At 63.8% G+C, this 57,671-nt stretch carries 51 protein-coding genes and 1 pseudogene (1 of these 52 running past the window's edge); 39 read left to right on the top strand and 13 right to left on the bottom strand.

The window, feature by feature from the left end; all coding sequences use genetic code 11:
- The 5 genes in view from recA to dapF are tightly spaced (at most 58 nt apart) and all read left to right on the top strand, a layout consistent with a single transcriptional unit that may run on beyond the window.
- Positions 1-384 carry the end of a recombinase RecA gene (recA, locus tag NEK97_RS18005; protein ID WP_235521831.1) on the top strand. It extends 657 nt beyond the left edge of the window, so only the last 384 of its 1,041 coding nucleotides appear in the window; its start codon lies beyond the left edge, outside the window; it ends in the stop codon at positions 382-384.
- A 58-nt stretch (positions 385-442) separates the two neighbouring features.
- Positions 443-916, top strand: coding sequence for a regulatory protein RecX (locus tag NEK97_RS18000; protein ID WP_374111551.1), 474 nt, complete (start codon positions 443-445; stop codon positions 914-916).
- A complete protein-coding gene (gene miaB, locus NEK97_RS17995; RefSeq protein ID WP_257371108.1) occupies positions 916-2,445 on the top strand; it encodes a tRNA (N6-isopentenyl adenosine(37)-C2)-methylthiotransferase MiaB in 1,530 nt (509 codons plus the stop codon). Before NEK97_RS18000 ends, miaB begins: the two co-directional genes overlap by 1 nt.
- 16 nt (positions 2,446-2,461) lie before the next feature.
- On the top strand, positions 2,462-3,373 hold the full coding sequence (gene miaA, locus NEK97_RS17990; protein ID WP_257371107.1) for a tRNA (adenosine(37)-N6)-dimethylallyltransferase MiaA: 912 nt from the start codon (positions 2,462-2,464) through the stop codon (positions 3,371-3,373).
- Between the two features lie 41 nt (positions 3,374-3,414).
- Positions 3,415-4,383, top strand: coding sequence for a diaminopimelate epimerase (gene dapF / locus NEK97_RS17985; protein WP_257371106.1), 969 nt, complete (start codon positions 3,415-3,417; stop codon positions 4,381-4,383).
- On the opposite strand, the gene NEK97_RS17980 is transcribed toward dapF, so the two are convergent.
- Positions 4,364-4,978: a class I SAM-dependent methyltransferase gene (locus NEK97_RS17980; RefSeq protein ID WP_257371105.1), complete on the bottom strand. Its 615-nt coding sequence runs from the start codon at positions 4,976-4,978 to the stop codon at positions 4,364-4,366. The genes dapF and NEK97_RS17980 overlap by 20 nt on opposite strands.
- 495 nt (positions 4,979-5,473) lie before the next feature.
- Between NEK97_RS17980 and hflX the strand changes: the two genes are divergently transcribed.
- The gene (gene hflX, locus NEK97_RS17975; RefSeq protein ID WP_257371104.1) at positions 5,474-7,036 is read left to right on the top strand and encodes a GTPase HflX; all 1,563 of its coding nucleotides are present in this window, start codon (positions 5,474-5,476) and stop codon (positions 7,034-7,036) included.
- Entirely contained in the window at positions 7,029-9,089 is a 2,061-nt protein-coding gene (locus NEK97_RS17970; protein ID WP_257371103.1) for an ATP-dependent DNA helicase, read from the top strand. The genes hflX and NEK97_RS17970 overlap by 8 nt, the downstream gene beginning before the upstream one ends.
- Positions 9,090-9,114: 25 nt before the next feature.
- Here the strand turns inward: NEK97_RS17970 and lexA are convergent, their stop codons facing one another.
- Complete coding sequence (gene lexA / locus NEK97_RS17965) at positions 9,115-9,858, bottom strand: transcriptional repressor LexA (RefSeq protein ID WP_257371102.1); 744 nt, start codon at positions 9,856-9,858, stop codon at positions 9,115-9,117.
- A 350-nt stretch (positions 9,859-10,208) separates the two neighbouring features.
- On the opposite strand from lexA, the gene NEK97_RS17960 reads away from it, so the two are divergent.
- The 8 genes from NEK97_RS17960 (at position 10,209) to NEK97_RS17925 (ending at position 16,384) form a co-directional block, all read left to right on the top strand.
- Complete coding sequence (locus tag NEK97_RS17960; RefSeq protein WP_257371100.1) at positions 10,209-10,568, top strand: LysM peptidoglycan-binding domain-containing protein; 360 nt, start codon at positions 10,209-10,211, stop codon at positions 10,566-10,568.
- A 79-nt stretch (positions 10,569-10,647) separates the two neighbouring features.
- Positions 10,648-11,766, top strand: coding sequence for a histidinol-phosphate transaminase (locus tag NEK97_RS17955; protein ID WP_257371099.1), 1,119 nt, complete (start codon positions 10,648-10,650; stop codon positions 11,764-11,766).
- Positions 11,767-11,812: 46 nt separating this feature from the next.
- Positions 11,813-12,439 (top strand): imidazoleglycerol-phosphate dehydratase HisB, encoded by a 627-nt coding sequence (gene hisB / locus NEK97_RS17950; protein ID WP_235521842.1) that lies wholly within the window; start codon positions 11,813-11,815, stop codon positions 12,437-12,439.
- Positions 12,436-13,185 (top strand): imidazole glycerol phosphate synthase subunit HisH, encoded by a 750-nt coding sequence (gene hisH, locus NEK97_RS17945; protein ID WP_257371098.1) that lies wholly within the window; start codon positions 12,436-12,438, stop codon positions 13,183-13,185. The genes hisB and hisH overlap by 4 nt, the downstream gene beginning before the upstream one ends.
- A complete protein-coding gene (locus NEK97_RS17940; protein WP_235521844.1) occupies positions 13,186-13,344 on the top strand; it encodes a hypothetical protein in 159 nt (52 codons plus the stop codon).
- A gap of 29 nt (positions 13,345-13,373) precedes the next feature.
- Positions 13,374-14,117 (top strand): bifunctional 1-(5-phosphoribosyl)-5-((5-phosphoribosylamino)methylideneamino)imidazole-4-carboxamide isomerase/phosphoribosylanthranilate isomerase PriA, encoded by a 744-nt coding sequence (priA, locus tag NEK97_RS17935; RefSeq protein ID WP_235521845.1) that lies wholly within the window; start codon positions 13,374-13,376, stop codon positions 14,115-14,117.
- Positions 14,117-15,028 carry an SseB family protein gene (locus tag NEK97_RS17930; protein WP_257371097.1) on the top strand — a complete coding sequence of 304 codons (912 nt, stop codon included), beginning with the start codon at positions 14,117-14,119 and terminating at the stop codon, positions 15,026-15,028. The genes priA and NEK97_RS17930 overlap by 1 nt, the downstream gene beginning before the upstream one ends.
- Positions 15,029-15,079: 51 nt before the next feature.
- Complete coding sequence (locus NEK97_RS17925) at positions 15,080-16,384, top strand: MFS transporter (RefSeq protein ID WP_257371095.1); 1,305 nt, start codon at positions 15,080-15,082, stop codon at positions 16,382-16,384.
- A 73-nt stretch (positions 16,385-16,457) separates the two neighbouring features.
- Here NEK97_RS17925 and NEK97_RS17920 read toward each other — a convergent pair whose 3' ends face one another.
- The gene (locus NEK97_RS17920) at positions 16,458-16,856 is read right to left on the bottom strand and encodes a DUF1844 domain-containing protein (RefSeq protein WP_257371094.1); all 399 of its coding nucleotides are present in this window, start codon (positions 16,854-16,856) and stop codon (positions 16,458-16,460) included.
- A 381-nt stretch (positions 16,857-17,237) separates the two neighbouring features.
- Here NEK97_RS17920 and infC point away from each other — a divergent pair, with 381 nt between their 5' ends.
- The 5 genes from infC (at position 17,238) to NEK97_RS17895 (ending at position 21,349) form a co-directional block, all read left to right on the top strand.
- Entirely contained in the window at positions 17,238-18,278 is a 1,041-nt protein-coding gene (gene infC / locus NEK97_RS17915; RefSeq protein ID WP_374111547.1) for a translation initiation factor IF-3, read from the top strand.
- Between the two features lie 117 nt (positions 18,279-18,395).
- The gene (rpmI, locus tag NEK97_RS17910; RefSeq protein WP_059387794.1) at positions 18,396-18,590 is read left to right on the top strand and encodes a 50S ribosomal protein L35; all 195 of its coding nucleotides are present in this window, start codon (positions 18,396-18,398) and stop codon (positions 18,588-18,590) included.
- Positions 18,591-18,709: 119 nt separating this feature from the next.
- Positions 18,710-19,384 carry a 50S ribosomal protein L20 gene (gene rplT / locus NEK97_RS19925; RefSeq protein ID WP_026547339.1) on the top strand — a complete coding sequence of 225 codons (675 nt, stop codon included), beginning with the start codon at positions 18,710-18,712 and terminating at the stop codon, positions 19,382-19,384.
- A 25-nt stretch (positions 19,385-19,409) separates the two neighbouring features.
- Positions 19,410-20,321, top strand: coding sequence for an RNA methyltransferase (locus tag NEK97_RS17900; RefSeq protein WP_257371092.1), 912 nt, complete (start codon positions 19,410-19,412; stop codon positions 20,319-20,321).
- A 101-nt stretch (positions 20,322-20,422) separates the two neighbouring features.
- Positions 20,423-21,349: a cation diffusion facilitator family transporter gene (locus tag NEK97_RS17895; protein ID WP_235521851.1), complete on the top strand. Its 927-nt coding sequence runs from the start codon at positions 20,423-20,425 to the stop codon at positions 21,347-21,349.
- Between the two features lie 97 nt (positions 21,350-21,446).
- On the opposite strand, the gene NEK97_RS17890 is transcribed toward NEK97_RS17895, so the two are convergent.
- Positions 21,447-22,655 carry an MFS transporter gene (locus NEK97_RS17890; RefSeq protein WP_257371091.1) on the bottom strand — a complete coding sequence of 403 codons (1,209 nt, stop codon included), beginning with the start codon at positions 22,653-22,655 and terminating at the stop codon, positions 21,447-21,449.
- Positions 22,656-22,789: 134 nt separating this feature from the next.
- Between NEK97_RS17890 and NEK97_RS17885 the strand changes: the two genes are divergently transcribed.
- Positions 22,790-23,224: a (deoxy)nucleoside triphosphate pyrophosphohydrolase gene (locus NEK97_RS17885; protein ID WP_257371090.1), complete on the top strand. Its 435-nt coding sequence runs from the start codon at positions 22,790-22,792 to the stop codon at positions 23,222-23,224.
- A 29-nt stretch (positions 23,225-23,253) separates the two neighbouring features.
- On the opposite strand, the gene NEK97_RS17880 is transcribed toward NEK97_RS17885, so the two are convergent.
- Entirely contained in the window at positions 23,254-24,348 is a 1,095-nt protein-coding gene (locus NEK97_RS17880) for an Rv2578c family radical SAM protein (protein WP_257371089.1), read from the bottom strand.
- A gap of 89 nt (positions 24,349-24,437) precedes the next feature.
- Here NEK97_RS17880 and pcp point away from each other — a divergent pair, with 89 nt between their 5' ends.
- The gene (gene pcp / locus NEK97_RS17875; RefSeq protein ID WP_257371088.1) at positions 24,438-25,079 is read left to right on the top strand and encodes a pyroglutamyl-peptidase I; all 642 of its coding nucleotides are present in this window, start codon (positions 24,438-24,440) and stop codon (positions 25,077-25,079) included.
- Here the strand turns inward: pcp and NEK97_RS17870 are convergent.
- Positions 25,076-25,705: an SIMPL domain-containing protein gene (locus NEK97_RS17870; protein WP_257371087.1), complete on the bottom strand. Its 630-nt coding sequence runs from the start codon at positions 25,703-25,705 to the stop codon at positions 25,076-25,078. The two genes, pcp and NEK97_RS17870, sit on opposite strands and share 4 nt — an antisense overlap.
- 2 nt (positions 25,706-25,707) lie before the next feature.
- A complete protein-coding gene (locus NEK97_RS17865) occupies positions 25,708-26,154 on the bottom strand; it encodes a hypothetical protein (protein WP_257371086.1) in 447 nt (148 codons plus the stop codon).
- 177 nt (positions 26,155-26,331) lie between these two features.
- Here NEK97_RS17865 and pheS point away from each other — a divergent pair, with 177 nt between their 5' ends.
- The 3 genes from pheS (at position 26,332) to NEK97_RS17850 (ending at position 30,994) form a co-directional block, all read left to right on the top strand.
- Positions 26,332-27,393, top strand: coding sequence for a phenylalanine--tRNA ligase subunit alpha (pheS, locus tag NEK97_RS17860; RefSeq protein ID WP_235521858.1), 1,062 nt, complete (start codon positions 26,332-26,334; stop codon positions 27,391-27,393).
- Positions 27,394-27,395: 2 nt separating this feature from the next.
- Positions 27,396-29,939 carry a phenylalanine--tRNA ligase subunit beta gene (pheT, locus tag NEK97_RS17855; protein ID WP_257371085.1) on the top strand — a complete coding sequence of 848 codons (2,544 nt, stop codon included), beginning with the start codon at positions 27,396-27,398 and terminating at the stop codon, positions 29,937-29,939.
- A gap of 188 nt (positions 29,940-30,127) precedes the next feature.
- A complete protein-coding gene (locus NEK97_RS17850) occupies positions 30,128-30,994 on the top strand; it encodes a serine protease (protein WP_257371084.1) in 867 nt (288 codons plus the stop codon).
- A gap of 4 nt (positions 30,995-30,998) precedes the next feature.
- On the opposite strand, the gene NEK97_RS17845 is transcribed toward NEK97_RS17850, so the two are convergent.
- Entirely contained in the window at positions 30,999-31,985 is a 987-nt protein-coding gene (locus NEK97_RS17845) for a nitrilase family protein (RefSeq protein WP_257371083.1), read from the bottom strand.
- 162 nt (positions 31,986-32,147) lie between these two features.
- Here NEK97_RS17845 and NEK97_RS17840 point away from each other — a divergent pair, with 162 nt between their 5' ends.
- Both NEK97_RS17840 and NEK97_RS17835 read left to right on the top strand, forming a co-directional pair.
- Positions 32,148-33,029 (top strand): LysR family transcriptional regulator, encoded by an 882-nt coding sequence (locus NEK97_RS17840; protein WP_257371082.1) that lies wholly within the window; start codon positions 32,148-32,150, stop codon positions 33,027-33,029.
- The gene (locus NEK97_RS17835) at positions 33,026-33,676 is read left to right on the top strand and encodes a 4'-phosphopantetheinyl transferase superfamily protein (RefSeq protein WP_257371081.1); all 651 of its coding nucleotides are present in this window, start codon (positions 33,026-33,028) and stop codon (positions 33,674-33,676) included. Before NEK97_RS17840 ends, NEK97_RS17835 begins: the two co-directional genes overlap by 4 nt.
- Here the strand turns inward: NEK97_RS17835 and NEK97_RS17830 are convergent.
- The 4 genes from NEK97_RS17830 to NEK97_RS17815 form a co-directional block, all read right to left on the bottom strand.
- A complete protein-coding gene (locus NEK97_RS17830; RefSeq protein ID WP_257371080.1) occupies positions 33,673-35,016 on the bottom strand; it encodes a M1 family metallopeptidase in 1,344 nt (447 codons plus the stop codon). The genes NEK97_RS17835 and NEK97_RS17830 overlap by 4 nt on opposite strands.
- 12 nt (positions 35,017-35,028) lie before the next feature.
- On the bottom strand, positions 35,029-38,985 hold the full coding sequence (locus NEK97_RS17825; RefSeq protein WP_257371079.1) for a Pls/PosA family non-ribosomal peptide synthetase: 3,957 nt from the start codon (positions 38,983-38,985) through the stop codon (positions 35,029-35,031).
- 118 nt (positions 38,986-39,103) lie between these two features.
- The gene (locus tag NEK97_RS17820) at positions 39,104-40,069 is read right to left on the bottom strand and encodes a quinone oxidoreductase (RefSeq protein ID WP_257371078.1); all 966 of its coding nucleotides are present in this window, start codon (positions 40,067-40,069) and stop codon (positions 39,104-39,106) included.
- Between the two features lie 85 nt (positions 40,070-40,154).
- Positions 40,155-41,243: an acyl-CoA desaturase gene (locus NEK97_RS17815; RefSeq protein ID WP_235521867.1), complete on the bottom strand. Its 1,089-nt coding sequence runs from the start codon at positions 41,241-41,243 to the stop codon at positions 40,155-40,157.
- A 168-nt stretch (positions 41,244-41,411) separates the two neighbouring features.
- On the opposite strand from NEK97_RS17815, the gene argC reads away from it, so the two are divergent.
- The 9 genes from argC (at position 41,412) to NEK97_RS17770 (ending at position 50,965) form a co-directional block, all read left to right on the top strand.
- Complete coding sequence (gene argC, locus NEK97_RS17810) at positions 41,412-42,446, top strand: N-acetyl-gamma-glutamyl-phosphate reductase (protein ID WP_257371077.1); 1,035 nt, start codon at positions 41,412-41,414, stop codon at positions 42,444-42,446.
- Positions 42,443-43,609: a bifunctional glutamate N-acetyltransferase/amino-acid acetyltransferase ArgJ gene (gene argJ, locus NEK97_RS17805; protein ID WP_257371076.1), complete on the top strand. Its 1,167-nt coding sequence runs from the start codon at positions 42,443-42,445 to the stop codon at positions 43,607-43,609. Before argC ends, argJ begins: the two co-directional genes overlap by 4 nt.
- A gap of 10 nt (positions 43,610-43,619) precedes the next feature.
- A complete protein-coding gene (gene argB, locus NEK97_RS17800) occupies positions 43,620-44,564 on the top strand; it encodes an acetylglutamate kinase (protein WP_257371075.1) in 945 nt (314 codons plus the stop codon).
- Positions 44,561-45,901, top strand: a complete 1,341-nt coding sequence (locus NEK97_RS17795; protein WP_257371074.1) for an acetylornithine transaminase — start codon at positions 44,561-44,563, stop codon at positions 45,899-45,901. The genes argB and NEK97_RS17795 overlap by 4 nt, the downstream gene beginning before the upstream one ends.
- Positions 45,898-46,902, top strand: a complete 1,005-nt coding sequence (gene argF, locus NEK97_RS17790) for an ornithine carbamoyltransferase (protein ID WP_257371073.1) — start codon at positions 45,898-45,900, stop codon at positions 46,900-46,902. The genes NEK97_RS17795 and argF overlap by 4 nt, the downstream gene beginning before the upstream one ends.
- Positions 46,902-47,438, top strand: a complete 537-nt coding sequence (locus tag NEK97_RS17785) for an arginine repressor (RefSeq protein ID WP_235521873.1) — start codon at positions 46,902-46,904, stop codon at positions 47,436-47,438. The genes argF and NEK97_RS17785 overlap by 1 nt, the downstream gene beginning before the upstream one ends.
- An 85-nt stretch (positions 47,439-47,523) precedes the next feature.
- Positions 47,524-48,729: an argininosuccinate synthase gene (locus NEK97_RS17780; protein ID WP_211711897.1), complete on the top strand. Its 1,206-nt coding sequence runs from the start codon at positions 47,524-47,526 to the stop codon at positions 48,727-48,729.
- Entirely contained in the window at positions 48,729-50,144 is a 1,416-nt protein-coding gene (gene argH / locus NEK97_RS17775) for an argininosuccinate lyase (protein ID WP_257371069.1), read from the top strand. Before NEK97_RS17780 ends, argH begins: the two co-directional genes overlap by 1 nt.
- Before the next feature lie 83 nt (positions 50,145-50,227).
- The gene (locus NEK97_RS17770; RefSeq protein WP_257371068.1) at positions 50,228-50,965 is read left to right on the top strand and encodes a maleylpyruvate isomerase family mycothiol-dependent enzyme; all 738 of its coding nucleotides are present in this window, start codon (positions 50,228-50,230) and stop codon (positions 50,963-50,965) included.
- 78 nt (positions 50,966-51,043) lie between these two features.
- On the opposite strand, the pseudogene NEK97_RS17765 reads toward NEK97_RS17770, so the two are convergent.
- A pseudogene (locus NEK97_RS17765) lies at positions 51,044-52,609 on the bottom strand (DNA-3-methyladenine glycosylase 2 family protein).
- A gap of 82 nt (positions 52,610-52,691) precedes the next feature.
- Here NEK97_RS17765 and NEK97_RS17760 point away from each other — a divergent pair.
- From NEK97_RS17760 to tyrS, 3 genes are all read left to right on the top strand, one after another.
- On the top strand, positions 52,692-53,360 hold the full coding sequence (locus tag NEK97_RS17760) for a DNA-3-methyladenine glycosylase (RefSeq protein WP_257371067.1): 669 nt from the start codon (positions 52,692-52,694) through the stop codon (positions 53,358-53,360).
- 90 nt (positions 53,361-53,450) lie between these two features.
- Positions 53,451-55,679: an ATP-binding domain-containing protein gene (locus NEK97_RS17755; protein ID WP_257371066.1), complete on the top strand. Its 2,229-nt coding sequence runs from the start codon at positions 53,451-53,453 to the stop codon at positions 55,677-55,679.
- 37 nt (positions 55,680-55,716) lie between these two features.
- A complete protein-coding gene (tyrS, locus tag NEK97_RS17750; protein WP_257371065.1) occupies positions 55,717-57,027 on the top strand; it encodes a tyrosine--tRNA ligase in 1,311 nt (436 codons plus the stop codon).
- The last annotated feature ends 644 nt before the right edge of the window (positions 57,028-57,671 follow it).

The raw sequence follows: 57,671 nt of genomic DNA, 5'->3' as shown, positions 1-57,671 counted from the left end.
GCCTCTGTGCGCATCGATGTCCGGCGCATCCAAACCCTGAAGGAAGGTGCGGATTCCGTGGGTAACCGCACCAAGGCAAAGATCGTCAAGAACAAGATGGCTCCGCCGTTCAAGATCGCCGAGTTCGACATCATCTACGGCCAGGGCATTTCCCGCGAGGGCGGGATCATCGACATGGGTGTCGAGCACGGCATCATCAAGAAGTCCGGCTCATGGTTCACCTATGACGGTGACCAGCTTGGCCAGGGCATGGAGAACTCGCGTCGATTCCTGCGCGACAACCCTGAGCTGGCTCAGGAGCTGGAGCGCCTGATCAAGGAAAAGCTCGGCGTAGGTGTCAAGCCGGAGGAAGACTCGCCGAAGCTGAAGGCCGTTGACGGCTAGGAAAGGTCCGGACCCGGACTCTTCAGTTGCGGCTGATCCTGAACCAGATCCCGAGTCCGTGGCGCGTGCCATCGTCCTGAGGCAATTGACGATGGCGCCGCGGAGCCGGTTGCAGCTATCCAGGAAACTGGCCGAGCGGAATGTCCCCGAGGACGTGGCCGAGGCTGTCCTGGACCGGTTCGAAGAGGTTCAGCTGATCGACGACGCCGAGTTTGCCAGGATGTGGGTCCGCAGCCGGTCGCAAAGCAAGAAGCTCGCCAAGGGCGCACTTCGCCGCGAACTTTCAGACAAAGGCATTGAGCTGGAAGACGCAGAAGAGGCGCTCTCCCAGCTCAGCGATCAGGACGAGGAACTGGCAGCGCGTGAGCTCGTTCAACGCAAGCTGCGGCCTGGCATTGACCTGGCTGATCGCGCGGAGCGGGACAAGTACACACGTCGTCTTGCCTCGATGCTGGCACGCAAGGGATACGCGCCTTCCTTGGCCTTCAGGATCGTAGGTGAGGTGCTGGCAGAAGCCGGTACCCTTGAGTAGTGAGTTTGACCATTCCTTCCCTAACAGCTTCCGCCAATCCTTCGGCCGCGCCCCGGACTTACCAGGTCCGGACCTTTGGCTGCCAGATGAATGTCCACGATTCCGAGCGGATGGCCGGACTCCTCGAGGACGCGGGCTACGTACCGGCTGACGGTGACATCGCCGACGTCGTGGTTTTCAACACCTGCGCTGTTCGGGAAAATGCCGATAACAAGCTCTACGGCAACCTCGGCCAGCTGCGGCAGGTCAAGGAAGCGCACCCAGGAATGCAGATTGCTGTTGGTGGCTGCCTGGCCCAGAAGGACCGCGAAACCATCGTGAAGAAGGCGCCATGGGTGGACGCCGTTTTCGGCACCCACAACGTTGGCGCCCTTCCGGCCCTCCTCAACCGTGCTCGTCACAACAACGAGGCACAGCTTGAGATCCTCGAATCGCTGGATGTGTTCCCGTCAACGCTCCCCACCAAGAGGGACTCGGTGTACTCCGGCTGGGTGTCCATTTCTGTCGGATGCAACAACACCTGTACGTTCTGCATCGTTCCCTCGCTGAGGGGCAAGGAAAAGGACCGCCGTCCCGGAGAGATCCTCGCCGAGATCCAGGCGCTGGTGGACGACGGCGCAGTCGAAGTGACGTTGCTTGGGCAGAATGTGAACTCGTACGGGGTGGAGTTCGGCGACCGGCAGGCGTTCTCCAAACTGCTCAGGGCCTGCGGTGACATTGAAGGGCTGGAGCGCGTCCGTTTCACTAGCCCCCATCCGGCTGCATTCACCGACGACGTCATTGAGGCAATGGCTGAGACACCTAACGTCATGCCGCAGCTGCACATGCCGCTGCAATCCGGCTCGGACAAGATTCTTAAGGACATGCGCCGCTCCTACCGTTCCAGCAAATTCCTCGGAATCCTGGACAAGGTCAGGGAGCGCATCCCGAACGCCGCGATCACCACCGACATCATCGTTGGCTTCCCCGGCGAAACGGAAGAAGACTTCCAGGCGACGCTGGATGTCGTGGAAAAGTCACGCTTTTCGTCCGCGTTCACCTTCCAGTACTCCAAGCGCCCCGGCACACCTGCTGCCGATTTGCCGGACCAGCTCCCCAAGGCGGTTGTCCAGGAACGGTTCGAACGCCTCACCGCCCTTCAGGACCGTATTGCGGCAGAAGAGAACGCAAGCCAACTCGGCCGTCAGGTCGAAATCCTGGTGACGGCGCAGTCCGGTCGCAAAGCTGAGGAAACGCATCGTTTGTCTGGTCGTTCCAAGGATCAGCGGCTGGTCCACTTCTCTGTCCCAGCAGGTGCTGAAACCCCGCGTCCCGGTGATTTCGTCACAGTGACCATCACCGAAGCCGCAGCATTCCACCTTGTGGCGGATCCTGCCACCACGGAGGACTACGTGCTGCGCAGGTCCCGTGCGGGGGATGCCTGGGACAGGGCACAGGCAGATTCCTGCGGCGTTCCCGCACCCGGGGCAGCTCCCGGCAAGGGCGGCGTATCGCTGGGCATGCCGTCGCTGCCCGTGCGCCGCTCCTAGCGCCGGGCAACGCGACGTGTCCACCTCCGGCCCTGAACCGCAGCCTCCCGTCATCGCCGTCGTTGGCCCCACCGGCTCCGGCAAATCGGATCTCGGGGTCAATCTTGCGTTGGCCTTGGGCGGTGAAGTGATCAACGCAGATGCCCTGCAGTTCTATCGTGGCATGGACATAGGCACGGCCAAGATCACCGTGGAAGAACGCAAAGGCGTTCCCCATCACCTTCTTGACACCATGGATGTCACCGAGGAGGCCAGTGTCGCGGACTTCCAGGCGGAGTGTCGCGCCGCCATCCAGGAGATCCATTCCCGTGGCAAGCGTGCCATCCTCGTGGGAGGTTCCGGGCTCTACGTCCGGGCGGCGCTGGACGTACTGGAATTCCCGGGGACCGATCCATCGGTTCGGAAGGAACTCGAGCAGGAGTGCGAAGCACGAGGGTTGGCGCCGCTGCGGACCAGGCTGGAAGAAGTCGATCCCGTGTCTGCAGCGCGGTTAGGGGATGCCCGCCGCGTGATCCGGGCACTTGAGGTCCACCGGATAACGGGCCGTCCTTTCAGCTCCTTCATGCCTCAGCGTGAGTATTTCCAGCCCGCTGTACAAATTGGCCTGTCGGTGGACCGTGAGGTCCTCCGGGAACGGCTCGCCCAAAGGGTGCATCGGATGGTTGCAGCCGGACTGCAGGAAGAAGTGGAGCGCCTCGATGCCGCCGGTTTGAGGAACGGCAAGACTGCCTCCCGGGCCTTGGGATACGCCCAATTCCTCAAAGTGCTCGACGGCGAGGCTGACGTCCCCGCTGCCGCTGAGGAGACCATCGTTGCTACGCGGCAGTTCGCCCGGCGTCAGTTGACGTGGTTCCGGGCGGATCCGCGGATCACGTGGTTCGACTGGCAAGACCCCGAGCTAGTGGCCAAGGCAGCAGCTGCGGCCTGACGAATTTCGGACCGGTGAGCCGTGGCAGGTAGCCTAGTGCCATGGACGAAACCGCTTCCCTTTCCGCCGAGCAGCCCGCTGCTGCCGGCGCTTCCGTAACCGCTGCCAGCCTGTCCGGGCTGGCGTTTTCCAAGGGCCACGGAACAGGTAACGACTTCGTCCTTATTGCGGACCCAGGCGACGCCCACGAGATCACCCCGGAGCAGGTCGCCCAGCTATGCGACCGGCACCTCGGCGTTGGGGGAGATGGCCTGATCCGTGCGGTGCCCTCGAGGTTCCTTCCCGAAGGCCGCGCCCTGCTTGAACAGGACCCTGCCGCCGAGTGGTTCATGGACTACCGCAACGGTGACGGTTCCCTGTCGGAGATGTGCGGCAACGGCGTTCGGGTCTTCGTCCATTTCCTCATAGCCGAAAAGCTGGTGGAACTGGGCCCGGGCGAGACTTTGACCATTGGCACCCGTGGCGGCGTCAAGAAGATCGTGCGCACCGCCACGGGTTATGCCGTGGACATGGGGCCTTGGGAATTCATTTTCCCCAAGGAAGCCACCAGCAAAGCCATGGATGCCCTGGTCAGCGCGGACGGCCTCGAAGTCGCCCGGCCGGGCCTCTCAGTCAGTATGGGAAACCCCCACACGGTGGTCGCACTGGCGGAGCTCAGCGAGCTGACGGCGACCCAGCTGTTCAAGCCTCCTGTCGTGGATCCCAAACCTGCCAACGGAACCAACGTCGAATTCGTCGTTCCCGCCGAACCGCTGGTTGAAGACGGTGTGGGAACCATCACCATGCGTGTCCACGAACGTGGCGTGGGGGAGACGCAGTCATGCGGCACGGGCGCCTGCGCCGCAGCGGTGGCGATCCGTCACTGGGCCGGCAGCACGGCCCCGAACGACTGGCACGTCAAGGTACCGGGCGGCGTCGTGGGTGTGAAGTTCTTCCCGGGTGCCGGCGGCCGTGAGCACGTTGAGCTCAGCGGTCCCGCCGTGATCGTAGCTACTGGGACGCTTTCCTGACCCTGATGATCCTGAAGGACTTGGACGTGCTTTCGCGGGACACCGTGAAGGTGCTGTCCAGTTCATCGGCAAGCCAGCGTTGGAGCGAGTCCGACCCCAGGTTTTTCTGGACCACCAACCAGGCGTTGCCACCCGGTGCCAGGCGCGGGAGCCACGTCAAGAGCAGCGTGTGAAGTTCCGCCTTGCCGATCCGGATGGGCGGGTTCGACCAAATCGTGTCGAACTCCAGGTCGGGATCCACTTGGTCTGGCAGGCTGGCCTTCACGTTGTCCAGGCCAAGCGCCGCAGCATTCTCGTTGGTCAGCGTCACGCATCGCTCATTGACGTCCACGGCGTAAACCCGTGCATGGGGAGCCTTCAATCCGAGGGTCAAGGCTATGGGACCCCATCCGCAACCGACATCCAGCAGGTTGCCCTGCGGTGCCGGGGGCGGAACTTCCGAGAAGAGGATCGCCGTGCCCTTGTCCACACCGTCGGGGCTGAAGATACCCGAGGAGGTCTGCAGGTGGCGGGTAGCGCCGGCGAGCTCCACCGTGAGTGGTTTGCGGGTGAAGGGTCCAGCTGGCTGGGCAGTGAAATAGTGTGCAGACTCCATAATTTGCCAGATTAGTGGGCCGACGGCGACATGGGAAACTGCCCCATCCCGCTGATGGATTGACAGTGGCTGCTAAAGTGGAAGTCATGTTCTTGATCTTTGAGTAGTCTGCCGAAACCCGGCACCGCCCGCGATGCAGGCCCGCTTGGCCCCGAGCCAAACGCACGGCCTTTCCGCCCGGCAGGTCCCACCTGGCAAAGTCAGCCACTGCATGGCGTAGCTGACTGACACTGAAGAAGATCACACCATCCAGTGCCCTGGCGTAACCGTTGACGACGGTTGGCAGGAAGAACGGATGTAAATTTCCTTGGTTGCCCCGGACCTCCGCGCGAACCCTATTTCGTTTGAATCGCAGCGGCCTTCCCTGCCCTGGAGGCACGGCCGCACAGCCCACAGGAGGCCCCTTTGGCCCAAGCCCGTCAGCCCAGCGCGAATAGCGCCCCATCAAACAGCAAACAGCACTATTCTGGAATAGCCGAACAGTCTAAGGAGACCATGACCACCCAGAAGCACTCCGGATCCGATTCCGACGCCCAGGACATGAGTCCTGAACAAATCCAGGCCGTCATCGACCGGATTCTTTCCAAGGATGTACCTGCGCAGGCATCCAACGACAACGATGCCAACAGCGTGTTCGGCAAGGCGCAGGCGATCTCGACGCTGGACCAGGAACACAGCATTTACGACGGCGACCAGGAAGATCTGGCTGAACGCCGGGCCCTGCGTCGCACGGCCGGGCTTTCCACGGAACTCGAAGACGTCACCGAGGTCGAATACCGGCAGTTGCGCCTTGAGCGCGTCGTCCTTGCCGGCCTGTGGACCGAGGGAACGCTCGCAGACGCAGAGAATTCGCTGCGCGAGCTGGCTGCTTTGGCCGAGACCGCCGGCTCGGAGGTTCTGGATGGTTTGGTCCAGCGCCGTACCAAGCCGGACCCCGGGACATTCCTGGGATCAGGTAAGGCCCAGGAGCTGAAGGACATCGTGGCAGCCACGGGTGCCGACACCGTGGTGGTCGACACCGAACTGGCACCCTCGCAGCGACGCGGACTCGAAGACATCGTCAAGGTCAAGGTGGTGGACCGCACCACACTGATCCTGGACATCTTCGCCCAGCACGCCAAGAGCCGCGAAGGCAAGGCCCAGGTTGAGTTGGCCCAGCTCGAATACCTCCTCCCGCGTCTTCGTGGTTGGGGCGATTCCATGTCCCGCCAGGCAGGTGGCCAGGTGGGTGGTGCCGGAGCAGGCATGGGTTCACGTGGTCCTGGTGAAACCAAGATCGAACTGGACCGCCGTCGAATCCGCACGCGCATGGCCAAGCTGCGGCGTGAAATCGCCGCGATGAAGCCGGCGCGCGAGACCAAACGTGCCAACCGCCGTCGTAATGCCGTTCCGTCCGTCGCTATTGCCGGGTACACCAACGCAGGCAAGTCCTCGCTGCTGAACCGACTGACCGACGCCGGTGTCCTGGTGGAGAACGCTTTGTTCGCCACCTTGGATCCCACAGTCCGCAAGGCCCAGACCCCGGACGGCATCGGATACACCCTTGCCGATACCGTGGGGTTTGTCCGTTCGCTGCCCACCCAGCTGATCGAAGCCTTCAGGTCCACGCTGGAGGAAGTGGCGGATGCGGACTTGATCCTGCATGTCGTCGACGCTTCGCACCCGGATCCCGAGGGACAGATCGCCGCAGTGCGGTCCGTGTTCACGGAAGTCGATGCCCGGAAGGTCCCGGAAATCATTGTCCTGAACAAGGTCGATGTCGCCGATCCCTTCGTCGTTGAGCGACTGAAGCAAAAGGAGCCCCGCCATGCGGTGGTTTCAACGCGCACGGGCCAGGGCATCGCGGAACTGCTGGAGGATATCAGCCGGTCCATTCCACGGCCGGGGGTACGCCTTGAGCTGTTGATTCCCTACGACCGCGGAGACATGATCAGCAAGCTGCACAGCTCCGACTCGGAAATCCTGAGCCTTGACCACGAGGAATCCGGGACGCGCGTGGTTGTCATGGTCCGCGAAGGACTGGCAGCCGAACTGGAGTCATTCGTCAGCAATGGTTGAGAAGGTGGCGGCGGACGCCGTCGAGTCGGTGGGCGAACAGGCCACCCTCGAATTGTTGGACCGGGCTGTTGCCGGCATGGGCGGACAAAGCCGTGCCGGTCAGCACGAGATGGCCAAACACGTTGCCCGGGCAATCGAGACCGGGGAGCATCTGCTGGTCCAGGCGGGGACCGGAACAGGTAAGTCGTTGGCGTACCTGATTCCGTTGATCGCACATTCGATGGACAGCAATAAACCAACTCTCGTGTCCACCGCCACCTTGGCACTGCAGACCCAGATTGTCGGCCGCGACCTTCCGCGGCTGTTGGAGAGCATTAATCCCGCCCTTGAACGCCCCGTCAACGTGGCATTGGTGAAGGGCCGGGCAAACTATGTCTGCCGGCAGAAACTCGAGGGCGGCTTCCCCAGCGAGGAGCCCTCCGAAGGGCAACTGTTCTCCCTGGGTGAGGACACCAGTGTTCCGCACTTCGCTGCCTCCATGGGCGGGCCGCAGTCGCAGCTCGGCAAGGAAGTGGTCCGGCTTCGCGAGTGGGCCGAGAAGACATCCACCGGTGATCGCGACGAACTCATGCCCGGAGTCACCGACCGTGCGTGGCGGCAGGTTTCGGTCACGTCCATGGAGTGTCTCGGCGCGCAGAAATGCCCGTTGGCTGAGGAATGCTTCAGCGAACTCGCGCGGTCCCGCGCGGCTGAGGCCGATGTCGTCGTCACCAATCACGCGATGCTGGCCGTGAGTGCCTTTGAGGGATTGGCCGTGCTCCCCGAGTACGACGTCGTGGTCGTTGACGAAGCCCACGAACTGCAGGACCGAGTCACCGGAGCCGTATCCGGCCAGCTGTCCGTCGCCATGGTCCATGCCGCAGCGTCCAGTGCGCGCAAGCACACGGCCATCACGGTGGATGCCCTCAACGCTGCGGCCGACCGGTTGGATATGGCCATCGCAGGCGTGCCCAACGGCTTGTTGCCCAACGGTCTTAACGACGAACAGCTCGACTGCCTTGACCAGTTGCGGGACGCCACACGCGCGGCCCTCTCGGATTCGAAGACGGACTCTTCAAACGCGGTCGACGGCGGTCGGCAACTGGCGCGCTCACGGCTCATGCTCATCCTGGAATTGTGCGAACGCCTGCTCGCCGCCAAGGAGAACAGGGAAGTGGTGTGGTTCTCGCGAAACAGCAACTTCGACCCCCAGCAGGGCTACTCTCAGCCTGATGAAACAGCACCCGCCCTCATTAACATTGCGCCGCTGAGCGTCGCAGGCCGTTTGCGTGAAGGCCTTTTTGCCGGCCACACGGTGGTCCTCACCTCCGCCACGCTGGCCATAGGCGCGGCTTTTGAACCGGCAGCCGGTGGCTTGGGCCTGATCGGTGACGGCGCCCCGAGCTGGACGGGCATCGATGTGGGGTCGCCTTTCGACTACCCCAAGCAGGGTGTGCTCTATGTGGCCAAGCACCTGCCCAAGCCTGGTCGGGGTACATCGCCGGAAGCCCTTGACGAGTTGGAAGACCTGATCAGGGCCTCGGGTGGGGGAGCGCTCTGCCTGTTCTCCTCACGGCGGGCGGCCGAGGAGGCGGCCGATGCCATGCGGCTCCGCCTTGACGTCGACATCCTTTGCCAGGGTGAGTCCACCATGGCTGCGCTGGTCAAGCAGTTCGCGGACGAGCCGGACACCTGCCTGTTCGGCACCATGTCCCTGTGGCAGGGGGTGGACGTTCCTGGCGGCTCCTGCCGACTGGTGGTCATAGACCGAATTCCCTTCCCACGTCCGGACGACCCCCTGATGACCGCCCGTTCACGGGCGGTCGCGCAGTCCGGCGGAAACGGATTCATGGCCGTGTCGGCCACCCACGCGGCCATCCGGTTGGCCCAGGGAGCTGGACGCCTGATCCGATCAACCGGTGACAAGGGTGTGGTGGCCGTACTGGACTCCAGACTCTCCACAGAACGCTACGGCGGGTTCCTTCGGGCTGCCCTGCCGCCATTCTGGGCCACAACCGACCGCAAAGTAGTCCGAGGTGTCCTGGAGCGGCTGGGGTCGGCAAAGGCCTCCTAGGGGCTCCTCAGGACCCGAGTGAGGGCTAGAGGGAGCGCAGCACAGAGACGACTTTGCCCATGATGGTGGCTTGGTCGCCAAGGATGGGCTCGTACTGGGTGTTCTGGGGGAGCAGCCACGTATGTCCGTCGCGCTGCCGGAAGGTTTTCACGGTTGCTTCGTCGTCCAGGAGTGCGGCGACGATGTCTCCGTTGATGGCGTCGTTCTGGCGTCGCACCACTACCCAGTCCCCGTCGCAGATGGCCGCGTCAATCATGGAATCTCCGGCGACCTTGAGCATGAACAGCTCGCCATGCCCTACGAGTTGCCGCGGGAGGGGGAGTACGTCCTCCACGGTCTGGTCGGCCAGGATGGGACCACCGGCGGCGATGCGGCCCACCAGCGGAACCATCGCTGTATCGCTGGCGCTGGCCAGTTCCGTCACAGCGAGTCCGCCCGTGCTGCGAAGCGCCGTGGGTGCTTCGACGCCGGGGATAGGACCGCCGTCCAGGGTCAAGGGCATCAGGACTTCCATGGCCCGGGGACGCTTCGGATCGCGGCGGAGGTACCCGAGCTTTTCCAATTGGGACAGCTGGTGGGTGACGCTGGAGAGGCTGGCAAGGCCGACAGTGTCACCGATCTCACGCATGCTGGGCGGGTATCCGTTGTCATTCACGGACCTCTGGATGGTCTCCAGGATCTTCTTCTGACGGACGGTCAGGCTCTTGGGGCTCTTTTGAGGCTGTTGGCTCCGCAGGGGTACCGCGCCGCCCGTGGCTTTCGCTGCCATGTTCGCCAATGCCTTTCCGTTCCGTCCCCGGTGTGTGTCCGGGGATGTCGGGCCCGCAAAAATGTCAGACCCTCCTGTTCCACTGAAACAGTGCTGTTTCTTCACTCAAACGTAGGGCAGCCACCGGCGTTTATCAAACATTTGTTCTAGCGAGTCTCGACAGCGTTCGTTGATAAGTGCTAAAAATGTCATAGCAAGGTTCGAATATGTGTTCTATAAACCTGACGCTTAGCCCCGATGTTCGAAGAAAGTGTTCGAACAAGCAAGGGCCGGCACAGGAGAACACCAAGAATTGGCAGCCAGGCGCCGGGCATCCGGCTCATTGGCAATAGCTCAGAAGGGCTCAGCTCATGTCCGCAATCACTACGTTCGCTGATTTCCGCACCACCCAGGCTCCCGCTCGCCTGCGCCTGACCCGTCGGGGGCGGATTGTGTTCTTCGGCATCCCCGCTATGTTGCTGGTGGCTGCGCTGCTGAGCCTTGCCGGTTTCATCACCGCACCCGCAAAGGCCTCCGACTCGCAATCTCAGCTTCGACCACCAGTCGCCGTTACAGTCACTGTCCAGCCGGGCCAGTCCCTGTGGGGTATTGCAGGCGCGGCAGCTCCTGAGCGGGATCCCAGGGATGTCATCACGGAAATCATCCAGCTCAATGACCTTCGTGGCGGCCGCATCCAGCCCGGTCAGCAGCTCTTCGTGCCCGCCAACTAAGTGCCGGACCCTGTGCGAAACGGGAGTGGCCCGGCGTCACAGTTAGTTGGCGGTCGCAGCGGCCCCTTAAACTGACTGGGTGAGTGAGCAGCTTGAGCGACTTGACCGACTTCCCCTCCGGACCAACCTGCGTGGACTGAGCCCCTACGGCGCACCGCAGCTTGATGTCCCCATTTTGCTGAACGTCAACGAGAACACCCATGGCGTCCCGGCCGATGTGCAGGCCGCCATTACGGAGGCTGTCGCCGCTGCTGCCACTGGTTTGAACCGCTACCCCGACCGCGAGTTCACTGAGCTCCGCGAATCGCTGGCCGAGTACTTGGGTCATGGTCTTTCCCGTGACAACATCTGGGCGGCCAATGGATCGAACGAGGTCCTCCAGCAGATACTCCAGGCATTTGGTGGTCCTGGTCGCAAGGCGTTGGGTTTTCCTCCCACGTATTCCATGTACCCGCTTCTCGCCAGCGGCACGGACACGGAATATGTCCGGGGAGTCCGGGCCGACGACTACGGACTGGACGCGCAATCGGCCGCTGACCAGGTCCGGGAGACCGGCGCCAACATCGTTTTCCTGTGTTCTCCCAACAACCCCACCGGGACGGGGCTCGAGCTGGACGTCGTTGAGGCGGTCTACGAAGCCGGCGAAGCGAGCCAGGCGATCGTAATCGTTGACGAGGCCTACCACGAGTTTGCGCACGACAACACGCCCAGCGCCCTGACTCTGCTGCCAGGACGGGAACGGCTGATCGTCTCGCGCACCATGAGCAAGGCTTTTGCCTTGGCCGGCGCCCGGCTGGGTTACATGGCCGCTGCCCCGGAGGTTACGGACGCGATCAGGCTGGTCCGGCTTCCGTACCACCTCTCGGCGATTACCCAGGCAACCGCCCTCGCTGCGCTGAGCCACAGGGAAGCGCTGATGGCCGATGTCGAGGACATCAAAGTCCAGCGCGACCGCATTGTCACAGAGTTGCTGCGGATGGGGCTCAAGCCTGCCGCATCGGACTCCAATTATGTTTTCTTCGGCGGTCTGGAGGACCCGCACGCCGTATGGCAGGGGTTGCTCGATGCAGGAGTGCTGATCCGCGACGTCGGGATCCCGGGCCACTTGCGGGTCACAGCCGGTACCGAACCGGAAACCACGGCCTTCCTGGTCGCACTGGAAGCCCTTTTGGACGGCCAAGCTTCACAGCCCGCCTAAACTTGTCAATAGACCCAACCAATCCTCCGTGTATAAGGACGTCCCAATGAGCGAAACCGGCGCCACGCCGTCCGCTGCCCGCACCGCGCGCATGGAGCGCACCACCAGCGAATCTTCCGTCCTGGTGGAGATCAACCTGGACGGATCCGGTGTCTCGGACATCAGCACCTCGGTTCCCTTCTACGACCACATGCTGACGGCCCTGTGCAAGCACTCGCTGATTGACATGACCGTCAAGGCCACGGGTGATACCCACATCGACGCCCACCACACCGTGGAGGATGTGGCAATCACCTTCGGCGAGGTCCTCCGGACAGCACTGGGCAACAAGGCCGGGATCCGTCGCTTCGGTGAGGCAACCGTTCCCTTGGACGAAGCCCTCGCCCACGCGGTGGTTGATGTTTCGGGACGGCCCTACCTGGTGCATGGCGGTGAGCCTGCGGGCCAGGAATACCACCTCATTGGCGGACACTTCACGGGCTCGCTGACCCGTCACGTTTTTGAAGCCATTACCCTGCACGCGGGTATCTGCCTGCACATGCGGGTGCTCGCGGGGCGCGACCCGCACCACATCGTGGAAGCCCAGTTCAAGGCGTTCGCACGGGCCCTTCGTGCCGCAGTTGAATCAGACCCGAGGGTCGAGGGAATCCCCTCAACAAAGGGAGCGCTATGAGCAGCCAGGTCCTCAAGGACGGTGCGGTTACCGATACCGTGGCCGTCATCAAGCCGTCCTCACCGGAAGGCAAGCCCACCGTAACGGTGCTGGACTACGGCTCCGGCAACGTCCGTTCGGCGGTCCGCGCGCTGGAACGTGCCGGTGCCCACGTGTTGTTGAGTGCCAAGCCCGAGGACGTTCTCAACGCCGACGGCCTGGTTGTTCCCGGCGTCGGTGCTTACGAGACTGTCATGAAGGAACTCAAGGCCGTCGACGCCATCCGCATGATCGGCCGCCGGGTGGCTGGCGGCAGGCCCGTGCTCGCTATCTGCGTTGGACTGCAGGTCCTCTTCGAGGCAGGTGTCGAACACGGTACGGAGTCCGAAGGCATGGCCGAATGGCCCGGCAAGGTGGAGTTGCTCCCCGCAGCCGTTGTGCCGCACATGGGGTGGAACACCGTGGACGTCCCGGAGGGCTCCAAGCTCTTCGCCGGAGTCGAGCAGGAGCGCTTCTACTTCGTGCACTCCTACGGCGTCCAGGAATGGAACTTCGACGTCGTCCAGCCTCGCATGGCGCCTCCCATGGTGACGTGGTCCGAGCACGGCGCGCGCTTCATCGCCGCCGTGGAGAACGGGCCCCTCTGCGCTACCCAATTCCACCCCGAAAAGTCCGGTGACGCCGGAGCCCGGCTCCTCCGCAACTGGGTGGATGGCCTGCGCAGGCCTGCGTCAACAGCGGAAACCCCTGAAAGCGGTGCCGCCTAGATGTGGTCGGTTGTCCTCATGGGCCTCGCCGGCGTGCTGGTGGGGGGCGGAATTTCCTTCCATCAGCAAAAGAAGCCCACTTGGGTTTCAGTTTCTTTCTACGTGCTGGCAGGGATGTCCCTGCTGGCCGCCTACCTCCTGACGCTGCCCGGTAACTAATCCGCGCCCCCACGATTTCAAGGACACTCATGACCACCTCCACCCAGTCCGTTCTGGAACTCCTTCCCGCCGTCGATATCGTCGATGGCCAGGCGGTTCGCCTCCTACAGGGTGAAGCGGGTTCGGAAACCAGCTATGGAACACCGCTCGAAGCTGCCTTGAACTGGCAGGACGCAGGCGCCGAGTGGGTGCACATGGTGGACCTGGACGCAGCCTTCGGCCGGGGGAACAACGCCGCGCTCATCAGTGAGGTCGTCTCGCAGCTCAACGTCAAAGTGGAGTTGTCCGGCGGCCTGCGGGATGACGAGTCGTTGGAGCGGGCGCTGGAACTGGGCGTGGCACGGGTAAACCTCGGCACCGCCGCGCTGGAGAACCCGGACTGGACCCGTCGGGCCATTGAGCGCTTCGGCGACCAAATCGCCGTCGGACTTGATGTCCGCGGCACCACCCTGGCTGGTCGTGGCTGGACCAAGGAAGGCGGCGACCTCTGGGAGGTCCTTGCACGCCTCGAGGACGCCGGGTGCGCCCGTTACGTGGTCACCGATGTCACCAAGGACGGAACGCTGCAGGGTCCCAATGTGGAGTTGCTGCGCCAGATGGTCGAGAAGACGGGCAAGCCTGTGGTGGCCTCGGGCGGCATCTCAAGCCTCGAAGATCTCCGGGTCCTGCGGGAACTCGTGCCGCTGGGCGTCGAAGGCGCAATCGTGGGCAAAGCCCTGTATGCCGGTGCCTTTACGTTGCCTGAGGCCCTGGACGTCGCCGGTCGACGCTAATGCCGCACGAAGCTGGACACCAGCACGAAGAACAAGGCCACGGAGGGCGTCAGCTCCCAGGACACATCGCCGCCGCTTTGAAGGGTGCCGGGGGAGCAACTGATTCGGCGGGACGCCCGTGGGCTGGTCGGAGCCTCAGCGGGGACGACGCCAGGATCCACAACTTCGAGGACGACGACGGTACGGCTGATCCCGGCTACACCGCGGCCATCGCTGCACTCATCGCCGGTACCGGGACTGAGGCCGGCGTCGTGGATGCTCTTGCCACTGCCAGGGTCTTTGTCCCGGTTGTCGCGCAACTCGCCGAGGAGGCGGACGGCGTCGACGGCCTGCATGCGGACAAGCAGGCCGATATGGCATTGATCACACTCAAGGCCCCTGATGGTAGAACAGCGATGCCCGTCTTCACGTCTGCGGCGGCTTTGGAGGCGTGGCATTCTGAAGCCCGTCCGGTGGCTGTCTATGCGGCGCGGGCGGCCCTGTCCGCAGTTTCGGAAGATGCCCAACTGTTGGTGCTGGATCCCGGTTCCGAGTACACGTTCGTTGTGCGGCGGCCGGCTATGTGGGCTTTGGCCCAGCAGCGGGACTGGACGCCGTCATACCTTGATGATCAACTGGAGTCTGCTCTCGCTTCAGCGGCCCTGGAATTTCCGGCCGTGCGCCGACTTGAGACACGGCCCGGCGGCGGTGTGTCCACGCTGACGGCGGATGGCAGCACGGTTGCCGGCGGAGGTCCTGGCCCGGAACTCCAGGTGGTGCTCTACCTCGAGGACGGACTCGGTGCCGCGGATGTCCAGGCGCTTGTTGGTGGCTTGCATGAAGCGTGGGCGCGGATGGAAACCTTTGCCGAAAGTGTTGACTCCATTGAAGTGAAATTGCAGCGTGCAGCACAGGAGCCTGGGCGGCACTAACGGCAGTACCGGTCCCTCCGGGCTGCCCCGGGGGAACAAGAGGATTTGCCAGTGAATTTCGCTCTCTACAAAGAGATGCTGTCCATCCGCCCTGTCCGGCGCCTGTTGGTGGTGGGCATGATTGCCCGTATCCCGCATTCGGCGGCCGGCGTGCTCCTGACGTTGCACATTGTCCTGACCCTGGGGCAGGGATATGCCGCGGCGGGTGCTGCTGCCGCTGTCATGACGATCGGCATTGCCGTGGGTGCACCCTGGCGTGGTCGCCGGGTGGATACCGTGGGTCTGCGGCGGGCTCTGATTCCTTCCGTTGTTTCCGAAACGGTCATCTGGACGATCGTTCCGCACGTGTCCTATGAGTGGCTGCTGCCTTTGGTTTTTGTTGGTGGCCTCTTCACGCTGCCCATTTTCAGCGTGGTCCGCCAGTCGTTGGGTGTCATGGTGGACGGTGAGCAGCGCCGTTCGGCCTTTGCCTTGGATTCCATCGCGACGGAACTGGTCTTCATGATCGGCCCGGCCGTTGGCGCCGTCGTGGCCACGGCCGGATTTTCGGCGGTGGGCCTGACCGCCGTGGGCATCTCGGTTTCGGTCGCGGGGCTTTTCCTCATGTGGTTCAACCCGCCAACACGCAGCGATGTCGCCTGTACGCCGAAAGAGACTGCCGACCGGGCTGCAGCAGACCTGGCAGCCGCCGAGGCTGCCATGGTGGCGTCGGCTCCGGCCCACGTCCAGGAGGCTGCCTCGGAGATGGCGCCCGCCACGTCCCGTACGGCGGCGATCCGCAGCAAGGTGGCGCGGAACTTCAGCTGGTTTACGGTTTCGGTTGCAGCGCTCTTTGCGGTGGCGGCCGGATCGGGCATGGTCCTTAGCGGTTCGGATGTGAGCATCGTGGGCCTGCTGGAAAGGGGTGGCCACCAGAACCAGATCGGCATCGTGTTCTTCTTCTGGTGCGCAGCGTCCGTTGTTGGTGGGCTCATCTACGGGTCCATGAAGCGGCAGATTTCGCCGATGCTGTTGCTGTTGGGCATGGCCGCGTTGACCATTCCGATGGGTTTCGCCCACGACACGTGGACCCTCGCCTTCCTGTCGATTCTTCCGGGACTGCTCTGCGCTCCTGTGTTGTCGGCATCGTCGGAGAAGGTGGCCGACCTCGTGGATGAGGAACGCCGTGGCGAGGCCATGGGCTGGTACGGTTCTGCGCTTACCGCCGGTGTTGCCCTCGGCGCGCCGCTGGCAGGCATCTTCATCGATAACGTCGGCCCGTCGGCCGGTTTCGCGGCCATCGGTGCTGCGGGAGTCGTCCTGTGCCTTGCCGGCCTGGCCCTGATGTCGATGCGTCGGAGATCCGCCCGCGTATAAGGATTTCAAACGACGACGGCGACCCCACCGGATGTGGTGGGGTCGCCGTCGTCGGTTCTTGAGGCTGTTGGGGCTAGTTCACCGGTCCGGTGAACTTCTCGCCCGGGCCCTTGCCCGGGGCGTCGGGGATAAGTGAAGCCTCTCGGAAGGCCAGTTGCAGCGAGCGAAGGCCGTCGCGCAAGGGTCCTGCGTGCTGGGAGCCGATTTCCGGGGCGGCGGCGGATACCAGTCCGGCGAGGGCCGTGATCAGCTTGCGGGCCTCATCCAGGTCCTTGAGGTCCTCGGCATTGGGGTCGTCGGCGAGGCCGACTTTTACGGCCGCCGCACTCATCAGGTGGACGGCGCCGGTGGTGATGACCTCCACGGCAGGTACTTCCGCGATGTCGCGGATCTGCTGGGAGACGCCGGCGTCAGCGGCCGGGGCGGCGTCTTCGCCAAAGGAGTTGCGGGAATTGCTGTCTTCAGTGCTCATACTGGTAAGCTTGTCACAGACCGACTGGAAGTCGTTATTTGCAGTCAAACGATCCCGCCGCCCGCAATGTGCGCTTGGCGGGATGTTTCTGTAGAATTGTCTTTCAGTTAGCAAGCGGAGATCTCTCCCACCCGCGTCAGCCGTTTCCCCCAGGGGACAGGATTCCGTAAAAGGACAAGAGGTTGCCGGGTACCTGGTCGGACACTTTGAGGGTGTGAACCCTGAAGTGTGTACTTCCCTTAGGGGAGTGCCCCCGATCTTCGAGGCCTTCGATTGCGCCAGCAATTGGGGGCCTTCTCTATTTGCCGGTGACATCACCACAACCACAGGAGCTTTAACATTAGCGAGCCAAGAATCAATGAGCGTATCCGCGTCCCCGAGGTGCGGTTGGTCGGCCCTGCCGGCGAACAGGTAGGAATTGTCCGCATTGAGGACGCCCTGCGTCTTGCTGCCGAATCCGATCTCGATCTCGTTGAAGTTGCGCCGCAGGCCAAGCCCCCTGTTTGCAAGCTGATGGACTTCGGCAAGTACAAGTACGAGGCCGCCGTCAAGGCACGTGAAGCGCGCAAGAACCAGACCAACACGGTTCTGAAGGAAATCCGCTTCCGGCTCAAGATCGACAAGCACGACTACGAGACCAAGCGCGGACACGCACTTCGCTTCCTCGGCGCTGGCGACAAGGTCAAGGCCATGATCCAGTTCCGTGGCCGTGAGCAGCAGCGTCCCGAAATGGGTATCCGCCTGCTGCAGCGCTTCGCGGAAGATGTTGCCGAGGTTGGCATCATTGAGTCCAGCCCGCGCATCGATGGCCGCAACATGGTCATGGTGATCGGACCGCTGAAGAACAAGGCAGAAGCCAAGGCTGAAGCCCGCCGGGCTACGCAGCGTGCAGAAGCCAAGGCCCAGAACGAGGCCAAGGCTGCAGGCCGCGTGGACACCACGGGGGAGCAGGCGCCGCTCACGCAGAGCCTGGCTGACCTTCTGCCCGAGGGCTTCCAGGTAAGCGAAGCAGAGCCCACGCAGGAAACTGTTGAAGCTCCCGAGGTCGAGGCTCCCGTAGCTGAAGAAGCCGCGGCAGCCAGCGAGCCCGCGGTTGTTGAAGAAGCTCCCGTTGTTGAGGAAGCTCCCGTAGCCCAGGAAGCTCCCGCGCCGGCAGCCAAGGAAGCCGTGGCCGAAAAGGCTCCGGCAGCCAAGGAAGCTGTGGCCGAGAAGGCCCCGGCAGCCAAGGCAGCACCGGCCAAGACGGAATCGGCCAAGACAGAATCGGCACCTGCTCCGAAGCCCGCAGTACCCGCAGCAGCTCCGAAGCCGGCAGTTCCTGCGGCTCCGAAGCCTGTCGCCAAGCCGGCAGCTCCCAAGCCGGCAGCTCGGCCAGCGGCCCCCAAGGCCACGCCGAAGCCTGCTGCACGCAAGACCAACTAGTTCAACGCCGCGGAGGCCTGTCCTCCATCGGCAAGCAACCAGCACGCTGGCCCCTGTAGGCCGGCTGCGCGAAAGAATCGCGGACTCGTCCGTGGATACGTAAGGAGATCGGTTCCCATGCCGAAGATGAAGACCCACAGCGGTGCTAAGAAGCGCTTCAAGCTGACCGGTACCGGCAAGCTGAAGCGTCAGCAGGCCAACCGCCGCCACTACCTGGAGCACAAGTCCTCCACGTTGACCCGTCGCCTTGCCGGCGACAAGATTGTCTTCAAGGGCGATGCCAAGGTCATCAAGAAGATGCTCGGCGTCTAAGTTCCAAGTTCTCTGGGTCCCGCCAACCGGCAGGAACCGACTACACCAAAAGCCTTCTCAGGCCCGCCGGACTTCCGGCAGTAGCAGCTTGGGATAAAGATTTCTGAAGGAGTACGCACGTGGCACGTGTGAAGCGGGCGGTAAACGCCCACAAGAAGCGCCGGGTTGTCCTCGAACGCGCCAAGGGTTACCGCGGTCAGCGTTCGCGCTTGTACCGTAAGGCAAAAGAGCAGCTGCTGCACTCGTTTGTGTACAGCTACGGTGACCGCCGCAAGAAGAAGGGTGACTTCCGTCGCCTCTGGATCCAGCGCATCAACGCTGCATCCCGCGCCAACGGCCTCACCTACAACCGTCTGATCCAGGGCCTGAAGGCCGCTGAGGTTGAGGTTGACCGCCGCATGCTGGCCGAACTGGCCGTTTCCGACGCCAACGCTTTCGCTGCACTGGTGAACGTTGCCAAGGCTGCCCTGCCGGCTGACACGTCTGCTCCGGCTGCAAAGGCCGAAGCTGCCCCCAAGGCTGCAAAGGTTGCTCCGGCTGCCGCTACGGCCACGGCTGTCAAGGCTGTTGTCTCCGAGAAGCCGGCCATCGACGGCGCAGTTGCTGCTGATGGCGACGAAGCTCCGGAAGGCTACGCCATCAAGGGCAACGCCGAGTCCAAGAAGTACCACGTGCCGGGTTCCACCTGGTACAACACCACTGCTGCCGAATACTGGTTCTCCACGGTTGAGGCTGCAAAGGCTGCTGGCTTTGAGCCGGCCGGCGGCGAAGCCCGCCAGCAGATCAAGAACTAGTCGCAACAGCCACTAAAGTTCTTATATGAACGAAACCGGGCGCCCGCAAGACTTTTCGATGACCAACCCCCGAGCTGATCGGGTGAGGGATGTCGCCAAGCTTGCCGGGCGCCCGGCGCGTTTAAAGCGCGGGCGCTTCCTGGCTGAGGGGCCGCAGGCCGTACGGGAGGCGCTAAGCCTGCACCGTGACCGGACAGCGGCAGGTGGCGCCGCCGTCGTGCATGAAGTTTTCGCCAGTGAAGCGTGCCTGGAGCGGCTTCCCGAACTTGCCGACCTCGCACAGGGCACCCAGCTCCGGCTCGCCAGTGATGAAGTCCTGGCAGCGATGGCGGACACCGTCAACCCGCAGGGGATTGTGGCCGTCTGCAGTTTTCTCGACGTCAGCCTGGAGTCAGTTCTCGACGCCGGTCCCCGCCTCATTGCCGTGATGTGCCAGGTACGTGACCCCGGAAATGCCGGTACGGTCCTGCGTGCCGCTGATGCTGCCGGCGCGGACGCCGTGGTCCTGACCGAATCCAGTGTGGACATCTACAATCCCAAAGCAGTGCGTTCCACCGCAGGTTCGTTGTTCCATCTGCCCGTGGTCCTGGGGGTGGACGTTGAGGAGCTGGTCGCACGGTGCCGCGAGTTGGGCATCGGTGTCCTGGCCGCGGACGGCTATGGGACCGTCAACCTGGATAAACTCCAGGACGAAAACGCGGCGCGGAGGCTCGGCAACGATACCGTAGCGTCCGAGTATGCCCTTGAGGGGCCGACGGCGTGGTTGTTCGGGAACGAAGCCCAGGGCTTGTCCGACGCGGAACTGGCCCTTGCTGATCATCGCGTCGCTGTGCCCGTCTATGGGGCCGCGGAGAGCCTCAATCTTGGTACGGCGGCCACCGTCTGCCTTTACGCCAGCGCACGCTCCCAGCAGGGCGTCAGGGTGGGGAATGCATAATTAGCCTGTCGCCGGGTACGGTAATGCTTGCAGGGGCAGGCAATGACGATTCTTCTTGACCCTTTCCAAACATTTCCCGAACCCGAAGAGGTGAAGCTTTCGTGGCTGCAGGTGGCGGTACCAAAGCGATCGTGGCGGCTCTCGCCGCCAATCTGACTATCGCTGTATTGAAGTTCATTGCGTTCTTCCTGACGGCGTCATCGTCAATGCTCGCGGAGGCAATACACTCCGTTGCCGACTCCGGCAACCAGCTCCTGCTCCTGGTGGGCGGCAAGCGTGCCAAACGTGCTGCGAGCCCGGAACACCCGTTCGGCTACGGACGTGAGCGGTACATCTACGCCTTCATCGTCTCGATCGTTCTCTTCAGTGTCGGTGGCCTGTTTGCCCTCTACGAGGCCTTTGAGAAGTTCCAGCACCCGCACGGCATCGAAGGCGACTTCTGGTGGGTTCCGCTGGCCGTCCTCGTAGGTGCCATCATCGCCGAGGGGTTCTCCTTCCGGACCGCCATCATCGAGTCGAACCACATCCGCGGCAAGCAGACCTGGGTGAAGTTCGTCCGAAACGCCAAACAGCCTGAACTGCCTGTGATCCTCCTGGAGGACTTCGGCGCCCTGCTCGGTTTGGTGTTCGCCCTCTTTGGCGTCAGCATGACCCTGGTTACCGGTGACGGTATCTGGGACGCCTTCGGCACAGCCATGATTGGTTTGCTGCTGGTAGCCATCGCCATCGTGCTGGCCATGGAGACCAAGTCCCTTCTTTTGGGCGAGTCTGCAACCAAGGAGGACGTGCAGCGGATCACCGAAGCCCTGGAGGCGGGCGGAACCCACATCATCCACCTCAAGACCATGCACCTGGGGCCGGAGGAGTTGCTGGTGGCCGCCAAGATTTCCATGGGTGCCTCCGAGACTGGCCAGGAGATCGCCAAGGGCATCGACGACGCCGAGCAGCGGATCCGCGCGGCCGTTCCGATCGCTCGGGTCATCTACCTCGAACCGGACATCGAGCGGGTTCAGGCGCAGCAGGCCTAGAGCTTAAACGACGGATGGCTCCGCACCCGCGGAGCCATTCGTCGTTTAGGGGTCCTTCGTTGGCTGGCTGCGCGCTGTACGCGCCGGCCAGCGGCTGTCAGCTTGCCAGCGGCTTCCTGCGTTCCAGCAGGCCGCTCACAACTGCAACGCCGAGGCCCAGGATGGCCAGGACCGCACCCACGAGTGCCGGAGCGACATAACCCCAACCCCACGCGATGACTGTGCCCCCGAGGAAAGCGCCCAGTGCGTTGGCAATGTTCAGGGCCGAGTGGTTCAAGGAGGAGGCAAGGGAAGCTGCGCCGGGAGCGGCATCCAGGAGGCGTGTCTGCAGGGCGGGGGTCAGCATGGATCCCACGCCGCCAACGACGAAGGCCATGATGAAGGCTGCCCATGCCCAGTGCGCCGCGATAGCGTAAACCACCAGGGCCACGGCGATTCCGGGCATGACCCAGTAGATGGTCCCCATGACGGACTTGTCCGCGATTCGTCCGCCAATGATGTTGCCGGCCACCATGCCGAGGCCATAAAGAGCCACGACGGCGGGGATAAGGCTCTCGGGTATACCGGCCACCGACGTCATCGTGTGGGCGATGTAAGTGTAGACGGCAAAGAAGCCGCCGAAGCCGATGATGCCGATCAACAGCGCCAGCCACACCTGAAGGCGTTTGAGGGCTCCCAGCTCACGCCGGATGCTGGCGTCCGGGTGGGCGGCTTCGAACGGGACGAACTTCCACACCATGACAACGGTGAGAAGTCCGATGGCGCCGACAATGATGAACAGCAGCCGCCAACCGAAAGTTTGTCCCACCCAGGTGGCTAACGGCACGCCGATGACGTTGGACACCGTCAGCCCGGCCATCACCATGGAAATCGCCCAGCCGCGCTTGGTGGGAGCCACCAGGCCCGCCGCGATGACAGCTGCCACTCCGAAGAACGCGCCGTGGGGGAGCCCGGAGGCGAAACGGGAGAGCAGCATGAAACCGTAGTCCGGGGCGATAAAGGAGGTCAGGTTTGCCACGGACAGGAAAAGCATGAGGCCCAAGGCAAGGTGCTTCTTGGGAAGTTTCGCGCCGAAGGCTGCAAAGATCGGCGCGCCGATGACGACGCCCAAAGCATAGGCGGAGATGAGGCTGCCTGCCTCAGGGGTGCTGATATGCAGCCCTTCCTCGATTTCCTTCAGGAGGCCCATCATGGCGAACTCGGTGGTACCGATGGCAAACCCGCCCATTGCCAGGGCCAGGATGGCCATGCCAAGGTGGCGCTTGGTAGCTTTCGCTGTGGCGGACGGGGACACGGTGGTAGTCATAAGCCTGCTTCTTGAGGGGTGCCTGATCGGCCGGGAAACGCGGAGAAAATCCGATAACAAGTTTAGTCGTGCTCGGGCGAGGTGACGTCAGCATGTGACGATGCCCATGGACGCAACGGCCATAGACTGTTCCGGTGACTGGACTCATTAACGTTGTTGGCGCCGCTGTCGTGGACTCCCTGGAAGCACCCACCCGTCTTCTCGCTGCACGCCGCACAGCCCCTCCCCAGTTCGCAGGGATGTGGGAGTTCCCCGGTGGCAAGGTGGAAACGGGCGAAACGGCAGAGGCCGCACTGCACCGGGAACTCGCCGAAGAGCTCGGGGTTGAGGTTCGTTTGGGCCAGGAGCTTGAATCCGGAAACAGCGCCGGGTGGACGCTCAACGAGCGTGCTTCAATGCGGGTTTGGTTCGCGGAGCTGACCGCAGGGGAGCCCCGCCCACTGGAAGATCACGACGAACTGCGCTGGATGTCGTTGGACGGCCTTGACGACGTTCTCGGACTTGCATGGATTCCGGCGGACCTGCCGATTGTCGAGGCTCTGCTTGATCGGGTGGCTGCCGACGAGTAAGCGACCTGTTCACAGCCCCGCAGGGCGCCTCAGAACAGCGGCTCTTGTACCGGCAAGGGTGCGGCAGCTTTGGCCCCCGAAGGGGCTCCTGAACCATCGGTGGGGCGGGCATTGCGGTGGCTGAAACCGGAGCTCCCAGTGAAGCCGTGCTTGGCCTTGAAGAAACTGATCCTGCCCGCCAACCAGCTCCGGTATTCCTTCGATGCATAGGAACCCTGGCCGTACAGTCGGCGGTATTTGCCCACCAATTCCGGATGCTGGGCGGCGAGCCAGCTCATATACCATTCCCTGGTCCCGGGTTTGAGGTACAGGGCCCCCGCGGTGACTCCCGTGGCACCCGCCTTGGCCAGTTCGGTGAACAAGGCATCGAGGGCTGCATCGGAATCCGTGAGCCACGGCAGAATGGGCATTGCCATGACCCCGCATCCCAGGCCGGCATCACGGAGCCGGGCTATGAGCTTAAACCGCGCACGGGGGGAGGGGGTCCCGGGCTCAATGAGCTCTGCGAGGTCTTCGTTGGTCATGGCAAGCGAGATGCCGAGGTCCACGGGAACCTGGGTTGCCGCATGCTTGAGCAGGGGGATGTCCCGGGCCAGCAATGTGCCTTTGGTCAGGATGGAGAAGGGTGTTCCGGAGTCCGCCAGCGCCCGGATGATTCCCGGCATGAGCGCATACCGGCCTTCGGCCCTCTGGTAGGGGTCCGTGTTGGTGCCGAGGGCAACCTGGTGTCGCTGCCAGGAGGGCTTGGCCAACTCCTTGCGCAGGACCTCCGCAGCGTTGATCTTAACCACCACCTGCGAATCGAAGTCCCGGCCGGCGTCGAATTCCAGGTAGGTGTGGCTCTTGCGGGCAAAGCAGTAGACGCAGGCGTGGCTGCAGCCGCGATAGGGATTCACCGTCCACTCAAAGGGCATGGCCGAACCGGAAGGCACCTTGTTGAGCACTGACTTTGCGGTGACCTCATGGAAGGTGACTCCGGAGAATTCGGGTGTCGAGACGGAACGCACAAGCCCGGCAAGCGGCAGCAGGGCCTCCATGGCCGGGGCAGGCCCGGAAGGCATGTTGCCGCTGTTATCGGACGCCAACCCACGTGCCGGTGAAAGTGCTTGTGCGTCCCATCTCATGGTCTCTATTCGAAGGTATGTTCGAATAAATGTCAAGGCTTCCGCGCGCAGGCCAAAGACGCGGATGGCGGGGTTGCTAGGGTTGGCCCATGATTCTCCTGACTGGCTTCGAACCCTTCGGCGAGGACGCGGTCAATCCGTCGTGGCTCGCCGTGCAACGTGCCAGGGACATCCTCCGGAACGAGGGCCGCGAGGTGGAAGCACTCGAACTGCCTTGCGTTTTTGGCGGGTCGGCGGACGCCCTGAGCGCGGCCATGGATCGCCTGGTTCCTGACGTGGTGGTTTGCGTGGGCCTGGCAGGCGGGCGTGAGCGCGTATCGCTGGAACGTGTCGCCATCAATTGCGATGACGCCAGGATTCCGGACAACGCCGGCCAACGGCCCATAGACCAGGAAGTTGTCAAGGGCGGACCAGCTGCCTACTTCTCCAGCCTGCCGATCAAAGCAGCACTCCGGAACCTCCAGATCGCCGGCATCAAGGGCGAAGTCTCACAATCAGCCGGCACGTACGTCTGCAACCACGTCTTCTATGCGCTCATGCACGCGCTGGCGTCCAGGCCCGGGGTCCGCGGGGGCTTCATCCACGTCCCCTACCTTCCGGAGCAATTGCCACCGGCCGCTGCCACTCCGTCCATGCCCCTTGAAGTGATGGCCGAAGGCGTTACCTCGGTTGTCCGCACGGCGCTTGGAACCACAACGGACATACAGCTGCCCGCAGGAGCAACCCATTAAAGGAGTTCCCACTCCACCGTGACAGAAGCGGAGACTGACGATTCGCCGGCCTCCACCGGGAGCGCTTCCGCGGAAAAGGAGGCCCTGACCAGCCCGCCCATGGGAATGGGGGAGCCTGGAACTGGTTGTTGGGAAATGGATCGAACGGCTCCAAGCCGCGCGCCTGCCAGACCGGCGTACTGCTCCGCCCTGGCCAAGGCGTCCTGCCACGCCGCCTCCTGTGCCTGTGCATTGATGGGAGCCGTATCCGCGAAGCCTTGCCCGATACCGTTGATTCTGATGTCGTCCCCACCGGCGGCAATCGCGGCAGCAATGGCAGCCGGGGCATCTGCCTGGGTGCGGATGCCCACCTGCAATGTGGTGGATGCGACGTAGGCGGTCACCTTTTGGCCCTGCCCTTCCACCCATGCGACGTCGGCACGGAGGTTCAAGCCACTCGTTCGCACGTCAACGCCGGCCACGCCGGCTTCATGCAAAGCCGAAGCGACAGCGGAAGCCGCCTTTCCGGCGTCGTCATATGCCTTTCCCGCAGTCTCCCGGCGGGTCTCCACGCCGAGAGTCAGCGTGACCAGGTCGGGGGCGGCCTTGGCGCTGCCGGTGCCGGTGACGGTGATGGTTCGCTTCATTCTCAAGCCTCGATTCGTTGGTCGGCTGGTCCGCCCTGCCGACGCTTGTGGTTGTCAACGTAGCCGCCGGCGGCGAGGCCGGCCTGGCGCTCAAAGAAGTTCATCGACGCCGGGTCTCCGCTGCGCAGCAGTGACCACCCGGCGGCGATCCCGTAGAAGGCGAAAAAGGGCAGGCCAAGGCAATACGCATACTGGGTGCTGTGCCGCTCCTCGTGCCCCAGGAGGGTGGCGTTGCTGCCTGCCAGGCCATGGGGTGCCCGGTAAAGAATCACATTCCCCACGGTGAACGCTCCCGCATGTGGCAATTTCCAGCGGTACCCGGCAGCGATCACCAGGCCGCGGGGACCGTGCGACAGGCGGGAGCGCGACGCCACCGCCACCCCAAGTCCCAACGGCGTGGACAGGTTGATGACATTTGCGATCTGCCTCAGGCGCTGCGCGGGAGTCATGAAGCCATGCTAGACCCGTGGGTCCTGCGGAGGCCGGACGGGAGACAGGCGTTAAATCAGGTCCATGACGTTCAACTAGACTGGACGTTAGTGCCAGCCGTCCGCGGCGAGCACTGCCCTTTTCGTTTTCCAGGCCAGCATTGCCGGCCGCTCCCTACTCGTAGCTAAGAACAGTAGATGACTGACACTTTGCCAGGCGCTGCCAGCCCGAATCCGCTGGATGAAGCCGCCATCACCGCCGCCGTCGAGGACGCGCTCGCAGCCATCGCGGCAGCTTCCTCCCTCGAAGAACTCAAGGCTGTCCGCCTCGCCCACACCGGCGAGAAGTCGCCCCTGAGCCTAGCCAACCGTGAAATTGGCGGCTTGGCCAAGGAACACAAAGCTGCTGCAGGCAAGCTCATGGGGTCCTCCCGCGGCCGGGTCAACCAGGCGCTCGCAGCCCGGACCGAGGTGTTGGAGGCAGAGAACGATGCCCGGATCCTCGTCGAGGAAACTGTGGATGTCACCGCCGCTCCGCGACGTCGCCGTGCCGGTGCACGCCACCCGTTGTCCACGCTTCAGGATCGCGTGTCGGACATCTTCGTGGGCATGGGTTGGGAAATCGCCGAAGGCCCCGAGGTCGAGTCGGAATGGTTCAACTTCGATGCCCTGAACTTCAAGCCGGACCACCCCGCCCGCGAAATGCAGGACACGTTCTTCGTGGAACCCCCCGAGGCGCACCTGCTCATGCGTACCCACACCTCGCCGGTGCAGGTCCGCTCCATGCTGGAACGCGAAGTGCCCATCTACGTGCTGTGCCCCGGCAAGGTATTCCGCACCGATGAACTCGATGCTACCCACACTCCTGTCTTCCACCAGTTCGAGGGCCTTGCGATCGACAAGGACCTCAGCATGGCGGACCTTCGCGGCACGTTGGAGCACTTCGCCCGGCAGATGTTCGGCGACGAAGCGTCCATCCGCCTGCGCCCCAACTATTTCCCGTTCACGGAACCGTCCGCGGAGTTGGACATCTGGCACCCCGGAGCAAAGGGCGGCCCACGTTGGATCGAATGGGGTGGCTGCGGCATGGTCAATCCCAACGTCCTCCGGGCGGCCGGCATCGATCCGGACATCTATTCAGGTTTTGCCTTCGGTATGGGCATTGAGCGCACGCTCATGTTCCGCAACGAGGTCGGCGATATGCGCGACATGATCGAAGGCGACGTACGTTTCAGCGAGCACTTCGGGATGGAGATCTAACAGTGCGTATCCCACTTTCCTGGCTGCGTGAATTCGCGCAGGTCCCGGCCGATGCAACGGCCGAAGACGTCATGGCTGACCTGGTCAAGGTCGGCTTTGAAGAAGAAGCAGTCCACCGTCCCACGGACGAACTCAGCGGCCCGATCGTCGTAGGCCAGGTCCTGAGCCTGGTCAAGGAACCGCAATCCAACGGCAAGACCATCAACTGGTGCCAGGTCCGCGTCGTTCCCGAAGGACAGGAGCAGACCCTCACCGGCAAGGGCATTGATCCTTCCGGCGTGCAGGGCATCATCTGCGGTGCGCACAACTTTGTTGAGGGCGACAAAGTGGTTGTCACCCTGCCAGGTGCTGTCCTGCCCGGGAACTTCCAGATTTCCGCGCGCAAGACCTACGGCCACCTCTCTGCCGGCATGATCGCTTCCGTCCGTGAACTGGGCATTGGCGATGACCACGATGGCATCCTGGTGCTGTCCAGCATTGGCTTGGATCCCGAAATCGGTACGGACGCCATGGAGCTGCTGGGCCTTTATGACCAGGCAGCGGAAATCAACGTCACCCCGGACCGCGGTTATGCGTTCTCCATCCGCGGTGTTGCGCGGGAGTATGCCCATGCAACGGGAACATCGTTCGTAGATCCGGCGTCGAAGGTCAACGCGCCGGCCTCCCTCCAGGGCGGCTACGGAGTCAAGCTCAACGACGACGCACCCATCTACGGCAAGCCGGGCTGCGATCGCTTCGTGGCCAGGACAGTCCGCGGCGTGGATGCTTCGCGTCCCACCCCGCCGTGGATGTCCTCGCGCCTTCGCCTGGCCGGAGTACGCTCCATCTCCTTGCCCGTGGATATCTCCAACTACGTGATGCTGGAGCTCGGCCAGCCGAACCACTGCTACGACCTCGATAAGCTCTCAGGCGACATCGTGGTCCGGCGTGCCGTCACGGGGGAGAAGATCACCACCCTCGATGGCAAGGAGCGTACGCTCGACGTCGAGGACCTGCTGATCACTGATGGCTCCGGCGCCATTGGCATCGCCGGTGTCATGGGTGGCGCCCACACTGAGGTGTCGGATTCCACGACCAACATCCTGGTTGAAGCCGCGCACTTCGACGAGGTATCCATTGCCCGGTCGCGTCGCCGCCACAAGCTGCCGTCCGAAGCGTCCAAGCGCTTCGAGCGCGGCGTCGACTGGCACGTGGCCAACATTGCCGCCCAGCGCGTCGTGGACCTTTTGGTAGAGCTGGCCGGCGGTACGGCAGACGAGGCGGGGACCGACGTCGGAACCGCCCCTGATCCCGTCACCATCGAGCTGCCCGCTGAGTTCGCTGCTGCCCGGATCGGTATCGACTTCACCGACGAGCAGATTACTACCTCACTTGAGGATCTGGGTGCCGTGGTGGAGAAGACTGCCGCCGGCTACCGGGTGACTGCTCCGAGTTGGCGCAATGACCTCGAAACCAAGGAGGACCTCTCTGAGGAAATCGCGCGGTTGGTCGGCTACGACAACATCCCCTCAACCCTCCCGGTAGCGCCTCCGGGCCGTGGCTTGACCCGCAGCCAGCAGCAGAAGCGTCGTGTTGTCCAGGCCTTGGCTGATGCAGGGCTCACCGAGGTGCTGTCATACCCGTTCGTTTCCAAAGCCGCCAACGACACCTTCGGTGTTGCGGAGGAAGGCGCGGAACGTCCGGCATTGAAGCTGGCAAACCCGATCAGCGAGGAGAACGGCTACCTCCGTACGTCCATCCTCCCTGGCCTCATTGAGGTAGCACGCCGCAACCACTCACGCGGTTTCCGCGACCTGGCACTGTACGAAGTGGGTTCGGTCTTCCTTCCGGGCGACAAGCTTGGTACGGAGTCCATCCCGCCGTTGGGCGTCAGGCCTTCAGATGAGGTGCTTGATGCGTTGTACGACGGCGTCCCGCACCAGCCGCTGCACGTCGGCGCTGTCCTGACCGGCCACGACTCGCCGGCTGCCGCGACGCACCAGCCCCGCGCCTGGGATTGGGCAGACGCCCTGGACGTTGCCCGCCTCATTTCCGACGTTCTTGGGGTTGAACTGGTTGTCAGCCAGGGTAGCCACCAGGCGTTCCACCCGGGGCGTGCCGCTGAGCTTTCCCTGCGGAACGGCGATGTTGTGGGTTACGCGGGAGAGCTCCACCCGAAGCTCCTGGCAGCACATGACATGCCTGCCCGATCTGTGGCTTTCGAAGTCAATGTTGAAGCACTGTTCGAAGCTGCTGCTGATGTGATTGTTGCCAAGCACATCTCCGGGTTCCCTGTTGCAACACAGGATGTTGCGCTGGTTGTTCCGCAGGACGTACCCGCTGACCAGGTATTGGCTGCCCTGCGCGAAGGCGCCGGTGAACTCCTCGAGGATGTCGCCTTGTTCGACGTCTACGTGGGTCCGGGAATCGACGATGGAAAGAAGTCGCTGGCCTTCGGACTGCGTTTCCGCGCCAACGACCGCACACTGACTGCCGATGAAGCGTCAGAAGCACGCGCCTCGGCTGTCGCAGTCGCCGCTGAACGCTTCGGAGCTGTCCAGCGCTGATCCCGCAGTTGCACGCTAAGTCCCCGGAACCTCTCCATGGTTCCGGGGATTTTCGTTTTATCGAGATTCCACTCCCAGCATCTTGACAGACTATTCACACATGTATGACAGTTTTGTCATGCGCATGTGAAACATGTGTATCACATCCCTCGCACGGCTCTCCAAGGGCCGTCCCTTGAAAGGTACCCATGAAAAAGCAGAACGTTGCTGTGCTTGTCGGGGCTGCGGTAATGGCTTTGACGTCCTCGCTTGGAGGAGCTGCCATGGCGTCGGGGCCGACGCCGCAACCAGTGTCCGCCGAGGTCCAGCCCGTGTCCCACACCGTGGATAAATCCCAGACGTCCGGCTCCGCCGCGTCCCCGTTGGCCGACCGTTATTCCATCGCCGCACCCACCAAGAATGGGGGCGCCTCCACGGATTCAGTCATCGGCGCTGATGGCCGGGTCCGTATCACCAACACCACGGCTGCACCCAACCGCTCCATCGTGCAGATTGAATTCAATGGCGGTTACATCTGTTCCGGTTCCCTCATCTCCGACGACACCGTGCTGACGGCCGGGCGCTGTGTCCACACGGGCGGCACGGGTTCCACGGCGGATTACTCCTGGGGCGTCAAAGTGGCCCTTGGCCGGAATGGATCGACGGATCCTTACGGTACCTGCGGTGCTACCCAACTCCTCACGGACCAGCGTTGGATCGACTCAGCCAACACCAATGCCGACTGGGGCGTCATTAAACTCGACTGCACCATTGGCAACACCACCGGGTGGCTCAATTACACCGGTACGACGGCCAGCCTGAACGGAACCACCGCAACAGTGCGCGGCTACCCGGGCGACAAGGCATTTGGAACCATGTGGTCCATGACGGGCACCATCGACAGTTCCGCAACCGAAAAGGTCTACTACAAGATGGACACCTTCGGCGGCCAGAGTGGAGCACCCGTATACAACAGCTCCAACACCCTTGTCGCCATCCACACCAACGGTGGCAGCACCAACTCCGGTACCCGCATCACGCCCACCCTGGCGAATTACCTGACCTCGGTGAAGTGAGAAGCTACGGGAGCTCGACCGGGTGGGGCGAGAAGCGCGCGGCTCGGGCGTCGAGCTCATTGCCCTGTGGCTGGCTGAGGGAGGCGTAGAGTTCCGGCCGGCGGCCCCGTATCCACCGCCGGCCGGTTGAGAGAGGCACCAGGCCGAGGTCCAGCTCGGACGTAACGATTGCTTCGCCTGCACTCCAGGTTTCTGCGATGACCGCCCCATAGGGGTCGATGATCATGGCGTTACCCGTGCGGATCTCGTCATCATCCGGGCCGACACCGTTGCTGAAGATGATGAAAAGGCCGTTGTCGTGGGCGCGGGAAGGCAGCCAGCGCATGAGCCACCCGCGCCCGTGGGGTCCACGGAAGGCCGCTTCAATGGCTGCAGGATCTGCTGCACGGTTTTCCCACAAGGTGCTGGGAATGGGCTTCATTCCCCTGGGACTCCGGGAGTTGGTGCCACCGGTTTGATGAGGGGCCAAGAGCACTGTCGCGCCCAGTAGTGCTGTCGCCCGGACGTTTTCGACCAGGTTGTTGTCCCAGCAGATCAGGATTCCGGCTTTGACGCCCCAGGGGGTGTCAAAGACCGTGAACCGGGATCCGCTGTCGATCGCCTCGTGTTCAAAGGCATGGATCTTCCGGTGGGTGTGCCGTGCTCCGTCGGGGAGGCATACCGCGTATGAGTTGTAGAGTCTTCCGTCGCTGTCTGCCTCGAGATATCCGACGCCGATGCCTACGCCCAGCTCTTGGGCGAGGTTCTGGACGGCGAGGATGCTGGGGCCGCCCTCCGTCTCGGCAAGTTGATGCAAGCGTTGGGGCGTGTGTCGTCGGAGGTGCCAGTAGCCGAGCAAGCACATTTCCGGGAACACGACCAGTTGCGATCCGTCCATGGCTGCAGCGGTGGCGAGCCGGCGAATGGTCTCGAGGTTGAGGTCCGGACGGTCCGGGATTGCTTCGAACTGAACGGCCGAGGCGCGAAGTGTTGGCCGTGAATTATCGGGCATGGGTTCTCCTTGGGTTTGTCTCTCCCATGCTTCTTCCGATGACCCATTCTGTCTAATGAAAACTTCGGCCTTATCCATTCTGTTTTGGAATGGATTTGTTGGGTGTCTGCGTGCCGCATCGCAGTATGTGAGCGGGACTGGTCCTGTCGATAGTGTTATGAAATGGAACTACGCCTTTTGCGGTCGTTTATCGCGGTTGCCGTGAACCAAAACTTCGGGGCTGCTGCCAAGGCGCTGTCCACAACCCAGCCCGCCCTGACCAAGCAGATCCAGGTCCTGGAACGGCAGGCAGGGACCACGCTGTTCACCCGGGGGCGCCACGGTGCAGCGTTGACGCCTGGCGGCGAGGCGTTGCTCGTCGACGCGGTCGACCTGGTGCGCAGGGCGGATGCCTTGGCCCGCCGCATGGAGCGGGTGGCAGCGGGGGCTGAAGGCGTGCTCAATGTCGGATTCGGGATGTCGACAATCGATGTAGCGCCCCAGACTGTCGCGGCTTTCCGTGCGCGGCACCCCGGAATCGACATCAAGCTCGAAGATATGTCCTCCTCCAGGCAATTCGACGCACTCCGTGACGGCACGCTCAGCGTGGGGTTTGTGCGCATGCCTGCGCCGCAGGACATTGCCGCCCGGGTGATCCGGCGGGATCAGCTGGCGCTCGCCATCCCTGCCGGTGAGCCTGCTCCGGGGACCGATCGAAAGGGTCTGCGGGCTCGGCTCCAGGACCAGGGCCTGGTCCGCCTTGTCCCCGCCCGCGGGCCGGGATTGGCCGCTCAAACGAGCGAGTTGTTTATGGATTTGGGGTGCAGCCCCACCACGGTGTACGAAACGTCCGATCTCCTGACGGTCGTGGCCCTCGTAGCCGCCGGAGCGGGCCCTGCTGTGGTCCCCGCCAGCGCCTCGGCCATCATCCCCGACGGCGTGCAGTTGGTAAAGATCGATCTGGAGTCCGCGAGCTGGGACATTGGCATTGCCTGGCTTCGCGGGAGCACCAACCCGTTGCTTCCCTTGTTTCTGGAATCAATCAGGGGCGGGGAAAAAGTATGATCGACAACCTTGTCTTCGAGGTGCGCCGGCTCGAGGACCAGCTGGCCTGTGATGAGCACCCACCGGACCCGGGACAACCGGCAAAGCGTCGGGCCTCCAGGTTTGCCAGCGCCAAGGACCGGGACGAATTCGTTGCGGCCCGGATTTCGCTGCAGCAGTTCGCTGCAACGCTCCTCAACGTGGAACCCCAGCAGCTCGTGGCGAACTATCACTGCCCGCAGTGCGGCCAAGGCCAGGACCACGGCCGTCCCGGGTTCCTGCTCGACGGCGGCCCCGCACCTATCGCGCTCAGCGCGTCCCGGGCGTCGGGCTGGGTGCTGCTGGCCGGCGTCGCCCATGCCCCCGAAGAACTACGGCTGGGAGTGGATCTTGAATCGACAGGCAAAGCAACCTTCGAAGGCTTCGACGACGTCGCGCTGACCGCAACCGAGAAAAGCTTCCTGTCCACCATCCCGGATCAGGAGCGAGATAGTCAGCGCGCGCGGCTGTGGGCGCGCAAAGAGGCTTGGCTGAAGATGACTGGGGAAGGCCTGCGGCGCAACCCGGCAGAGTTGGATGTGCTGGAGCGCCGCGGTGTGCAGGACCTGGACATTGTCGGCGGCCGGGCGCTGCCGGACGGACTGGTGGCCGCCTTGGCGATCGGCTAACGCGGTGGCGGCAGCGCGGGAAGTGCTGCCTCGTACAGCCACGGACGGAGAACGGCCGCAGCATCCAATCCCGGAATGAATGCGTTCGCGGCTACGATGAAGGCTTCCGTGGACACTGAGCCATGCCGGTTCTTGGCTGTCCAGTGATGGAGGAAACCGAAGAACGCCTCGTCGCCGGCCGCCATTCGCATGGCGTGAACCGCCAAAGCCCCACGTTTGTAGACCCGGTCATCGAACATCAGCTCCGGGCCGGGGTCGCCAACGAGCAGGTCCTGCGGCCCGGCGTCGAGCCTCTTCCATGCCCCTGTAGCCCGCGCTGCAACAGTCATGGTCCCGGATTCCTCGGACCACAACCACTCGGCGTAACAAGCGAAGCCTTCGTGCAGCCAGATGTCTTTCCAGCTGTCGACGGTGAGGGAGTTCCCGAACCACTGGTGGGAAAGTTCGTGGGCGATCAGCCGCTGGGATTCCCAGGCGTCGCGCATATGGTTGCGACCGAAAATGGAGACCGTTTGGGCTTCCAAGGGGATTTCCAGCTCGTCTTCGGTGACCACGGACGTGTAATCGGCGAATGGGTACGGTCCGAAGCAATCCTCGAAAGTCCGCATCATGTCCGGCTGGCGTTCCAGACCCCGCAGGGCGTCGGCTGCCATTTCGGGGGTAACGGCAACGAACTGGGGCACCCGGTGGTGGGTATCGTCGGCCTGCAAGGGAACCTTGGTGTAGCGGCCGATCTGCACGGTAGCCAGGTACGTCGCCATCGGCTCGGACTGCTCGTAGACCCAGGTTTCCCTGCTGGACTTCCGGGAGTGCGATACGAGCCGCCCATTGCATACCGGACGGTAGTTGTCATCGGTGGTCACCGAGATGAGGAAGCTCGACTTGTAGCGGGGGTGGTCGTTGCAGGGGAACCAGGATGCTGCGCCGTTCGGCTGGCCGGCAACCAGTACGCCGTCGTTCAATTCCTCCCAGCCAACATCTCCCCACAATCCACGGCGGGGTTGCGGATTGCCGTCGTAGCGGATCTCGAGTGAGAACTGTTGGCCGGGCCTGAGCGCGGACGGGGCGGCCAGGACCAGGTGCTGGGCCCTGTGGCTGAATTTCTGGAGTTTCTTGCCATCCAGCTGGACCTTGGTGGCCCGCAATCCCACCAGGTCCAGGACTATCTGCGCTGTCTGTTCCAATGCCGTGCACCGCAGGACCGCCTTGCCGATCAGCTTGTTGCTGCCCAGCCTGACGTCGAGGTCCAACTCATACCGGTCCACACGGTAGCTGGTGCTGCCGTGGTCCAGGGTGTAGGGGTCGGCCTCGGTCATGGGGGTGGTGATGGGTGCGGTCATGATCTGCCCAATCTACTTGAGACGGGGCGCTTGTGCAGACGGACCCACCCATGGGCTCACCGGGTTGCCCATCCAGTACGTCCCGGCTGGGACAGTTTCGCCACGCATGACCAACGACGCCGGACCTACGGTTCCACCGTCGCCGATGCTGGCCGCAGGGAGGATGACGCCGTGGGGGCCCATGGTGGCTCCGTTCCCGAGCGTCACGCTGTCCAGGCTCATGACGCGGTCGTGGAACAGATGTGTCTGGACCACGCAGCCGCGGTTGACGGTGGAGTTCTCGCCAAGTGTCACGAGGTCGGCTTCGGGGAGCCAGTAGCTTTCACACCAGGTACCGCGGCCGATCGTGGCGCCGAGCCCGCGCAGCCACCACACCAGGGCGGGCGTGCCCGCAGCGGACCTGGCGAACCACGGCGCACTGACCATTTCGATAAACGTATCCACAACCTCGTTGCGCCAAATAAACGAACTCCACAGGGGGTGCTCGCCGGCGCGAATGGTTCCCACCAGGACCCACTTGGCGACGATGGCGCTGAGTGCTGCGACGCCTCCGGCTGCCAACATCACGACGCCGCCGAGGATCGCCGCGATCCAGTAGCCCCATCCACGGGCCAGCCAATCGAGGACCAGCATGACGCCGGCGGCGATGGCAACAGTCAGGATGACAGGAACCAAACGGCACAATTCCCACAGTGCACGCGCGATTTTGAGCTTAAGGGGCGGCTGGAATGTCCGTGTCTGGTCGGCGTCGACGGCGGTGCGGCGCAACCTGACCGGGGGACTGCCCAGCCACGACGTGCCCGACTTCGCCTTGGCAGGGGTGGCCGACAGGACGGCCACGAGGGAATTCTTTGGTACATTCCGCCCGGCGGCCGTCATGCCGGAGTTACCGAGGAATGACCGCTTTCCGATCTTGGCCGGAGCGATTTTCATCCAACCACCGCCCAGTTCGTAGGACGCCACCATGGTGTCGTCAGCCAGGAACGCGCCGTCGCCGATGGTCGTCATCCTGGGCACCAGCAGCACCGTGGAGGCTTCCACGTTCTTGCCCACCTTGGCTCCGAGCAAGCGCAGCCAAACAGGCGTGAACAGGCTGGCATAGACGGGGAAGAGGAGGTCACGTGCCATGTCCAGCAGACGTTCCGTGGCCCACACCTGCCAGCCGATCCGGCTGCGGACACGGTAATACCCCTCTTTGAGTCCGAGGCCAAGGAGCCGGGCAACAACGAGGATGAGGACCAGGTTCCCGAAGAACCACGCCAACGCCGCCAGTGGGAGTGCCAGGGCTATCTGGGGGAGTGCGGTCTCCAACGAATCGTGGCCTTGGATGAACGCCATAAAGACCATCGCAGCAGCGAAGGCGGAGATGTACGGGATCAGGGCCAGAAGCGCCGAAGCGCTGGCAAAGGCTGTGAACCATAGCCGGTCCACAGCGGAAGGATGGCCCGACGACTCAGGCCAGTCGTGCTTTGCCTTGCCGCGTCGTTCGGCCGGGGATCCAGCCACGAAGTGCCCGGCCTTCACTTTGCCCAGCACTGCGGATCCGGCGTCGACGTGTGCGCCCGCACCAATGGTGGCGCCGGGCATGAGGGTGCTTCGTGCACCGACGACGGCGCCGGCTCCCACGTGTATCTGGCCGATGTGCACCGAGTCGCCATCCACCCACCATCCGGAAAGATCGACTTCCGGCTCGATGTTGGCGCCGCTGCCCAATGACAGCAAACCTGTGACGGGCGGCAGGGAATGCAGGTGCACATCCCGGCCGATCCTGGCACCCAGGGCGCGCGCGTAGTAGGGGACAAATGGGGCGCTGGCGAGGCCGATGGCCCCGGAGAGGTCTTGTATTTGTTCGGCGAGCCACAACCGAAGGTGGGTTTTGCCGGACCTGGGGTAGGTGCCAGGCTCGATCTTGCCGAGCAGCACGCGTGCCGCTATTACCGAAATGGTCATACGGCCCAGCGGGCTGACGAAGACCAGCCAGGATGCCGCGATCCACCACCAGGACACCACAGGAGCTGCGGCGAATCCGGCAAAGTCTGCCAGTAACCTGTTCGCGGCCATCAGGTAGGTGAGCCAACGCATTCCCACCAGGATGTGAAGGGGCACGCCCATGAGGACCTGGAAGATCTGCGACTTCAAGGCTGTGGGACGCACGGTGCGCTCGACAGGCGGACCTGCCGTACCGCCGTCGGGCAGTGATTGCCGGGCGGCATCGATCAGGGCGCCGACACGCGGGGTCGCGTAGATGTCAGCGACAGTGATGGTGGGGTACCGGACCCGGAGGGCAGAGACGAGCTGGGCTGCGGCCAAGGACCCGCCGCCGTAGGCGAAGAAATCCGCGTCGAGGGAGCTCACGGGACTGCCCAGCACCGACTCCCACTGGTCCACCACCCAACGGGCGTCGTCGGGTAGGTTCAGGGGCGCGTTGTTGGCCTCAGCAGCGCTGGTTCCCGCAAGCGGCCAGGGGAGGGCATGCCGGTCCACCTTTCCGCTGGTCTTGGTGGGCAGCGAATCCACCACGGTGAGCAGGGGGATCAATGCTGCCGGAAGGCTTTCGCCCAGCAGGCGGCGGGCCTGCTCCAGATTTAGCTCGTGGCCGTCGACGGGGGCGAGATAGCCCACCAGGATCTGGTTGCCGGCAGCAGTGGTCTGAACTGCGGCGGCAGCGCCGGCAACTCCCGGGAGTGCCTGCAGCGCCGCGTCCACCTCGCCCAGTTCGATGCGCCGTCCACCCAGCTTGACCTGTTCGTCGGCGCGACCCATGAAGATCAGGCCCTCCGGTTCGAAGCGGACGAGGTCCCCGGAACGGTAGGCACGGTCCCAAGCCAGCGTGGCCATGGGTGCATACTTCTCGGCATCCTTGGCGGGGTCGAGATAGCGTGCCAGGCCGACGCCGCCGATGATCAGTTCACCGATCCCGCCTTCCGCGACCGGGACACCATCAGAATCGACGACGGCGAGGTCCCAGCCGTCCAACGGCAGCCCGATCCGAACCGGGCCGGGTCCGCCCAACGGTGCGGCGCAGGCGACGACGGTGGCCTCGGTGGGTCCGTAAGTGTTCCATACTTCGCGGCCATCGACGGCGAGCCGTTCGGCCAGCTCCGGCGGGCATGCCTCGCCGCCGAAGATGAGGAGGCGGACGTTTTCGAGGGACTCTGCCGGCCACAACGCAGCAAGGGTGGGCACCGTGGAAACCACGGTGATGCCGTGGTTGATCAGCCAGGGACCCAGGTCCATGCCGGTCCGCACCAACGCCCGCGGAGCCGGGACGAGGCAGGCACCGTGGCGCCAGGCGAGCCACATCTCTTCGCAGGAAGCATCGAAGGCTACCGACAGGCCCGCCAGCACTCTGTCCTGGGGACCGATGGGATCGGCTTGAAGGAAAATCCGTGCTTCAGCGTCAACGAAGGCGGCGGAAGATCGATGTTTAACTGCAACACCCTTGGGCGTACCAGTGGATCCCGAGGTGAAGATGATCCAGGAGTCGTCATCCAGCCCCGGTTTTGAAGGTTCCGATACAGGCTCGCGTGCGGCACCGGCGGCTCGGATATCAAGTCCCGCCCCAACCACCGCGGCAACCTTGGCTTCCCCGAACACCAGGCGTGCCCGTTCCTCGGGATCGTCGGCATCAACCGGAACGTACGCGGCGCCGGCCATGAGGATTCCGAGGACGGCGATATACAACTCGTTGGTGCCGGAAGGGATGCGGATGCCGATCTTGTCACCACGACCCAGGCCCGCAGCGTTCAATCGTGGGGCGAAGGCCCTGACCGCCCTGAGGAGTTCGGTGTAGCTGAGTGATTTTTGCCCGTCATCCAAAGCCGAAGCCTCGGGGAAGGACGCTGTGGTCTCTTCCAGGATGTCCACCAGCGTGCGCTCGGCTGGCGCAGCGGTGCCGCCCGGAAACTGGGGGCGGTAGGTGGTCAGGGCGGGTGCCGGCCCGGCCCCCACGGGATGTTCTGTGCTCACAGGCCTAGCTTTGCGCAGAAAGGTGAACAAAAGGTGTCTGACGTTTCCTCTTCGTCACATTTTCTTGCACCATTGTTTGCCTGTAGGTCGCCAGTTGTTCGGGAGCCGGGCTTTGGAGTTACGGCAGAAGCAGGACTTTGCCGGTGGTCCGGCGGCCTTCCAGGTCACGGTGGGCCTGGGCAGCTTCGGCCAAGGGGTAGGTTGCGCCGACCCTGACCGAGAGCGTTCCGTTGGCGGCGGCGTCGAAAATCTCGGCCGAGCGCCACCGGCGCTCGTGTGTATTCTGCACGAAGTGGGCCATGGTTGGCCTGGTCAAGGTCAAGGAGCCTCCGGCGTTCAGGCGCTGGGGATCGAATGGCGGCACCGGCCCGGAAGCGGCACCAAAGAGCACCATGGCTCCCCGGATGCGCAGGCTTTTGAGGGATTCGTCAAAGGTGTCTTTACCGACGCCGTCGTACACCACGTTGACACCTTCGCCGTCGGTCAGTTCACGGACCTTGTGGGCGAAACCGTCGTAGCGGAGGACCTCGTCAGCTCCGGCCAGCCTGGACAGCTCGGCCTTTTCGTCGGAGGAGACGGTGGTAAGCACGCGTGCCCCGCGGGCCTTCAACAGCTGGGTCAGCAGGAGGCCAACGCCTCCGGCCCCCGCGTGCAGCAGGACGGTGTGTCCCGGCTCCACCCGGAAGGAGGAGTTCATCAGGTAATGCGCTGTGATCCCTTGCAGCGGAAGGGCAGCTGCAGTGTGGTCGTCGACGCCGTCCGGAACCGGAAGCGCTTTCGCTGCATCCACGAGAGTGTAGTCGGCGTAGGTGCGGGACCCTTCAGCCGTGGCAATACGGTCGCCAACGGCAATGTCCTCCACGCCCTCACCCACCGCCTCCACCGTGCCGGCGGCTTCTGCGCCGGGGGTGAAGGGGTAGTCAACCTTGTAGGTTCCGTTGCGCTGATAGGTTTCGATGAAGTTCACCCCGGCAGCTGCGACTTTGATCAGCAACTGGCCGGGACCGGGGGCTGGTGCTTCCACGGAGGCGTATTCGAGGACTTCAGGTCCTCCGGGCTGCTTTGCGACAATGGCGTGCGTCATGGTGGCTCCTCACTCCGGGGCGGTCCTTCCGGTGCCCGGTTTCAGAATCCATCCTAGGGAGGTTGGGGCCTCCATTGTCGAACGGCTAGCGGCGTCCGTGCGTCGAAGCCACGGGACAGTCGAAGCCGCGGCCTGCTGCGAGGCCCACCTCGTTGAGGTAGCTGACCACGATCCCGTACGACTGCATGAGCGTGGTTTCGGTGTAGGGGATCGAGTGCTTGGCGCAGAATTCCTTCACGATGCCGGCGGCCTTGTGAAGGTGCGGACGTGCCATGTCCGGGAACAAGTGGTGCTCTACCTGCCGGTTGAGTCCGCCCAAGAGGAAGTCCATGAAGCGACCGCCGGAGATGTTGCGGGAGGTCAGGATCTGGCGGTTAAGGAAGTCCACGCGGCTGTCCTTGGGAAGCACGGGCATGCCCTTGTGGTTGGGGGCGAAGGATGCGCCCATGTAGAAGCCGTAAACCATGATCTGGACGCCCAGGAAAGCGAACGCCATTCCGATGGGCAGGAAGGTGAAAGCCAGCACCGGCAACGCCGTCAGGCGTGCCACGAGGATGGGGGTTTCCACCCAGCGGTGCCGGACCTTCTGCTTGCCGAAGACAAAGCGGATGGAATCGAACTGCAGGCTCAGGCCAAGCAAGGTCAACAGCGGGAAGAAGAACCAGCCTTGCCGGCGCGTGAGGAATGCCAGGCGGCCCTTGCGCTCGGCCGCGGCGTCCTCGTAGAACACCAATGCGTTGTTCCGGATGTCGGGGTCCTTGGAAATGACGTTGGGGTGATTGTGGTGGGCGCCGTGTTTCTGTTCCCACCATGAGTAGCTGATGCCCGCAACGCCAGTGGCCAGGAGACGCGCCGACCAATCGTTGGCGCGGCGTGAGGCAAAGATCTGCTTGTGTCCGGCTTCGTGGGCCAGGAAGCTCAACTGCGTGCAGAGAATGCCGACGGCCGCGGCAATGAGGAGCTGGTACCAGGATTCGCCAATGAGGGCGAAGCCGAGCCAGGTGCCGGCCATGAGCAGTATCAGGGCTACGAAAACCCAGATATAGAAGCCGCTGCGGCGCTCGAGGAGTCCTGCGGACTTGACGCTCTTGAGGAGCTCTGAGTAGCTCTGAACGACGGGATTTGGCTGAATTGCGCGTGCTTTGGGGCGCTCAGCGGTGGACGTGGGTGCCATTTATATGCCCCGTATCACTAACGGGCAACGCTGCAGCCGACGTTCGGACTGCACGGTCTGGATCACCCTCCACTAAGCATACGCGCAATGTCCTAACAAATGTGACAGCTCACATTAGGCATGCATAAATATCGGACAGCATGAATATTCTTGCTGTATAGTGGAGTCATGACTATTTCTGTTGCCGTCTCCGGTGCCAGCGGCTACGCCGGGGGAGAAGTGCTGCGCTTGCTCGCGGGCCATCCGAACGTCACCATCGGTGCGATCACGGCGCACAGCAACGCCGGTTCCAGACTAGGGGAGTTGCAGCCGCATCTCCATGGTTTGGCCAGCCGGATCCTTGAAGACACCACGGTGGAAAACCTGTCCGGCCACGATGTGGTGTTCCTGGCCCTTCCCCATGGCGCTTCCGCAGAGATCGCAGCCCAGTTGCCCGAAGGCACCGTAGTGATCGACGCCGGCGCGGACCACCGCCTCCAGGACGCCGCGGCGTGGGAAAAGTTCTACGGCTCGGACCACGCGGGCACCTGGCCTTACGGCCTGCCGGAACTGCCGGGGCAGCGTGAGGCGCTCAAGGGCGCCACCCGCATCGCAGTCCCGGGCTGCTACCCGACGTCGGCCCTGCTCGCCTTGACGCCCGGGTTTGCCAAAAATCTCCTCCTGACGGACGACGTCGTCATTGTCGCCGCCTCAGGCACCTCGGGCGCCGGCAAGGCAGCCAAAGTCAACCTCATTGGCAGTGAAGTCATGGGTTCCATGAGCCCGTATGGCGTGGGCGGCGGTCATCGCCACACGCCGGAAATCGAACAGGGCCTGTCCAATGCTGCCGCGGGCGAGCCGGTCACGGTGTCCTTCACGCCCACCCTCGCCCCGATGAGCAGGGGCATCCTCACGACGGCGACAGCAAAGGCCGGGCACGGCGTGACGTACGCCGAACTCCGGCAGGCATGGGCAGATGCCTACGACGACGAGCCGTTCGTCCACCTGCTGCCAGAGGGCCAGTGGCCCACCACCAAATCGGTGCAGGGTTCCAACCATGCCGTCATGCAACTGGCGTTTGACCAGCACACAGGCCGCGTGATCGTGACCTGCGCTATCGACAATCTCACCAAGGGGACCGCCGGCGGCGCCGTGCAGTCCATGAACATTGCCCTCGGCCTGGATGAAACCGCCGGCCTGAACCTGCAGGGAGTAGCACCGTGACCATTACCGCCCCCAAGGGATTCCGCGCCGCTGGCGTCACAGCCGGCATCAAGGCATCAGGCAACCCGGACCTCGCCCTGGTCGTCAACGACGGACCGTCGAAGGCAGCCGCTGCTGTGTTCACCTCCAACCGCGTAGCGGCCGCTCCCGTGCACTGGTCCCGCCAGGTGGTCAGCGACGGCCGTGTGGACGCCGTCGTTCTGAACTCCGGGGGTGCCAACGCCTGCACCGGACCGCAGGGTTTCCAGAACACCCACGCAACCGCGGAGAAAGTGGCTGACGTGCTGGGAGTCTCAGCTTCCGACGTCGTGGTTTGCTCTACTGGCCTGATCGGCGAGCAACTGCCCATGGACAAAATCCTCCCGGGCGTCGAAGCGGCCGCCAAGGAGCTCAGCGAGGACGGCGGTCCCGCTGCGGCCACGGCCATCATGACCACGGACAGCGTTTCCAAGGAAGCGGTTTTCACGGGAACCGATGCTGAAGGCAAGCAGTTCACCGTGGGTGGCATTGCCAAGGGTGCCGGCATGTTGGCACCAGGCTTGGCCACCATGCTGGTGGTCCTGACTACGGACGCCGAGGTGCCTGCTGACGAGCTCGACGTCGTCCTCCGCGACGCAACGCGCGTCACCTTTGACCGTGCCGACTCGGACGGCTGTATGTCCACGAACGACACTGTGGTGCTGCTGGCATCCGGGGCCTCCGAAGCCCTGCCTTCCACCGAGCAGTTGAGCGAAGCCGTGACTCGGGTCTGCGCCGAACTGGCCCGCAAGCTCATCGGCGACGCCGAGGGCGCCAGCCACGACATCGCCATCCGCACCTTCAACGCTGCCAGCGAACGGGACGCCGAAACCGTCAGCCGGTCCGTTGCCCGGTCCAACCTTTTCAAGGCCGCCATCTTTGGCAAGGACCCCAACTGGGGCCGTGTCCTCTCCGCTGTGGGAACAACGGACGCCGTGTTCGAAGCCGATCAACTCAACGTCGCCATGAACGGCGTCCAGATCTGCCGCAACGGCAGCATCGGCGAGGACCGCAACCTGGTGGACCTTGAGCCGCGCGAAGTGCTGGTCGAAATCGACCTGCAGGCCGGCGACGCCGAGGCGACAATCTGGACCAATGACCTCACGCACGATTACGTGCATGAGAACAGCGCCTACTCAAGCTGAGCGGAAAACGATGACTGCGCACACTCGGGAGACCACGTCAATGAGCGACGCCCAGGACAAGGCCGGGACACTGATCGAGGCGTTGCCGTGGATCCAACGCTTCGCCGGGACCACCATGGTGATCAAGTATGGCGGAAACGCCATGGTCAATGACGAGCTGCGCCGTGCCTTCGCTGAGGACATCGTGTTCCTCCACCACGTGGGCATCCACCCCGTGGTGGTTCACGGCGGCGGCCCCCAAATCAACTCCATGCTCAGCCGGCTCGGCATTGAATCCGAGTTCAAGGGAGGCCTCCGGGTCACCACGCCCGAGGCCATGGACGTAGTCCGCATGGTCCTCACCGGCCAGGTAGGCCGCGAACTCGTCGGCCTCATCAACTCCCACGGACCGTACGCCGTGGGCATGTCCGGCGAGGACGGCGGCCTTTTGCGCGCCGTGCGCACCGGCACTGTTGTTGACGGTGAGGAAGTGGACCTCGGCCTGGTGGGCGAGGTTGTCGGCGTTGATCCCGCAGGTATCAAGGACATCCTCGACGCCGGTCGCATCCCCGTGATTTCGACCGTCGCTCCCGAAATCCTGGACACGGGAGACGGTACCGGCTCCACCACCGGCCAGGTGCTCAACGTCAACGCGGACACCGCCGCCGCAGCCGTTGCTTCCGCACTGGGCGCTACCAAGCTCGTCATCCTGACCGACGTCGAGGGCCTCTACGCCAACTGGCCGGACAAGTCCTCGCTGATCTCCTCGCTGACCGCCACCGAGCTCCGTGACATGCTGCCTCGCCTGGAGTCCGGAATGATCCCTAAAATGGCCGCCTGCCTCAAAGCAATCGACGAAGGCGTGCAACGCGCCCACATCGTGGACGGCCGCCTGGCCCACTCGATGTTGCTGGAAACCTTCACGACAGCGGGTATCGGCACCCAGGTTGTCCCCGACGAGGAAGTGAACGCATGAGTACCGAACTGAGCCATTCCGCCGAAAGCCGCAGCAGCGATGGGGGGCCGGGTGTGGTCGGGCACCGCGAAGCGGGCGGGGCCCCCATCGCTGCGGAGGCTGCCGCAACCACCCTCGTTACCCAGAGCTCGGGAGCTGACTGGCTTGCCCGTTACTCGTCCTCGCTCATGGGCGTCTTCGGCACCCCGCAGCGTGTCCTGGTGCGCGGCTCCGGTTGCTTGGTATGGGACGCTGACGGCAAGGAATACCTTGACCTCCTCGGCGGCATCGCCGTCAACGCGCTGGGCCACGCCCACCCGTTCGTCACGTCGGTCATTTCAAGCCAGCTCGCCACTCTTGGCCATGTGTCCAACTTTTTTACAAGCCCAACGCAGATCGCGCTCGCCGAGAAGCTCCTGGCGATCTCCAACGCTCCCGCGGGTTCCAAGGTGTTCTTCGCGAACTCCGGCACGGAGGCCAACGAGGCCGCGTTCAAGCTCGCCCGCCGGAACAACTCCGACGGCAAGCGCACCAAGATCATCGCACTCGAAGGTGCTTTCCACGGACGCACCATGGGCGCTTTGGCGCTCACGGCCAAGGAAGCGTACCGCGCCCCGTTCGAACCACTGCCCGGTGGCGTGGTCCACATTCCGTTCGATGACATCGAGGCGTTGCGTGCCGCCGTCGACGATTCCACCGCAGCCGTTTTCCTGGAACCCATCCAGGGCGAAGCGGGCGTCCGGCCCCTCAGCGCCGACTACCTGCAGGCGGCCCGTGAGGCCACCGCGGCCGCAGGGGCGTTGCTCATCCTGGATGAGGTCCAGACCGGCATCGGCCGCACCGGCAAGTGGCTGGCCAGCGAGGATGCGGGCATCGTGCCCGACGCCGTCACGCTCGCCAAGGGCCTCGGTGGCGGCTTCCCGGTGGGTGCCTTAATCACTTTCGGAAGTACGACGTCGGCCCTGCTCACCGCCGGACAGCACGGCACCACTTTCGGTGGGAACCCGGTGGCCACGGCCGCCGCGCTTGCCACGCTGCACGCGATCGAAAGCCAGGGTGTCCTGGAAAACGTCCAGGCTGTGGGGGAGTACCTGCGTCAGGGCTTGGCGGCGGTGGAAGCGGTCACCGATGTCCGCGGCGAGGGCCTGCTGATCGGCTTCGATGTGAACGCCGACATCGCACCCGCTATGGTGACGGCAGCTTTGGATGCCGGCTTCATCATCAACAGTCCGGGACCGCGGACCATCCGCCTCGCACCTCCGCTGATCCTGACCACCGGGCAGGCCGACCGATTCCTGTCAGCTTTGCCCGCCTTGATCGCCACGGCTACCGCCCAAACCGCTAAGGACGCACAGTGAGCACGTTAACCACCCGCCACTTCCTCAAGGACACGGACCTGAGCCCTGCCGAGCAGGCCGAGGTCCTGGACCTCGCCGTCAGGATGAAGGCAGCGCCGTACAGCGTGCAGCCCTTCGCCGCTGAGGGCAACGGCCGCAAGACCGTGGCCGTGATCTTTGACAAGACCTCCACCCGCACGCGCGTCTCCTTCGCCACGGGAATTGCGGACATGGGCGGCAACGCCCTGATCATCAACCCGGGTGAAGCGCAGATTGGCCACAAGGAATCCGTGGAAGACACCGCGAAGGTCCTGGAGCGCATGGTCTCAACCATCGTGTGGCGCACCGGCGCCCATTCCGGCCTGGTGGCAATGGCGGAGAACTCCAGCGTGCCCGTCATCAACGCACTCTGCGACGACTACCACCCGTGCCAGCTCCTGGCCGACCTCCTGGCCGTCAAGGAGCACAAGGGCGAACTGGCCGGACTGAGCATGGCCTACCTGGGGGACGCGGCCAACAACATGGCCAACTCCTACCTGCTGGCCGGCGTGACCGCCGGTATGCACGTCCGCATCTCCGGCCCCGAAGGCTACCTGCCGGCTCCGGAAATCGTCGCAGCAGCCGAGGAGCGCGCCGCGGAGACCGGTGGTTCCGTTCTGATCACCAGTGACGCCGCCAAAGCACTCAACGGCGCCGACGTTGTGGCGACGGACACGTGGGTTTCCATGGGCCAGGAAGCCGAAAAGGAAGCCCGGTTGCAGCTGTTCCGCGACTACTCCGTGGATGAAGCTGCCATGGCGCAAGCCGCTCCGGACGCCGTCGTTCTTCACTGCCTTCCTGCTTACCGCGGCTACGAGATTTCAGCCGGCGTCATCGATGGCCCGCAGTCGATCGTGTGGGACGAGGCCGAGAACCGCCTGCACGCCCAGAAGGCGCTCATGGCGTGGCTGATGCACCGCTCGGGGCTTGCCTTCGTCGAGGGTCTTTCGCCGGTTGAAGGCACCGGGGAGAGCACGTTCTAGTGTCCACCAATCCGTCCGTGCCGGGCGCAAGCCCGGCCACCAAGACTGCCCGCCAGGCGCGAATCACCGCGATCCTGACGGGTGAGTCCGTGCGTTCCCAGGCAGAGCTTGCAGCTCTGTTGGCGGACGACGGCGTCCAGGTCACCCAGGCCACTCTGTCCCGCGACCTTGTGGAACTAGGTGCCGTGCGGGTGCGTGGAAAGGATGGCGCATTGGTCTACGCCGTGCCGGGCGAAGGCGGCGACCGCAATGCCAAGAGCGGGGTCACCCAGGAAATCCTGGACGCACGGCTCTCCAGGCTCTGCGGGGAACTGCTGGTGACGGCGGAAGCGTCCGGCAACATCGTCGTCCTGCGCACGCCTCCGGGCGCGGCGAACTTCCTGGCACTCGCCGTCGACCACTCCGTGATGCCGTCCGTATTGGGTACGATCGCAGGCGATGACACTTTGCTGCTGGTCGCACGGGACCCCGACGGCGGGGCAGAACTGGCAGCCAGGTTCCTGCGGATGGCCGAAGAAGCCGGCCCGGGCAACTAACTGCTTTACACAGTATTGATTCAGCAGCATCTAATTCACACAGCATTGATTCGAATGAACCAAGCAACAACAAAGGAGCACTCTCGTGACTGAGCGCATTGTTCTGGCCTACTCCGGTGGCCTTGATACGTCCGTAGCCATTGGCTGGATCGGGGAAGCCACCGGCGCCGAGGTCATCGCTGTGGCCGTCGACGTTGGACAGGGCGGCGAGTCCCTGGAGACCATCCGCCAGCGCGCCCTCGGTTGCGGCGCCGTCGAGGCTTACGTCGCTGATGCCCGTGACGAGTTCGCCAACGAGTACGCCATGCCCACGCTGAAGGCGAACGCCCTCTACCAGGGTCACTACCCGCTGGTTTCGGCGATCTCGCGTCCGGTCATCGTCAAGCACCTCGTGAAGGCTGCCCGCGAGTTCGGCGCCACCACCGTTGCCCACGGCTGCACCGGCAAGGGCAACGACCAGGTCCGCTTCGAAGTGGGCATCCAGACCCTCGGCCCGGACCTGAAGTGCATCGCACCCGTCCGCGACCTCGCGCTGACCCGCGACAAGGCCATTGCCTTCGCCGAGGAAAAGGGCCTGCCGATCGAGACCACCAAGAAGAACCCGTACTCAATCGACCAGAACGTCTGGGGACGCGCCGTCGAGACCGGTTACCTCGAGGACATCTGGAACGCACCCACCAAGGACATCTACGACTACACCGCAACCCCTGAATTCCCGCCGGCACCGGATGAGGTCACCATTTCCTTCCAGGCCGGCGTGCCGGTAGCGATCGACGGCGTGAAGGTCACCCCGCTGCAGGCAATCCAGGAACTGAACCGCCGTGCAGGCGCCCAGGGCGTCGGCCGGATCGACGTGGTTGAGGACCGCCTGGTGGGCATCAAGTCCCGCGAGATCTATGAAGCACCGGGTGCCATGGCGCTGATCACCGCGCACAAGCACCTTGAAGACATCACCATCGAGCGCGAGCAGGCCCGCTTCAAGGCCACCGTTGGCCAGCGCTGGGCCGAGTTGGTCTACGACGGACAGTGGTTCTCCCCGCTGAAGCGCTCCCTGGATGCGTTCATCGAGGACACCCAGAAGTACGTTTCCGGCGACATCCGCATGGTCCTGCACGGTGGCCAGGCCATCGTCAACGGTCGCCGCTCCGAGACGTCGCTGTACGACTTCGACCTCGCCACCTACGACACCGGCGACACCTTCGACCAGTCCATGGCACGCGGCTTCATCGAGCTGTGGGGCATGTCCTCCAAGGTTGCCTCCGGCCGTGACCTGCGGGTTGCGGGCGAGTAATGACGTCGGCAACAAACGAAGGCGCACTGTGGGGTGGCCGGTTCGCCGGCGGCCCCGCAGATGCGCTGGCCGCACTGAGCAAGTCCACGCACTTTGACTGGCGGCTGGCCCGCTACGATATCGCCGGTTCCAAGGCCCACGCCCGCGTGCTCGCCAAGGCCGGACTGCTGGATGACGCTGAGCTTGAAGGCATGCTCGCCGCCCTCACCCAGCTGGACGAGGACGTCGCCAGTGGCGCCTACCTTCCCGCTGAGAGCGACGAGGACGTGCACGGTTCACTGGAGCGTGGGCTGATCGAGCGTGCCGGCACCCAGTTGGGCGGCAAGCTTCGCGCCGGCCGTTCGCGGAACGACCAGGTGGCTACCCTTGGCCGCATGTTCCTTCGGGATCATGCGCGCATTATTGCCCAGGGAGTTCTGGCCACGGTTGACGCACTCGTTGAGCAGGCGAAGGCCCACCACGGTGTCGCCATGCCTGGCCGCACACACCTGCAGCACGCCCAGCCGGTCCTTCTGAGCCATCACTTGCTGGCCCACGCCTGGGCTTTGCTGCGCGATGTGCAGCGCCTCCAGGACTGGGACAAGCGGGCCGGTGTTTCGCCGTACGGTTCGGGTGCGTTGGCGGGTTCTTCGCTGGGCCTGGACCCTGAGGCTGTTGCCGCGGACCTGGGGTTCTTCTCGGCCGTGCACAACTCGATCGACGGCACCGCTTCCCGCGACGTCTTCGCCGAGTTCGCCTGGGTCTGCTCCATGATCGGCGTGGACCTGTCCCGGATCTCCGAGGAAGTCATCTTCTGGGCCACCAAGGAGTTCTCCTTCGTCACGCTGCACGACTCGTACTCCACCGGGTCATCGATCATGCCGCAGAAGAAGAACCCTGACGTTGCCGAGCTCGCACGTGGCAAGGCCGGCCGCCTCATCGGCAACCTGACCGGGTTGCTGGCGACGCTCAAGGGCTTGCCTCTTGCATACAACCGTGACCTTCAGGAGGACAAGGAGCCTGTGTTCGACGCTGCCGACACCCTGGAGCTGCTGCTCCCGGCCATGTCCGGCATGATCGCGACCCTGAAGTTCAACACTGAGCGGATGGAATCCTTGGCTCCCCAGGGCTTTGCGCTGGCCACGGACATCGCAGAATGGCTGGTCCGCCAGGGCGTGCCCTTCCGTGAAGCCCACGAGCTCTCCGGTGCTGCCGTCAAGCGGGCCGAAAGCCGTGGCGTGGAGCTGTGGGACCTGACGGACGAGGAATACGCGGCGATCTCGGAGCACCTTACTCCCGAGGTTCGCAGCGTGCTCAGCACCGAAGGCTCGCTCAACAGCCGCAACTCCCAGGGCGGCACGGCACCAGCCGCCGTCGAACGCCAATTGGCGGCCCTGGAAGCGGAACTGGTGGCAGCCCGTTCTTACGCAGGCTAGTACAGCTGGACCCTGAACACCCCTGTGGGATGGCACATCATGTGCCGTCCCACAGGTGTTTAAGCGTGCGTTAGCATGGCGCTATGACTCAGATCACCCCTGGGGCGTTGCCCGCAGAGCTTCACAAAGCCGCCGGCACCGTCACCCGCCTCCTCGCCAAACTGGACGACGCCTCCGTCGCTGGCCCATCCCAACTCCCCGGTTGGACCCGCGGCCACGTGCTGGCGCACATCACCGGAATCGCCAACGCGATGGCCCGCCAACTCGACTACGCACGGCGCGGCGAGAAGATCGAACTGTACGACGGCGGCATGGATGGCCGTAACAAGGCAATCGAACTTGCGGCGGGACACAGCCTGGCCCAGCACACGGAGTCAGTCACCAAGGCCGTGGAGTCCGCGGTTGCGTCGTTCGATGCCTTGGAACCCGACGATTGGCAAGCTCCCATCACCTACCGTGACGGGACAGTGTTCGACGGCGGCCAGGCACTGTGGCGCGAACTGACCATCCATGCGTCGGACCTGGGCGTGGGCTTCGGACCAGAGACGTGGAGCCAGCCGTTCTGCGAACACCTCATCGGGTTCCTGGCGGCCCGTGTTCCGGGAGAGTACAAACTGGTACTCCAACCCACGGGCCTTCCCCAAATCAGCATCGGCGGTGGCAGTACCTCCATCGCCATCACCGGAATGCTGACGGACATCGCCGCGTGGCTCGCCGGCCGCGAACCCAGCCTCGGAAGCCTGCGCGCCACCGCAGCCGCTGACGGTGTAGAGCTGCCCGAGCTCCTGCCCTGGCCCGCGGCCCAGCCAGCCACCCGCTAACCGCTGACGCTCTCTCACTTCCCGGACGTTTGGGCCGGGCGCTCTCTCACTTCCCGGACGTTTGGGCCGGGCGCTCTCTCACATCCCGGACGTTTGGGCCGGACGCTCTCTCACGTCCCGGACGTTTGGGCCGGACGCTCTCTCACTTCCCGGAGGCTGAAACAGGGCGCTTGGCTGCGGCCCGCCACAGATGCATGGTCGCGTAGGAGCGCCACGGGCTGACTTCGCTGAAATCGGTGCTGAGCCCCGAGCGAGTCGGCAGGACTTTCAATCCGTTCCGCACCGCGGCGTCGTTGGCAAGGAAGACATCCGGGGCGCCCAGCACACGCATGGCAACATACCCAACCGTCCATGGCCCCACGCCGGGGAGCGGGAGCAATTTGCGTTCAAGGCTTTCAAAGTCGTCGCCGTACCCAAAATCGAGTTTCCCGTAGCCATGGCTTCACTGGCGGCCATGATCGAGTCGATCCGGCGCTGGGGCCCGCGAAGCAGTACCCGACCCTTGTCGGCGAGTTCCGCCGTCGTCGGAAACAGCCTCTCCAGTCCCGGACCGGCCCCTTCGATGGTTGAGCCGGCCGCGGAGAGCTGGGTCAGCGCGGTGCGGGCGGCGGCCACAGTGATCTGTTGACCGATCATTGCCCTCACCAGGAGTTCCTCCGGGTCGACAGCTCCAGGCATCCGGATACCGGGGATCGTTGTGACGCTGGCCGCGAGTCGGGGGTCCGCTGCGAGGGCATCATCGATCGCCCGCGGATCAGCGTCCAGGTCGAACAGCCTCCGGACACGGCTCAGCAGGGTGGGGAGGTCATGGAGGTCTACGGCGCTGACGTTGAGCTGCAACAGCTTGGCGGGGGAGGACGGCTTGTAGGAAACCGAGAACGACGCGGTACTTCGGGGGAGGCGCAGGGTACGTCCATAGGTCCTGGTTCCGTCCTCGGAGGTGCTGGCATATTCGATGCCTGGAATGGCACGAACGGCCAGAAAGTCGAAAATCCCGGGATCGAACGGTTCCCTGTAGGGCAGGTTCAGCGTCAGTGCCGCGGGAGCTCCGCCCGGCGACGTCCCAGCACGCCAGCGGTGCACGGACTTTGCGCCGGTGGCGCGCAACGCCGTCGGGGTCATCGCGAATACTTCGCCGATCGTGTCGTTGAATTGCCGCACGCTGTTGAACCCGGACGCAAAGGCCACATCCGCGAGCCGCATGTCAGTGGAGACCAGCAGCGTCCTGGCTGTCTGCGCCCTGCTTGCGCGGGCCAGTGAGAGTGGACCGGCGCCCAGTTCCTGGCTGAGGATGCGGTTGAGCTGCCGTGCCGAGTAGCCCAGACGGTGGGCAAGGCCGTCCACGCCCTCGCGCGTGATGACGCCGTCGTTGATCAGCCGCATTGCCCGGCCGGCGATGTCTGAGCGAATGTTCCACGCCGGCGTTCCAGGGACTGCCTCAGGGAGGCAGCGTTTGCACGCGCGGTAGCCGGCCTCGTGCGCTGCCGCCGAGGTCTCATAGAACGTGACGTTTTCGGCCTTCGGCGTCCGGGCGGGGCACGACGGTCGGCAATAGATGCCGGTGGAGCTGACAGCAGTAAAGAATTGACCGTCGAACCGGATGTCGCGGGCGTCAATTGCCCTGTAGCGCTGCCAGAAGTCCATGGCTCCATCCTGCCAGCGGAACTGGGCGACTGCTAGCGGAAATCGGACATGGCCGTTCGGGCGACTTTGCTAGGGTCTGGGCATGAGCCAGTCCGTGGAGAACTACCTTCTCGAGCCAGCCGAGGTCCGCGAATTCCTCGCGGGAGATCCGCGTGCCATCGCTCCGCTGATCCTCGGCGCCGTCCTGACGCACCACTCCGAAGCCGGTCCTGTTTCGGTCAGACTTACGGAGGTGGAGGCGTACATGGGCCCACGGGATTCGGAACACCCGGATCCCGGATCGCACACCTTTGGCGGCCCCACGCCACGGAACGCACCCATGTTCGGCCCCGCCGGGTTCCTGTACGTCTACTTCACCTACGGCATGCATTACTGTGCCAACATCGTCTGCGGTCCCGACGGCGCTGCTTCCGCGCTGCTCCTGCGGGCAGGCGAAATTGTGGAAGGAGAAGGGCTGGCAGCCCTCCGGAGGCCGGCGTCCAAGGCTCACAAAGACTTGGCCAGCGGACCTGCCAGGCTCGCGTCGGCGTTGGGACTTACGACGGCGGACACTGGACGTGACGCGCTCGCGGAACCGTTCAGCCTCTGGTTGCCCAGCACCCCGGCGGCCGCGGTGGCGAGCGGGCCGCGGGTGGGGGTTGCCGGGCCGGGAGGAAGCACTGACTATCCGTGGCGTTTCTGGATCGAGGATGATCCCACGGTCTCGCGTTACAAGGCAGCAAAGGCTCGTAACCGCACGCCTGCTACCTGACGTCATCCGCCAGGTGACTTCAACCCCACACGTTTACCGAAATCGCTGTAGAATGGCAGGTCTGTCTTTTGCGATAGGGGTTACGGTTCGATGCACGACGCTGATTTGGTCCACGAGCAGGAATATGTGGCTGGGCTGTACGCCCGGCTCGATGAGCTGCGCGCAGAAAAGCGCGAGCAGCTGGCGCAAGTGCGCAAGACCGGCGCAGTGGGAACCATGCAGAACGTTTCCGAACGTGACGCCTTCGCGGCACTGTACGAAGACCGCCTGGCCCAGCTCGACGCCGTCGACGACCGCCTGGTGTTCGGCCGGCTGGATCTGGACTCCGGAGAAGCCCAGTACATCGGTCGCATCGGCCTGTCCACCGCCGACCTTCAACGGCTCATGGTCGACTGGCGTGCTCCCGAGGCAGGCCACTTCTACCAGGCGACCGCCTTCGATCGCCAAGGTGTGCGCCGTCGTCGGCACCTGATCCTGCAGGGCCGGGACGTCAAGGCGATCGAAGACGACGTCCTGGACGCCGGCCTGCTGGCCGACGACGAGTCCCTCCAAGGTGAGGGTGCCCTCCTGGCGGCGCTGAATTCCAAGCGCACGGGCCGCATGTCCGACATCGTAGGTACCATCCAGTCGGAGCAGGACAGGATCATCCGTTCCTCCATTTCTGGAGCGCTTGTGGTTCAGGGCGGACCGGGTACCGGTAAGACTGCCGTCGCCCTGCACCGTGCTGCCTACCTGCTGTATACGCATCGGGATCGCCTCAAGAGCGCCGGTGTCCTCCTGGTCGGGCCGTCGTCGTCGTTCATGCACTACATCGAACGCGTGCTGCCCTCGCTGGGTGAAACCGGCGTGGTCATGGCCAGCCTGGGTCGCCTGATGCCGGGCATCAACGCCGTTCCCGAGGAAGACGCGGACGTTGCTGCCCTCAAGGGCAAGCTGGACATGGCCAAAGTTGTTGCCAACGCTGTTGCCAACCGGCAGCGGACCCCCGCCGAAGACCGCATCCTGGAAGTTGATTCGCGGAAACTCACCCTGACGGTCCGCCAGGTACGGCGCGCCCGGGAAAAGGCGCGGGCAACGGGCAAGCCGCACAACGAAGCCAGGCTCACATTCGTCAAGATCCTCCTTCGCGAGCTCACCGAGCAGTTGACTGACCTCGTTGAAGAATCGAACATCGGCAACAATGCTGACCGCGCTTACCTCGCCGAAGACGTCCGCTCCGCACGCGACGTCCGTATCGCCTTGAATCTTTGCTGGATGCCGATGACCCCGGAGAAACTCATCTCCGAACTGTTCAGCAAGCCCGCCATCCTTGAGGCCTGCACGCCGAACCTTACGCCGGAGCAGCGCGCACTCCTGCAGCGGCCCGTTGACGCCCCGTGGACCGAAGCGGATGTTCCTTTGCTGGACGAAGCGGCCGAGTTGTTGGGTGAATTGGACCCAGCCGCCGGCAGGGGATTGGCCCAGCAGGAAGCAGATCGTGCCCGCGACCTTGCCAACGCCAAGCAGACCCTTGCCAACATGGAAGCCATGGGCGTGGACGTCCTGGTGACCGCAGAGGAGCTTGCCGAGCAAAACCAGGAGCGCGAGGGCCGCCTCACGGCAGCCGAGCGTGCCACCAGCGACCGTTCATGGGCCTTCGGCCACATTGTGGTTGACGAAGCCCAGGAGCTTTCACCTATGCAGTGGCGGCTCCTGGTGCGGCGCTGCCCGCTCAAGTCATTCACCATCGTGGGCGACATCGCCCAGACGAGCGCAGCGGCCGGTGCCAATTCGTGGCAAAGTGCCCTGGCGCCGTCGTTCGGTGACCGCTGGAGGCTTGAAGAACTCACGGTCAACTACCGCACTCCGTCGCAAATCGCCGAGGCTGCCGTCCGGATGGCTAATCGGGCGGGTCTTGTGGTCTCGGCCCCCAAAGCCGTTCGCGAAGGCAAATGGTCGCCCATTGTCGATCACGTCGAGGCCGACGGAATCGTCCCGCGCCTGGTTGAGGTCCTGCCGGAGGAAGTGGAAGCGCTCGACGGCGGTCTGCTGGCAGTCATAGCCGACGGGCCCCTGCTTCCCCAGGCCACCGCTGCACTGCGGAAGGTCTATGGAACGCGTATCGGCACGGGTGCCGGAAGCTACGAGCAGGACATCGTCGTGATCAGCCCCAAGGAAGCAAAGGGCCTGGAATTCGACGGTGTTGTAGTCCTGGAACCGGCTGCCATGCTGAACCATGAACACGGCAAGGTGGGGGACCTCTACGTGGCCATGACCCGTGCCACGCAGCGCCTGCGCCTCATCGCCGCTGCTCCGGTACCAGCCGGCATCGAGCGCTAGGAAATTCACGGGCTGCAATCCTGCTAACTTAGATCTCGTGTCACACGTAAACAACCTCGAGTCCCAGCACAACGATCCCGCCTTTGCCAACGTCTGGCAGGAGCTCAAATGGCGCGGCCTTGTCCACGTTTCCACTGATGAAACGGAACTGGAAAAGCTGCTCGCCGGGGACCCGATCACGTATTACTGTGGCTTCGACCCCACCGCACCGTCACTGCACCTTGGCAACCTCGTGCAGTTGCTGGTGATGCGTCGCCTTCAGTTGGCCGGACACAAGCCGCTCGGCCTGGTGGGCGGATCCACCGGCCTGATCGGTGACCCACGCCCGACGGCGGAACGCACCTTGAACACCAAGGACACCGTTGCAGAGTGGGTCGGCTACCTTCAGGGCCAGGTCCGCCGTTTCCTGAGCTTCGAGGGCGAAAACCAGGCCCGGATGGTCAATAACCTTGATTGGACCGCCCCACTGAGCGCCATCGATTTCCTGCGTGAAATTGGAAAGCACTTCCGTGTGGGCACCATGCTCCGCAAGGACGCTGTCGCCTCACGGCTGAACTCGGACGAGGGCATCAGCTACACCGAATTCAGCTACCAGATCCTGCAGGGCATGGACTACCTCCAGCTGTTCCGCGACTACGGCTGTGCCCTGCAGACCGGCGGCTCGGACCAGTGGGGCAATCTCACCAGCGGCACGGAACTCATCCGCAAGGTGGAGGGCAAGAGCGTGCATGCCCTGGGCACGCCGCTCATCACCAATTCGGACGGCACCAAGTTCGGCAAGAGCGAGGGCAATGCCATCTGGCTCGATCCCGAAATGTGCAGCCCGTACACGTTCTACCAGTTCTGGTTGAACACTGCGGATGCCGACGTCGTGGACCGGCTCAAGGTGTTCACGTTCCTTTCGCGTGCAGAGATTGAGGCGCTGGGGGAGTCTGTGGCGGAACGTCCCTTTGCCCGGGAAGGCCAGAAGAAACTCGCCTACGAAGTCACCTCGCTGGTGCACGGTGTAGACGCGACCGAGAAAGTGATTGCCGCTTCGGCTGCACTTTTTGGCAACGGCGACCTCACGGTTCTGGACGAACGCACCCTGGAAGCCGCCACTGCGGAGCTTCCCTCGGCAACCATCGGCGCTGACGGTTTGGGGATCATCGACCTCTTGGTTGCCTCGGGTCTCTCGGACAGCAAGTCCGCAGCCCGTCGGACCGTGGGCGAAGGCGGTGCCTACGTGAACAACGCCAAGGTTTCGGATCCCGACGCCGTCATCGGCCAGGACCAACTGCTTCATGGCCGGTACTTGCTGCTGCGGCGTGGGAAAAAGAACCTGGCCACGATTGAGGTTTCGGCCTAAATCCAGTCAGCAATCCAGCTCGAAAAGGGCCGGCAACCGTTGTGGTTGCCGGCCTTTTTGTGTTTAAGCCCCGTGGCTTTCTGACGCTCTCTCATGTTCCGCCTGTTTCAGACCGACGCTCTTTCATGTTCCGCCGGTTTGGGGCGGACGCTCTTTCATGTTCGGCCTGTTTGGTGTTGACGCTCTTTCATGTTCGGCTGGTTGGGGGTGTTCGCCGGCGGTGGGTTGGGTTGGGTGTTTGGCGTTGGGTGGTGGGGTGGGTGGGTGTTGTGACGGGGTTCACGCCTGCGGTTTTGTGGTTGTTTTTGGTGGTTGGGGGGGTGGTTTGGGGGGTTTTGGCCTGTGTTTGTAAGGGTTTGTTGTGGTGGTGGGGGTGATTTGTGTGGGGGCGTGTGGGCGTGTAATGTCTTCTGAGTCGCCGCGAGTGAGACAGCCTGGTGCTGGACGCCGCGGAGGCCGAACCCCCTTGATAACAGCCTGAAAAATGGTTCGCTTTTTAGCGTTCCTGTGTAGGGTGGGGCCGGTTGATTGGTTCGGGAATCACGGAAACGTTGATTTGCGAAGTGCTGGTTGATCGGGTAAGTTTGAAAAGTTGCTCCGGAGCGATCCAGTCAAGGCTGGTGGTACTGCTTTGGAATAGTGAC

It is taken from the genome of Paenarthrobacter sp. UW852, from assembly GCF_024608385.1.
In the GTDB taxonomy this organism is placed as follows: Bacteria; Actinomycetota; Actinomycetes; order Actinomycetales; family Micrococcaceae; genus Arthrobacter.
Note: the sequence above shows the minus strand (reverse complement) of the source record. Positions and strands in the feature narration are given on the sequence as shown.

Bases quoted from the DNA above. Each gene is read 5' to 3' on its own strand.
- rpmI (WP_059387794.1), top strand. From the start codon at position 18,396: ATGCCGAAGATGAAGACCCACAGCGGTGCTAAGAAGCGCTTCAAGCTG.
- NEK97_RS17755 (WP_257371066.1), top strand. From the start codon at position 53,451: ATGCACGACGCTGATTTGGTCCACGAGCAGGAATATGTGGCTGGGCTG.
- NEK97_RS17795 (WP_257371074.1), top strand. From the start codon at position 44,561: ATGAGTACCGAACTGAGCCATTCCGCCGAAAGCCGCAGCAGCGATGGG.
- NEK97_RS17880 (WP_257371089.1), bottom strand. From the start codon at position 24,348: ATGAGATGGGACGCACAAGCACTTTCACCGGCACGTGGGTTGGCGTCC.
- NEK97_RS17845 (WP_257371083.1), bottom strand. From the start codon at position 31,985: ATGCCCGATAATTCACGGCCAACACTTCGCGCCTCGGCCGTTCAGTTC.
- lexA (WP_257371102.1), bottom strand. From the start codon at position 9,858: ATGGCAGCGAAAGCCACGGGCGGCGCGGTACCCCTGCGGAGCCAACAG.
- NEK97_RS17820 (WP_257371078.1), bottom strand. From the start codon at position 40,069: ATGACGCACGCCATTGTCGCAAAGCAGCCCGGAGGACCTGAAGTCCTC.
- NEK97_RS17970 (WP_257371103.1), top strand. From the start codon at position 7,029: ATGGTTGAGAAGGTGGCGGCGGACGCCGTCGAGTCGGTGGGCGAACAG.
- NEK97_RS17940 (WP_235521844.1), top strand. From the start codon at position 13,186: ATGTGGTCGGTTGTCCTCATGGGCCTCGCCGGCGTGCTGGTGGGGGGC.
- NEK97_RS17960 (WP_257371100.1), top strand. From the start codon at position 10,209: ATGTCCGCAATCACTACGTTCGCTGATTTCCGCACCACCCAGGCTCCC.
- NEK97_RS17900 (WP_257371092.1), top strand. From the start codon at position 19,410: ATGAACGAAACCGGGCGCCCGCAAGACTTTTCGATGACCAACCCCCGA.
- argH (WP_257371069.1), top strand. From the start codon at position 48,729: ATGACGTCGGCAACAAACGAAGGCGCACTGTGGGGTGGCCGGTTCGCC.
- NEK97_RS17870 (WP_257371087.1), bottom strand. From the start codon at position 25,705: ATGAAGCGAACCATCACCGTCACCGGCACCGGCAGCGCCAAGGCCGCC.
- NEK97_RS17815 (WP_235521867.1), bottom strand. From the start codon at position 41,243: ATGGCACCCACGTCCACCGCTGAGCGCCCCAAAGCACGCGCAATTCAG.
- pheS (WP_235521858.1), top strand. From the start codon at position 26,332: ATGACTGACACTTTGCCAGGCGCTGCCAGCCCGAATCCGCTGGATGAA.
- NEK97_RS17770 (WP_257371068.1), top strand. From the start codon at position 50,228: ATGACTCAGATCACCCCTGGGGCGTTGCCCGCAGAGCTTCACAAAGCC.
- NEK97_RS17920 (WP_257371094.1), bottom strand. From the start codon at position 16,856: ATGAGCACTGAAGACAGCAATTCCCGCAACTCCTTTGGCGAAGACGCC.
- NEK97_RS17760 (WP_257371067.1), top strand. From the start codon at position 52,692: ATGAGCCAGTCCGTGGAGAACTACCTTCTCGAGCCAGCCGAGGTCCGC.
- NEK97_RS17890 (WP_257371091.1), bottom strand. From the start codon at position 22,655: ATGACTACCACCGTGTCCCCGTCCGCCACAGCGAAAGCTACCAAGCGC.
- NEK97_RS17850 (WP_257371084.1), top strand. From the start codon at position 30,128: ATGAAAAAGCAGAACGTTGCTGTGCTTGTCGGGGCTGCGGTAATGGCT.
- NEK97_RS17865 (WP_257371086.1), bottom strand. From the start codon at position 26,154: ATGACTCCCGCGCAGCGCCTGAGGCAGATCGCAAATGTCATCAACCTG.
- dapF (WP_257371106.1), top strand. From the start codon at position 3,415: ATGGACGAAACCGCTTCCCTTTCCGCCGAGCAGCCCGCTGCTGCCGGC.
- hisH (WP_257371098.1), top strand. From the start codon at position 12,436: ATGAGCAGCCAGGTCCTCAAGGACGGTGCGGTTACCGATACCGTGGCC.
- NEK97_RS17830 (WP_257371080.1), bottom strand. From the start codon at position 35,016: ATGACCGCACCCATCACCACCCCCATGACCGAGGCCGACCCCTACACC.
- pcp (WP_257371088.1), top strand. From the start codon at position 24,438: ATGATTCTCCTGACTGGCTTCGAACCCTTCGGCGAGGACGCGGTCAAT.
- NEK97_RS17930 (WP_257371097.1), top strand. From the start codon at position 14,117: ATGCCGCACGAAGCTGGACACCAGCACGAAGAACAAGGCCACGGAGGG.
- argC (WP_257371077.1), top strand. From the start codon at position 41,412: ATGACTATTTCTGTTGCCGTCTCCGGTGCCAGCGGCTACGCCGGGGGA.
- NEK97_RS17835 (WP_257371081.1), top strand. From the start codon at position 33,026: ATGATCGACAACCTTGTCTTCGAGGTGCGCCGGCTCGAGGACCAGCTG.
- priA (WP_235521845.1), top strand. From the start codon at position 13,374: ATGACCACCTCCACCCAGTCCGTTCTGGAACTCCTTCCCGCCGTCGAT.
- argB (WP_257371075.1), top strand. From the start codon at position 43,620: ATGACTGCGCACACTCGGGAGACCACGTCAATGAGCGACGCCCAGGAC.
- hflX (WP_257371104.1), top strand. From the start codon at position 5,474: ATGACCACCCAGAAGCACTCCGGATCCGATTCCGACGCCCAGGACATG.
- hisB (WP_235521842.1), top strand. From the start codon at position 11,813: ATGAGCGAAACCGGCGCCACGCCGTCCGCTGCCCGCACCGCGCGCATG.
- NEK97_RS17980 (WP_257371105.1), bottom strand. From the start codon at position 4,978: ATGGAGTCTGCACACTATTTCACTGCCCAGCCAGCTGGACCCTTCACC.
- NEK97_RS17840 (WP_257371082.1), top strand. From the start codon at position 32,148: ATGGAACTACGCCTTTTGCGGTCGTTTATCGCGGTTGCCGTGAACCAA.